Source organism: Actibacterium sp. 188UL27-1 (genome assembly GCF_016901225.1).
Classification (GTDB): Bacteria; Pseudomonadota; Alphaproteobacteria; order Rhodobacterales; family Rhodobacteraceae; genus 188UL27-1.
In genome coordinates, this window is the sequence record NZ_JAFEUL010000015.1 from 57,672 (window position 1) to 114,088 (window position 56,417).

56 protein-coding genes (1 of these 56 only partly in view) are annotated in these 56,417 nt (G+C 60.4%); 28 read left to right on the forward strand and 28 right to left on the reverse strand.

Going from position 1 to position 56,417, the window contains the following annotated elements; translation table 11 throughout:
• The 7 genes from IU397_RS17145 to IU397_RS17175 form a co-directional block, all read left to right on the forward strand.
• A protein-coding gene (locus tag IU397_RS17145) for an error-prone DNA polymerase (protein WP_204416101.1) crosses the window boundary here: on the forward strand, positions 1-1,530 show its final stretch. 1,773 nt of this gene lie to the left of the window's left edge; 1,530 of the gene's 3,303 nt are visible here — the last part of the coding sequence; its start codon lies beyond the left edge, outside the window; the stop codon is at positions 1,528-1,530.
• Positions 1,531-1,679: 149 nt separating this feature from the next.
• The gene (locus IU397_RS17150) at positions 1,680-2,231 is read left to right on the forward strand and encodes an RNA polymerase sigma factor (protein WP_204416103.1); all 552 of its coding nucleotides are present in this window, start codon (positions 1,680-1,682) and stop codon (positions 2,229-2,231) included.
• Positions 2,224-2,598, forward strand: a complete 375-nt coding sequence (locus IU397_RS17155; RefSeq protein ID WP_204416105.1) for a DUF6768 family protein — start codon at positions 2,224-2,226, stop codon at positions 2,596-2,598. Before IU397_RS17150 ends, IU397_RS17155 begins: the two co-directional genes overlap by 8 nt.
• 135 nt (positions 2,599-2,733) lie before the next feature.
• The gene (gene cobT / locus IU397_RS17160; RefSeq protein WP_204416112.1) at positions 2,734-4,605 is read left to right on the forward strand and encodes a cobaltochelatase subunit CobT; all 1,872 of its coding nucleotides are present in this window, start codon (positions 2,734-2,736) and stop codon (positions 4,603-4,605) included.
• Between the two features lie 233 nt (positions 4,606-4,838).
• On the forward strand, positions 4,839-6,638 hold the full coding sequence (locus IU397_RS17165; RefSeq protein WP_204416114.1) for an NAD(P)/FAD-dependent oxidoreductase: 1,800 nt from the start codon (positions 4,839-4,841) through the stop codon (positions 6,636-6,638).
• Between the two features lie 226 nt (positions 6,639-6,864).
• Complete coding sequence (locus IU397_RS17170; RefSeq protein WP_204416116.1) at positions 6,865-8,658, forward strand: aminopeptidase P family protein; 1,794 nt, start codon at positions 6,865-6,867, stop codon at positions 8,656-8,658.
• 94 nt (positions 8,659-8,752) lie between these two features.
• Complete coding sequence (locus IU397_RS17175; protein ID WP_204416118.1) at positions 8,753-9,094, forward strand: DUF427 domain-containing protein; 342 nt, start codon at positions 8,753-8,755, stop codon at positions 9,092-9,094.
• 223 nt (positions 9,095-9,317) lie between these two features.
• Here IU397_RS17175 and IU397_RS17180 read toward each other — a convergent pair whose 3' ends face one another.
• Positions 9,318-10,961, reverse strand: coding sequence for a chloride channel protein (locus tag IU397_RS17180; protein WP_204416229.1), 1,644 nt, complete (start codon positions 10,959-10,961; stop codon positions 9,318-9,320).
• Positions 10,962-11,140: 179 nt separating this feature from the next.
• Here IU397_RS17180 and IU397_RS17185 point away from each other — a divergent pair, with 179 nt between their 5' ends.
• Entirely contained in the window at positions 11,141-12,517 is a 1,377-nt protein-coding gene (locus IU397_RS17185) for an FAD-binding oxidoreductase (RefSeq protein ID WP_204416120.1), read from the forward strand.
• A gap of 145 nt (positions 12,518-12,662) precedes the next feature.
• Here IU397_RS17185 and IU397_RS17190 read toward each other — a convergent pair whose 3' ends face one another.
• Genes IU397_RS17190 through cobS form a run of 3 tightly spaced genes read right to left on the reverse strand, consistent with a single transcriptional unit; the run spans position 12,663 to position 14,476 of the window.
• Positions 12,663-13,082: a hypothetical protein gene (locus IU397_RS17190; RefSeq protein WP_204416122.1), complete on the reverse strand. Its 420-nt coding sequence runs from the start codon at positions 13,080-13,082 to the stop codon at positions 12,663-12,665.
• Positions 13,063-13,470, reverse strand: a complete 408-nt coding sequence (locus IU397_RS17195) for a hypothetical protein (protein WP_204416124.1) — start codon at positions 13,468-13,470, stop codon at positions 13,063-13,065. Before IU397_RS17195 ends, IU397_RS17190 begins: the two co-directional genes overlap by 20 nt.
• A gap of 31 nt (positions 13,471-13,501) precedes the next feature.
• On the reverse strand, positions 13,502-14,476 hold the full coding sequence (gene cobS, locus IU397_RS17200) for a cobaltochelatase subunit CobS (RefSeq protein ID WP_204416132.1): 975 nt from the start codon (positions 14,474-14,476) through the stop codon (positions 13,502-13,504).
• Positions 14,477-14,850: 374 nt separating this feature from the next.
• Here cobS and IU397_RS17205 point away from each other — a divergent pair, with 374 nt between their 5' ends.
• Positions 14,851-15,399: a hypothetical protein gene (locus IU397_RS17205; protein WP_204416134.1), complete on the forward strand. Its 549-nt coding sequence runs from the start codon at positions 14,851-14,853 to the stop codon at positions 15,397-15,399.
• 90 nt (positions 15,400-15,489) lie between these two features.
• Here the strand turns inward: IU397_RS17205 and IU397_RS17210 are convergent, their stop codons facing one another.
• The gene (locus tag IU397_RS17210; RefSeq protein ID WP_204416136.1) at positions 15,490-15,885 is read right to left on the reverse strand and encodes a hypothetical protein; all 396 of its coding nucleotides are present in this window, start codon (positions 15,883-15,885) and stop codon (positions 15,490-15,492) included.
• A gap of 314 nt (positions 15,886-16,199) precedes the next feature.
• Positions 16,200-16,832 carry a DnaJ domain-containing protein gene (locus IU397_RS17215; RefSeq protein WP_204416144.1) on the reverse strand — a complete coding sequence of 211 codons (633 nt, stop codon included), beginning with the start codon at positions 16,830-16,832 and terminating at the stop codon, positions 16,200-16,202.
• Positions 16,833-16,923: 91 nt separating this feature from the next.
• Here IU397_RS17215 and IU397_RS17220 point away from each other — a divergent pair, with 91 nt between their 5' ends.
• The gene (locus IU397_RS17220; RefSeq protein ID WP_204416146.1) at positions 16,924-17,181 is read left to right on the forward strand and encodes a BolA family transcriptional regulator; all 258 of its coding nucleotides are present in this window, start codon (positions 16,924-16,926) and stop codon (positions 17,179-17,181) included.
• A gap of 22 nt (positions 17,182-17,203) precedes the next feature.
• Here the strand turns inward: IU397_RS17220 and IU397_RS23420 are convergent, their stop codons facing one another.
• On the reverse strand, positions 17,204-17,719 hold the full coding sequence (locus IU397_RS23420; RefSeq protein ID WP_239479890.1) for a hypothetical protein: 516 nt from the start codon (positions 17,717-17,719) through the stop codon (positions 17,204-17,206).
• A 400-nt stretch (positions 17,720-18,119) separates the two neighbouring features.
• Here IU397_RS23420 and IU397_RS17230 point away from each other — a divergent pair, with 400 nt between their 5' ends.
• Both IU397_RS17230 and IU397_RS17235 read left to right on the forward strand, forming a co-directional pair.
• The gene (locus IU397_RS17230; RefSeq protein WP_204416148.1) at positions 18,120-18,578 is read left to right on the forward strand and encodes a T6SS effector amidase Tae4 family protein; all 459 of its coding nucleotides are present in this window, start codon (positions 18,120-18,122) and stop codon (positions 18,576-18,578) included.
• Positions 18,579-18,595: 17 nt separating this feature from the next.
• The gene (locus IU397_RS17235; RefSeq protein WP_204416149.1) at positions 18,596-18,985 is read left to right on the forward strand and encodes a hypothetical protein; all 390 of its coding nucleotides are present in this window, start codon (positions 18,596-18,598) and stop codon (positions 18,983-18,985) included.
• Positions 18,986-19,101: 116 nt separating this feature from the next.
• Here the strand turns inward: IU397_RS17235 and gatB are convergent, their stop codons facing one another.
• A complete protein-coding gene (gene gatB / locus IU397_RS17240) occupies positions 19,102-20,613 on the reverse strand; it encodes an Asp-tRNA(Asn)/Glu-tRNA(Gln) amidotransferase subunit GatB (protein WP_204416151.1) in 1,512 nt (503 codons plus the stop codon).
• 156 nt (positions 20,614-20,769) lie between these two features.
• Positions 20,770-21,063 carry a Dabb family protein gene (locus tag IU397_RS17245; protein ID WP_204416152.1) on the reverse strand — a complete coding sequence of 98 codons (294 nt, stop codon included), beginning with the start codon at positions 21,061-21,063 and terminating at the stop codon, positions 20,770-20,772.
• A 231-nt stretch (positions 21,064-21,294) separates the two neighbouring features.
• Here IU397_RS17245 and IU397_RS17250 point away from each other — a divergent pair, with 231 nt between their 5' ends.
• The gene (locus tag IU397_RS17250; protein ID WP_204416153.1) at positions 21,295-22,143 is read left to right on the forward strand and encodes an MBL fold metallo-hydrolase; all 849 of its coding nucleotides are present in this window, start codon (positions 21,295-21,297) and stop codon (positions 22,141-22,143) included.
• 37 nt (positions 22,144-22,180) lie between these two features.
• Here the strand turns inward: IU397_RS17250 and IU397_RS17255 are convergent, their stop codons facing one another.
• The 3 genes from IU397_RS17255 to IU397_RS17265 form a co-directional block, all read right to left on the reverse strand.
• Positions 22,181-23,104 carry a DUF1835 domain-containing protein gene (locus IU397_RS17255; protein WP_204416154.1) on the reverse strand — a complete coding sequence of 308 codons (924 nt, stop codon included), beginning with the start codon at positions 23,102-23,104 and terminating at the stop codon, positions 22,181-22,183.
• 41 nt (positions 23,105-23,145) lie between these two features.
• The gene (locus tag IU397_RS17260) at positions 23,146-24,429 is read right to left on the reverse strand and encodes a homoserine dehydrogenase (RefSeq protein WP_204416155.1); all 1,284 of its coding nucleotides are present in this window, start codon (positions 24,427-24,429) and stop codon (positions 23,146-23,148) included.
• Positions 24,430-24,493: 64 nt separating this feature from the next.
• The gene (locus tag IU397_RS17265; RefSeq protein WP_204416156.1) at positions 24,494-24,787 is read right to left on the reverse strand and encodes a hypothetical protein; all 294 of its coding nucleotides are present in this window, start codon (positions 24,785-24,787) and stop codon (positions 24,494-24,496) included.
• A 100-nt stretch (positions 24,788-24,887) separates the two neighbouring features.
• Here IU397_RS17265 and IU397_RS17270 point away from each other — a divergent pair, with 100 nt between their 5' ends.
• A complete protein-coding gene (locus IU397_RS17270) occupies positions 24,888-25,517 on the forward strand; it encodes a TetR/AcrR family transcriptional regulator (protein ID WP_204416157.1) in 630 nt (209 codons plus the stop codon).
• 34 nt (positions 25,518-25,551) lie between these two features.
• On the opposite strand, the gene IU397_RS17275 is transcribed toward IU397_RS17270, so the two are convergent.
• Positions 25,552-26,964 (reverse strand): diguanylate cyclase, encoded by a 1,413-nt coding sequence (locus tag IU397_RS17275; RefSeq protein ID WP_204416164.1) that lies wholly within the window; start codon positions 26,962-26,964, stop codon positions 25,552-25,554.
• A 114-nt stretch (positions 26,965-27,078) separates the two neighbouring features.
• On the opposite strand from IU397_RS17275, the gene IU397_RS17280 reads away from it, so the two are divergent.
• From IU397_RS17280 to IU397_RS17290, 3 genes are all read left to right on the forward strand, one after another.
• On the forward strand, positions 27,079-27,357 hold the full coding sequence (locus IU397_RS17280; RefSeq protein WP_204416166.1) for a DUF3572 domain-containing protein: 279 nt from the start codon (positions 27,079-27,081) through the stop codon (positions 27,355-27,357).
• Positions 27,358-27,359: 2 nt separating this feature from the next.
• Positions 27,360-28,082 carry an HAD family hydrolase gene (locus IU397_RS17285; protein ID WP_239479891.1) on the forward strand — a complete coding sequence of 241 codons (723 nt, stop codon included), beginning with the start codon at positions 27,360-27,362 and terminating at the stop codon, positions 28,080-28,082.
• A gap of 101 nt (positions 28,083-28,183) precedes the next feature.
• Complete coding sequence (locus IU397_RS17290) at positions 28,184-29,776, forward strand: trimethylamine methyltransferase family protein (RefSeq protein ID WP_204416169.1); 1,593 nt, start codon at positions 28,184-28,186, stop codon at positions 29,774-29,776.
• Between the two features lie 1,295 nt (positions 29,777-31,071).
• Here the strand turns inward: IU397_RS17290 and IU397_RS17295 are convergent.
• The 6 genes from IU397_RS17295 to IU397_RS17320 form a co-directional block, all read right to left on the reverse strand.
• On the reverse strand, positions 31,072-32,145 hold the full coding sequence (locus IU397_RS17295) for a diguanylate cyclase domain-containing protein (RefSeq protein WP_204416171.1): 1,074 nt from the start codon (positions 32,143-32,145) through the stop codon (positions 31,072-31,074).
• Positions 32,142-32,744: a heme NO-binding domain-containing protein gene (locus IU397_RS17300; RefSeq protein WP_204416173.1), complete on the reverse strand. Its 603-nt coding sequence runs from the start codon at positions 32,742-32,744 to the stop codon at positions 32,142-32,144. Before IU397_RS17300 ends, IU397_RS17295 begins: the two co-directional genes overlap by 4 nt.
• A gap of 103 nt (positions 32,745-32,847) precedes the next feature.
• Positions 32,848-34,371: a sulfatase-like hydrolase/transferase gene (locus IU397_RS17305; protein WP_204416175.1), complete on the reverse strand. Its 1,524-nt coding sequence runs from the start codon at positions 34,369-34,371 to the stop codon at positions 32,848-32,850.
• Positions 34,368-35,975 (reverse strand): tripartite tricarboxylate transporter permease, encoded by a 1,608-nt coding sequence (locus tag IU397_RS17310; protein ID WP_204416177.1) that lies wholly within the window; start codon positions 35,973-35,975, stop codon positions 34,368-34,370. The genes IU397_RS17305 and IU397_RS17310 overlap by 4 nt, the downstream gene beginning before the upstream one ends.
• A gap of 2 nt (positions 35,976-35,977) precedes the next feature.
• On the reverse strand, positions 35,978-36,523 hold the full coding sequence (locus IU397_RS17315; RefSeq protein ID WP_204416179.1) for a hypothetical protein: 546 nt from the start codon (positions 36,521-36,523) through the stop codon (positions 35,978-35,980).
• A 13-nt stretch (positions 36,524-36,536) separates the two neighbouring features.
• Positions 36,537-37,487 carry a tripartite tricarboxylate transporter substrate binding protein gene (locus tag IU397_RS17320; RefSeq protein WP_204416181.1) on the reverse strand — a complete coding sequence of 317 codons (951 nt, stop codon included), beginning with the start codon at positions 37,485-37,487 and terminating at the stop codon, positions 36,537-36,539.
• 93 nt (positions 37,488-37,580) lie between these two features.
• Between IU397_RS17320 and IU397_RS17325 the strand changes: the two genes are divergently transcribed.
• Genes IU397_RS17325 through IU397_RS17335 form a run of 3 tightly spaced genes read left to right on the forward strand, consistent with a single transcriptional unit; the run spans position 37,581 to position 40,368 of the window.
• A complete protein-coding gene (locus tag IU397_RS17325) occupies positions 37,581-38,078 on the forward strand; it encodes a MarR family winged helix-turn-helix transcriptional regulator (RefSeq protein WP_204416183.1) in 498 nt (165 codons plus the stop codon).
• Between the two features lie 23 nt (positions 38,079-38,101).
• Positions 38,102-39,523, forward strand: a complete 1,422-nt coding sequence (locus IU397_RS17330) for a sulfatase-like hydrolase/transferase (protein ID WP_204416185.1) — start codon at positions 38,102-38,104, stop codon at positions 39,521-39,523.
• A complete protein-coding gene (locus IU397_RS17335; protein WP_204416187.1) occupies positions 39,520-40,368 on the forward strand; it encodes an MBL fold metallo-hydrolase in 849 nt (282 codons plus the stop codon). Before IU397_RS17330 ends, IU397_RS17335 begins: the two co-directional genes overlap by 4 nt.
• A 142-nt stretch (positions 40,369-40,510) precedes the next feature.
• Here IU397_RS17335 and IU397_RS17340 read toward each other — a convergent pair whose 3' ends face one another.
• Positions 40,511-40,690 (reverse strand): hypothetical protein, encoded by a 180-nt coding sequence (locus tag IU397_RS17340; RefSeq protein WP_204416189.1) that lies wholly within the window; start codon positions 40,688-40,690, stop codon positions 40,511-40,513.
• Positions 40,691-40,873: 183 nt separating this feature from the next.
• Between IU397_RS17340 and IU397_RS17345 the strand changes: the two genes are divergently transcribed.
• Positions 40,874-41,239 (forward strand): hypothetical protein, encoded by a 366-nt coding sequence (locus IU397_RS17345; RefSeq protein WP_204416191.1) that lies wholly within the window; start codon positions 40,874-40,876, stop codon positions 41,237-41,239.
• Positions 41,240-41,477: 238 nt separating this feature from the next.
• On the opposite strand, the gene IU397_RS17350 is transcribed toward IU397_RS17345, so the two are convergent.
• Positions 41,478-42,830, reverse strand: coding sequence for an aspartate aminotransferase family protein (locus IU397_RS17350; protein WP_204416193.1), 1,353 nt, complete (start codon positions 42,828-42,830; stop codon positions 41,478-41,480).
• Positions 42,831-42,975: 145 nt separating this feature from the next.
• Here IU397_RS17350 and IU397_RS17355 point away from each other — a divergent pair, with 145 nt between their 5' ends.
• Both IU397_RS17355 and IU397_RS17360 read left to right on the forward strand, forming a co-directional pair.
• Complete coding sequence (locus IU397_RS17355; protein ID WP_204416195.1) at positions 42,976-43,932, forward strand: threonine/serine dehydratase; 957 nt, start codon at positions 42,976-42,978, stop codon at positions 43,930-43,932.
• 3 nt (positions 43,933-43,935) lie between these two features.
• The gene (locus IU397_RS17360) at positions 43,936-45,321 is read left to right on the forward strand and encodes a pyridoxal-dependent decarboxylase (RefSeq protein ID WP_204416197.1); all 1,386 of its coding nucleotides are present in this window, start codon (positions 43,936-43,938) and stop codon (positions 45,319-45,321) included.
• A gap of 104 nt (positions 45,322-45,425) precedes the next feature.
• Here IU397_RS17360 and IU397_RS17365 read toward each other — a convergent pair whose 3' ends face one another.
• A complete protein-coding gene (locus IU397_RS17365; RefSeq protein ID WP_204416199.1) occupies positions 45,426-45,908 on the reverse strand; it encodes an Lrp/AsnC family transcriptional regulator in 483 nt (160 codons plus the stop codon).
• Between the two features lie 117 nt (positions 45,909-46,025).
• On the opposite strand from IU397_RS17365, the gene phhA reads away from it, so the two are divergent.
• The gene (gene phhA, locus IU397_RS17370) at positions 46,026-46,901 is read left to right on the forward strand and encodes a phenylalanine 4-monooxygenase (protein ID WP_204416201.1); all 876 of its coding nucleotides are present in this window, start codon (positions 46,026-46,028) and stop codon (positions 46,899-46,901) included.
• Between the two features lie 110 nt (positions 46,902-47,011).
• On the opposite strand, the gene IU397_RS17375 is transcribed toward phhA, so the two are convergent.
• On the reverse strand, positions 47,012-47,434 hold the full coding sequence (locus IU397_RS17375) for a tellurite resistance TerB family protein (RefSeq protein ID WP_204416203.1): 423 nt from the start codon (positions 47,432-47,434) through the stop codon (positions 47,012-47,014).
• Positions 47,435-47,574: 140 nt separating this feature from the next.
• Here IU397_RS17375 and IU397_RS17380 point away from each other — a divergent pair, with 140 nt between their 5' ends.
• Together IU397_RS17380 and IU397_RS17385 are read left to right on the forward strand one after the other, a co-directional pair.
• Complete coding sequence (locus IU397_RS17380) at positions 47,575-49,155, forward strand: lysine--tRNA ligase (protein WP_204416205.1); 1,581 nt, start codon at positions 47,575-47,577, stop codon at positions 49,153-49,155.
• 163 nt (positions 49,156-49,318) lie between these two features.
• A complete protein-coding gene (locus IU397_RS17385; RefSeq protein ID WP_204416207.1) occupies positions 49,319-50,731 on the forward strand; it encodes a VPLPA-CTERM sorting domain-containing protein in 1,413 nt (470 codons plus the stop codon).
• A 68-nt stretch (positions 50,732-50,799) separates the two neighbouring features.
• On the opposite strand, the gene IU397_RS17390 is transcribed toward IU397_RS17385, so the two are convergent.
• Positions 50,800-52,689 (reverse strand): vanadium-dependent haloperoxidase, encoded by a 1,890-nt coding sequence (locus tag IU397_RS17390; RefSeq protein ID WP_204416209.1) that lies wholly within the window; start codon positions 52,687-52,689, stop codon positions 50,800-50,802.
• Positions 52,690-52,889: 200 nt separating this feature from the next.
• Between IU397_RS17390 and IU397_RS17395 the strand changes: the two genes are divergently transcribed.
• Positions 52,890-53,300 carry a DUF4864 domain-containing protein gene (locus tag IU397_RS17395; RefSeq protein ID WP_204416211.1) on the forward strand — a complete coding sequence of 137 codons (411 nt, stop codon included), beginning with the start codon at positions 52,890-52,892 and terminating at the stop codon, positions 53,298-53,300.
• Between the two features lie 16 nt (positions 53,301-53,316).
• Positions 53,317-53,787 (forward strand): DUF427 domain-containing protein, encoded by a 471-nt coding sequence (locus IU397_RS17400; protein WP_204416213.1) that lies wholly within the window; start codon positions 53,317-53,319, stop codon positions 53,785-53,787.
• Between the two features lie 12 nt (positions 53,788-53,799).
• Here the strand turns inward: IU397_RS17400 and IU397_RS17405 are convergent, their stop codons facing one another.
• From IU397_RS17405 to IU397_RS17420, 4 genes are all read right to left on the reverse strand, one after another.
• Complete coding sequence (locus tag IU397_RS17405; RefSeq protein WP_204416215.1) at positions 53,800-54,294, reverse strand: HugZ family protein; 495 nt, start codon at positions 54,292-54,294, stop codon at positions 53,800-53,802.
• An 80-nt stretch (positions 54,295-54,374) separates the two neighbouring features.
• Positions 54,375-54,581 carry a hypothetical protein gene (locus IU397_RS17410; RefSeq protein WP_204416217.1) on the reverse strand — a complete coding sequence of 69 codons (207 nt, stop codon included), beginning with the start codon at positions 54,579-54,581 and terminating at the stop codon, positions 54,375-54,377.
• 126 nt (positions 54,582-54,707) lie between these two features.
• The gene (locus IU397_RS17415) at positions 54,708-55,493 is read right to left on the reverse strand and encodes a PHB depolymerase family esterase (protein WP_204416219.1); all 786 of its coding nucleotides are present in this window, start codon (positions 55,491-55,493) and stop codon (positions 54,708-54,710) included.
• Positions 55,494-55,515: 22 nt separating this feature from the next.
• Complete coding sequence (locus IU397_RS17420) at positions 55,516-56,223, reverse strand: hypothetical protein (RefSeq protein ID WP_204416221.1); 708 nt, start codon at positions 56,221-56,223, stop codon at positions 55,516-55,518.
• Between the last annotated feature and the right edge of the window lie 194 nt (positions 56,224-56,417).

Here is a 56,417-nt window from a genome sequence, read left to right on the forward strand (position 1 = left end):
GCGGTTTACGACATGCTGTGCAAAGGCGACAGTATCGGCGTGTTTCAGGTCGAAAGTCGGGCGCAGATGAACATGCTGCCGCGCCTGAAGCCGCGAAAGTTCTATGACCTGGTGATCGAGGTCGCGATTGTCCGGCCGGGGCCGATCCAGGGAGATATGGTTCATCCCTTCCTGCGGCGGCGTAATGGTATTGAGGATGTGGAATTTCCCGCGCCTGGGCCGGAGCATGAGCAGGATGAGCTCAAAAAGATCCTGGGCCGCACCATGGGTGTGCCGATTTTCCAGGAACAGGCCATGAAGATTGCCATTGATGCGGCCAAGTTCAGCTCGGCGGAAGCAAATGAGCTACGCAAGGCGATGGCGACCTTTCGGTCGCGTGGGACAATTGGCGCGCTCCAGGAGAAGATGGTCGGACGCATGATCGAGCGCGGTTATGAGGAGGACTTTGCCCGCCGCTGTTTCGACCAGATAAAGGGGTTTGGGGATTACGGTTTCCCGGAAAGCCACGCGGCGAGTTTCGCGTTGCTGGTCTATATCTCAAGCTGGATCAAATGCCATTATCCGGATGTGTTCTGTGCCGCGTTGCTGAATTCGCAGCCCATGGGGTTTTATGCGCCGGCCCAGATCGTGCGGGATGCGCGGGAACACGGGGTGACTGTGCTGCCACCGGACGTGAATTATTCCGATTGGGACAATACGTTAGAGCCCCTGGCCGCTGAGGGTTTTGCGGTGCGGCTGGGCCTGCGGCAGGTCGATGGGGTGGCCCAGGGCGTGGCGGTGCGGATGATGGCGGCGCGCGATGTGCCTTTCGCCGATCTGGAAGATCTCAAGCGCCGGGCGCGTGTGGATGTGGGCAGTTTACGCAAACTGGCTGCCGCAGATGCGTTTCGATCCATGGGGTTGGACCGGCGGCAAGCACTGTGGGATACCCGCGCCTTGAAAGATGCGCCGGATCTGCCCTTGTTTCGAGACAAGGATGAAGGTGCTGAAATGCCGGTGGCCCTGCCCGCCATGCCGCGTTGCGAACATGTGGTCGCGGATTATCAGACCCTGCGCCTGTCTTTGAAGGCGCATCCCATGTCATTCTTGCGGGGCAGCATGTCGCGGCAGGGATATGTGAGTGCGGCGGATTTGTGGAGCACCCGTCATGGGCAAAGACTGCGGCTGGCCGGGATCGTATTGATCCGCCAGCGGCCTGGTAGCGCCAAGGGGGTGTGTTTCATCACGCTTGAGGATGAAACGGGTGTGGCCAATCTGGTGGTTTGGCCCAAGGTTATGGCGCAGTTTCGCAAACCGATCATGACAGCGCGGCTGATGGATGTGCGGGGCCGGATCCAGCGTGATGCCAACATCATCCATGTCGTCGTCGATCATTTGGGGGATCGGACGGATGCGCTGGATGGGTTGTCGAACGATCCGCTGGATGTGCAGATCGCCCGTGCCGACCATGTGGCGCGGCCCTTGCCGACAGGTTTGCATCGTCATCCACGCAACGTGCGTGTCATTCCCAAATCTCGTGATTTCCATTGACCTTTGTCATCCCCCTCCCTTGATCCCTCCCCCAATTGGGGGAGGGAGACGCCTGTTGCAGGGCCTGCGCGAAAGTTGACCGGCATGGGTGAACCGGATCAGCGCTGCGGGCCACCTTATGACAGGAGCAACAACAAAAAGGGTGCGGGATGGATCCCAAGAGACGAGCGTTGGAGGCCTTTCTAGTCGTATCATCCAAAATGGGTGATCGGCAGGCCATGTCCCAATTGGTCGATCTGCGCGGTCCCAGCCTGTTGGCCCATGCCGCGCGCCTATTGGGAAATGCCGATGATGCCGAGGATGCGGTGCAGCACGCCTGGATCGACATCTTTCGCGGGTTGAGGCGCCTGCAAGATGTCCGCGCCTTTCCGGCCTGGGCCCACCGGATTGTCACAAGGCGCTGTGCAAAGCTGATCCGCGGCGAGATACGTGACCGGGCCATTCGGGATCAGCTGATGGCCGAGCCAGAGCCGCCTCCGACCGGGGCTGCCGAGGTTTGCGATGATGCGAGACATATACGCCGTGCCATCGACTGTTTGCCACCGAACCACCGGGCGACCCTGGCCCTGTTTTACCTTGAAGAGATGGGCGTGGCCGATGTCGCCGTGGCGCTCGAAATCCCCGTGGGCACGGTGAAATCGCGCCTGTCCGCGGCCCGTGCGAAGTTGAAAGAGATCTTGAAAGGAGACCACCATGACTGACCCTGAGACCAGCAAACTTGACCGGATGATCGCAGAGGCCCTGAAAGGCCAGGACCGTGAGGTTCTCAAGGACACACAAGAGCTTGGCTATTTTGCCCTCGGCCTCAGTCAGTTCTCTGGACGCTTGGGCTGGGTGACCTGGGTTATCATGACCTTCCAGACCGCCATGTTTCTGGGGGCCATCTGGTGCAGCATCCGGTTCTTTGGGGCGACAGAGGTCTTGCCCGCGCTCAAATGGGGCTTGTCCTGTGGGGTCTTGCTTCTGACCGCCTTGCAATTGAAACTGAGTCTCGCTCCGCAAATGCAGGCGGATCGTGTGATCCGGGAGATCAAGCGGCTTGAGCTGTTAGTCGCGAGCCGAAATTAATCCCATTATGTGTTCGAAAATATCCCCGCCGGAGGTACAAAATCCGGCGGGACAGTTTGATCGCGCGCTGTGCGATATTTTGGATATGGATCTTTCTCTGGAGGCCATGGATAACAGGGCCTGAGAGGTATCAAGATGAGCCAGCCCGATAATCCGTCCGAACCGTTCAAGAAGGCGCTCGCCGAGGCGACCCGCGTCTTGGCCGACGACCCGGATCTGGGTGTCACCTACACGGTCGACCCGCCGGGAATGACCGCCGATCAGATGCGCCTGCCGCAGGTCAGCCGCCGGATGACCCCGTCTGAGGTTTTGCTGGCCCGTGGCACTGCCGATGCCTATGCAATGCGGCGCAAGTATCACGATACCGGTCTGCATGCCCGTTATGAACCGCAAGGCCAGATGGCGCGTGATCTCTACGAAGCGATGGAGACCGCCCGGTGCGAGGCAGTGGGTGCCCGCGCGATGCCGGGCACTGCGGGCAATATCGAAGCCAAGATCGGTAATGAGGCGGAGCGGCGCGGCTATGGCCAGATTACCAACGCATCCGAGGCGCCACTGGCCATCGCGGCGGGCTATCTGATCCGCGAACTGGCGACGGGCCGGGGCCTGCCGGACGGAGCGCAAAACGTGCTCGACCTATGGCGCGAGCATTTGGAAGGCTCCGCCGCCAATACACTCAACGATCTGGAAACCTGTCTGTCCGACCAAACCGCTTTCGCCAAGTTCGCCCGTCAGGTCATCGATGATCTGGGCTATGGTGACCAGCTGGGCGATGATCCCGACAATATGGACGATGAAGACCAGTCGGAGGAGGCCCAGGACGAACCGGAAGACGCCGAGAGTGAAGGCCAGGAGAACGAGGAGAACTCGGACGAGACCGACGCTGCCCCAGAGCAGGAACAGGAAACGACCGATGATCCGACCGAGGCCACGGTCAGCATGGATGACATGGCCGATGCGGAGATGGGCGAGGAGGCCGAACTGCCCGAAGGCGAAGCGCCGCTTGAGCCGCCCCAACCCAACCCGATCAGCGATGCCGACCCGAATTACGAGGTTTACTCGGCGGAGTATGACGAAGAGATCCATGCCGCCGATCTGGCCGAGCCTGCCGAGTTGGAACGCTTGCGCGCCTATCTGGATCAACAACTGGAGCCCTTGAAAGGGGCTGTCAGCCGGTTGGCCAACAAGTTGCAGCGCCGGTTGCAGGCGCAGCAGAACCGCAGTTGGGAATTTGATCTGGAAGAAGGCATCCTTGATGCCGGGCGTCTGGCTCGTGTGGTTGCCAATCCAACGACACCGCTGAGTTTCAAGGTCGAAAAGGACACGGAATTCCGCGATACGGTTGTGACGCTTTTACTGGACAATTCCGGCTCCATGCGCGGTCGCCCGATCAGTATCGCCGCAATCTGTGCCGATGTTTTGGCCCGCACGCTGGAGCGCTGCCAGGTCAAGGTCGAGATTCTGGGATTTACCACTCGGGCCTGGAAAGGTGGCCAGGCGCGCGAGACCTGGCTGGCCCAGGGCCGCAGCCAGCAACCCGGGCGTTTGAACGACCTGCGCCACATCATCTATAAGGCCGCGGATGCGCCTTGGCGCAGGGTTCGGCCCAATCTGGGTTTAATGATGAAAGAAGGTCTGCTGAAGGAAAACATCGACGGCGAGGCTTTGGAATGGGCCCATCGCCGGATGGCGGGCCGGCCCGAGGCGCGCAAACTGCTGATGGTCATTTCCGATGGCGCGCCGGTCGATGACAGCACCTTGTCGGTCAACCCCGCCAATTACCTGGAAAAACACCTGCGCGATGTCATTGCCATGATCGAACGCCGCAAGGCCGTGGAACTGATGGCCATCGGCATTGGCCATGACGTTACCCGCTATTATGATCGCGCCGTGACGATCACCGATGTCGAGCAATTGGCCGGCGCCATGACAGAGCAGCTCGCCGCCCTGTTCGACACCGACCCCCGCGCCCGCGCGCGGTTTTCCGGGATGCGGAAAGCCGGCTAGGCGTGGCGCGGTCATGCGTGACGTGATCTGATGGACCAAGTGTGAACCACTCGTACAGTTTTATCAGGGGGCGCTGCCCCCGCAGCCCCTGGCTGCTCCCCCGGAGGTATTTTTAACAATAAGAAAGCCCATGGGCGGTTGCGCGCCGTGCGGGACGAAAGGCCAATTGTCGAGCGCGCGACTCACTTCCAAAATTTCTGACCTGAGGGGACGTTTTTTGGGAGGAGAACGAGATGCTTGACGCGACCCATGATATGGACGTGACGAATCTGCTGACGGCGTTGGAAGATGCGCTGACGGCGGAGGATGTTCAGGCTGCCGTGGACCTGTTCGTTGACGATTGCTATTGGCGCGATTTGGTGGCGTTTACCTGGAACATCAAAACAATGGAGGGCAAGGAGGCGGTAGAGGCCATGCTGAATGCGCAACTGGCCCAGACCAAGCCTACCATCTGGCGTATCGCGGACGGGGAGCCCGCGACTGAGGAGGGGGGCGTGACCACGGCCTGGATCACGTTCGAGACGGATGTGGCGCGCGGGGCCGGTTTGCTGCGGATGCGTGATGGCAAGATCTGGACGTTGCTGACCAGCATGGTGGAACTGAAGGGGCATGAGGAGCCCCTGGGCTATGACCGACCGCTGGGGGCCAAGCACGGTGCGGGCAAGCATCGCACCACCTGGCTGGAAGAGCGCGAGAAAGAAGAGACGGAACTGGGCTATACGACCCAACCCTATACTGTGATCATCGGTGGCGGGCAGGGAGGCATTGCGTTGGGCGCCCGACTGCGGCAACTGGGAGTGCCCACCATCATCATCGAAAAGAACGACCGCCCCGGGGATAGCTGGCGCAACCGGTACAAGTCGCTTTGCCTGCATGATCCGGTTTGGTATGACCATTTGCCCTATCTGCCCTTTCCGCCGAACTGGCCGGTCTTTTCGCCCAAGGACAAGATCGGCGACTGGCTAGAAATGTATACCAAGATCATGGAGTTAAACTACTGGACCCGGTCCGAATGCACGTCCGCAAGCTATGACGCTGCGGCCGGAGAATGGACCGTCAAGGTCAATCGTGACGGGGGGAAAGTGACGCTGCGGCCCAAACAGCTTGTCTTTGCCACCGGCATGTCGGGCAAGGCCAATCTGCCCGATTATCCGGGGATGGAGGCTTTCAAGGGCGACCAGCACCATTCGTCAAAACATCCTGGGCCGGATGCCTATCGGGGTAAAAAGGCCGTCGTGGTTGGCTCGAACAACTCCGCCCATGATATCTGCGCGGCCCTGTGGGAAGGCGATGTGGATGTGACCATGGTCCAGCGGTCTACCACCCATATCGTGCGATCCGAGACGCTGATGGATATCGGCCTGTCTGCGCTTTATTCCGAAGAGGCCGTTGCCGCCGGAATGACCACCAACAAGGCCGACATGATCTTTGCCTCGCTGCCTTATGCGATCCTGCATGAATTTCAGATCCCGCTCTATGAGCAGATGAAGGAGCGGGACAAGGACTTTTATGCCGGGCTCGAAAAGGCGGGGTTCCAGCTGGACTGGGGCGCCGATGGTTCTGGCCTGTTCATGAAATACCTGCGCCGCGGTTCAGGATATTACATCGATATCGGGGCCAGCCAGTTGGTGATCGATGGTGAGATCAAGCTGGCCCATGGGCAGGTCACCGAAGTGGTGGAGGACGGCCTGGTTTTGGAGGATGGCACCAAGCTGGAGGCGGATGTGATCATCTATGCCACGGGCTATGGCTCCATGAATGGTTGGGTGGCTGATCTTGTGGGGCAAGATGTGGCGGATGCGGTGGGTAAATGCTGGGGCCTGGGGTCCGATACACCCAAGGATCCTGGACCCTGGGAAGGTGAGCAGCGCAATATGTGGAAACCCACCCAGCAAGAGGCGCTGTGGTTCCATGGCGGCAATCTCCACCAATCCCGCCACTATTCCCAATTCCTGTCGTTGCAGATCAAGGCGCGCATGGAGGGGATCCCAACGCCCGTCTACGAATTGCAGGACGTGCATCACCTGTCCTGAGCACGCCATCAGCTCCCGCTCGGTTGTTCTGATCCCGGGCGGGTTTTTGTGACGTTGTATCTATGGTTTGCGTATCGATCAGACCCCATGAAATAAGGACTTTCGCGTTTTTTGTGTCAGATGTGGGCACTTGCGCCCGCGCAGGTATCAGCAGATTGCGCAACACCCGCTTGTGCCCGGCGGGCCGATGCCTAACATCGTGGCCAGATCAATGGGGTGGCATCGAATGTTCCAGAGCTTTGAGACCAAGACAGACCCGTCTGACGGACCGCCCCGGCTGGCCGCGTTGCGGGAGCATATGATGCGGGCTGCGGTCGATGCCTTTCTTGTGCCCCGGGCCGATGCCCACCAGGGCGAATATGTGGCGCCGCGGGATGAGCGGCTGACCTGGCTGACGGGCTTTACCGGCTCAGCCGGTTTTGCGGCTGTGACCAGCGACCATGCGGGTGTTTTCATTGACGGGCGCTACCGGGTTCAGGTGAAGGCTCAGGTTGCCCTCGATAAGTTTACTCCCGTCTCCTGGCCGGAGATCAAGTTGGCCGATTGGTTGATGGAGCATCTGCCGAGAGGGGCGATTGTCGGCTTTGACAGCTGGCTTCATACGCCGGACGAGATGGAGACGCTGCATAAGGCGACCGCGGATCATGGGCTGGTTTTCACTCCGATCAGCAACATGATTGACGCGATCTGGCAGGATCAGCCGGCGCCGCCCGTCGGGCCATTGCTGATCCAGCCCATCGAGTTTGCAGGTGAAACCCATGATGACAAACGGGCGCGACTGGCAAAGGCACTGACGGGGCCTGCTGTCATCACGTTGCCTGACAGCATCGCCTGGTTGTTGAACGTGCGGGGCAGTGACATCGTGCGTAATCCCGTGCCCCATGCCTTTGCCATTTTGCATATCGATGGATCGGTCGACTTGTTCATCGACGCGGCCAAGGTGAGTGAGGAAGTCGAAGCCCATCTGGGTGCGGCTGTCAGGCTGCACGGCCCTGATCGGTTTGGCCCGCTTTTGGATGGGTTGACCGGCCCGGTTCAGCTGGATCGAAAATCTGTCCCGGTTTGGGTGGCAGAGCGGCTCGAGACGAAGGAGATCAAGGTCCAGTGGAAACAGGATCCCTGCATTCTTCCCAAGGCTCGAAAGAACCAGCAAGAAATCAATGGGATGGAAGCCGCGCATCTGCGCGATGGCGTTGCCATGGCCGAGTTTCTATGTTGGCTCGACACCGAGGCGCCAAGCGGCAAGCTGACCGAGATCGACGTGGTCAGAAAGCTGGAAACCTTGCGCCGGGTCGACAATGGCCTGCGCGATATCAGTTTCGAGACCATCGCAGGTGCAGGCCCCAACGGCGCAATCGTCCATTACCGTGTCACCAATGACACCAACCGGCCCGTGACGCCGGGGGAATTGCTGCTGGTCGATAGCGGTGGTCAATATCTGGATGGCACAACCGATATTACTCGGACGGTTGCCACTGGCCCTGTCGGAGATCTGGAAAAAACGTGCTTTACCAAGGTGCTGCAGGGTTTGATCGCCATCTCGCGGGTGCGTTGGCCCGAAGGGTTGGCCGGACGCGATCTGGATGCCCTTGCGCGATTTCCCCTTTGGACGGCCGGGTTGGATTATGACCACGGCACTGGCCATGGGGTTGGCGCCTATCTGTCGGTCCATGAGGGACCGCAGCGCCTGGCCCGAAGCTCCAATGTGCCGCTTGAGGTTGGCATGTGCCTGTCAAATGAGCCGGGGTATTATCGGGAGGGGGCATTCGGTATCCGGATAGAGAATCTGATCCATGTCACCAGGGCACCGGAGATTGCCGGGGCCGATAATCGCAAGATGCTCGTCTTTGCGACATTGACCTATGTGCCTATAGATAGGCGCTTGATCGACAAAACCCTGATGTCACGGGCTGAAATCGACTGGTTGAACGGCTACCACGCGGAAACCAACAGCCGCCTTGGCCCTCGGGTCAGCCCGGTCACGCAGGACTGGTTGGCGCGCGTCACCGCACCAATTTAGGGTATTCAGCACAGGTTATGTGCACAGTTGCGGTCTATCTGACATGGCTTTGTCATTTAGGCCGGGATAGGGTCTCTCAAATCGGGAGGATACGATGGCAGATCATATCAAGATCACGCGGGCTGAGGGTACCTGGGTTGTCCGGGCGGCAGGTGCGGTTCTGGGGGAAAGCAGCGCTGCATTGGACCTGACCGAGGGCGATTATCCATCCGTCATCTATTTTCCGCGCGATGATCTGGGTATGGCGTTTCTTGAACAAACCACCCACATGACCCACTGCCCTCATAAGGGTGATGCCACCTATTTCACGATCCAGACCAAAAGCGGCCCGTGGGAAAATGCCGCCTGGTCCTATGAAACGCCCAAAGACGCCGTGGCCCGGATCAAAGATCACATCGCATTCTACACTGACAAGGTCACGGTTGAGCGGCTCTAGGCCATTCGCTGGATCATGCACAATCGGACTCTGATATCGACCGGATAACTGTTTTTTTACAGCCTCTAAATGGAGCTATATTATTGCGAATGTTGGAAATTTCCGGTCGCGTGTTCATCTTCCTGCTGGCTCGTTTTAGCGATGACGCCGAGCACTGATTGGGCCGGGTGGAGGATGTCGCCAAAGTTAAGCGACCAGTGAGATAGAATAGACCGCTGGTCGGTCACGAATGCTCTTCGGCAGCGGTGGCGGCGAGCGCGCGGGTATAGGCGCGCAACGCATCGACCTGGAACAATGCGCCCATCAACTCTCCCGGGCCGCCCTTTGCGGATGGCGCCACCACGGGGATGAAGACATGGCCACCATCCTCGAACATCGGCATGGCGACCTCTAATGTTGCATCGGGGCGCACATAAATGCCTGCATCGATCAGCTCTTGGCAGGCTTGTTCCGACGCCGCACGGGGGCTGTCCTTGCCGCGCATCACGACCGCAGCGGAGTAGAGCGACAGAAGATAGGCCTGCGGTCCGGCGGCGACATGGACATCGCGGCGCTCCAACTGGGTAAGGAAAAAGGATCGATCGACCAGGCGGGAGGCGAGGGCGGTCGACATTGATACGGCGACCATGACAGCCAGCCCGGTTTGCCAGTCGCCGGTCAACTCAAAGACGATCAGCGTGGTCGAGATCGGCGCACCCAAAACCGCCGCAGCCACGGCGCCCATACCAGCCAGGGAGTACAGCGTCTCGCTGCCCGAGACGTTGGGGAAGATGCTGGTCGCCACCAACCCAAAAGCCAGACCTGTCAGCGCTCCAACCATCAGCGCGGGAGAGAAGACGCCGCCGCCCATCCGCCCGCCCACCGTGATGGCCACCGCGACGACCTTGAGCAGCACAAAGATCACCGCTTGTTCAAATCCCAGACTTGCGGTCAGGGCGGCCGAGGTCGTCTCATATCCGACGCCGATTATGTGGGGAAACCAGATCGCAATGATGCCAAGAAGCCCACCGGCGATGGCCGGACGGAGCCAGCGGGGCAGGCGTAACCGGGCCTGCATCTCGGTCGCCAGATCCTCCGCCACAAAGATAGACCGCATGAAGACCACGGCGATCAGCCCGCATCCCAGCCCGAGTAGCAAAAAGGCGGGCAATTCGACGTAGAACGCCACGCCACCAATGGTGGGCAGGCTGAACTCTGTCACATTGCCGAATTGCAGACGGCTGACCACCGTGCCCGCGACGGAGGCGATGACAATCGGTGCAAAGGCATGGACGGCGAAATGGCGCAGGATCACCTCAAGCGCGAAAAGCGCGCCCGCGATTGGCGCGTTGAACGACGCACTTACAGCTGCGGCCACAGCGCATCCCAAAAGGTCCCGGCCTGTGATGCCGTCTGCGCGGATCTTGTTGGAAACCCAAGTCGACAAAAGTGCTGCCAGGTGGACCACCGGCCCCTCGCGCCCGGTTGATCCACCGGATCCCAACGTGATCAGGGAGGCAGCCCCCGATGCCAGCCCGGCCCGTCTTTCGACCCGCCCGTCGCGCAAGGCGGCCCCTTCGATGACGTCGGCGACGGATCGGACGCGACCGTCGGGTGTGAACCGGTGCAGGATCAGGCCAACGGCCAGCCCGCCGCAAATGGGGACCAGCAGAATCCACCACCAGGGCAGTTGCTGGATCTGGCTGTGCAGCCCCAACGCGTCTTCGGTGCCATAGGTCATGATCTGCAAGGCAGCGATGGCATGGCGAAAGGTGACCGTGATCAGGCCCGCCCCGATCCCGATAGCCAATGCGATGAACCAGAACTGGATCTGACTGGGGCCGCGATGCAGAATAAGCGACCATCCGCGCGAGACCGACCTGCACATCGAGGTCCACTGACCGCCAAGCCCGGTTGGGCGGGTTTCTGCCTCTTTCTGCGGATCGGAAACGGACTGTTTCAACGCATTACCACTCCAACTGGGCACACCCTTCGGTTGAGGCTTTTCCCAAGCGCCCGCCTGGCCTAGGGTTTTGCCGGTGGTCCGCCGGAGGGGGGCTGGCTCTGATGACAATAAACCAAGCAATCCGGGACCTAAGCGAAGCCTTAGGCGATCGCGTCTCGCGGTCCAAGTCTGATTTGTCGCTGCACGGGCAAAGTGAAAGCTACTTTGCGCCGATGCCGCCCGATGTGGTGGTCTATCCCGAAACCACGGCCGAGGTGGCAAAGATCGTACAAACCTGTGCGGCGCAAGGGTGCCCGGTCGTGGCGTGGGGCACGGGAACGTCGCTTGAAGGACATGCGTTGGCCTTGCAGGGCGGGGTCTGCGTGGACTTTTCGCGGATGGATCAGGTTCTGCGGGTGAACGACGCGGATATGGACGTGGTGGTCCAGCCCGGTATCACGCGCAAGGCACTGGACCACGCATTGCGCCATACCGGTTTGTTTTTCCCCGTCGATCCGGGGGCTAATGCGTCCCTCGGCGGGATGGCCAGTACACGGGCCAGTGGCACCACCAGTGTGCGCTACGGCACCATGCGGGAGAATGTTCTGGCGCTGCAGGTTGTTCTTGCCGATGGCAGGATCATCCGCACGGGCAGCCGGGCGCGCAAATCTGCCGCCGGTTATGACCTGACCCATTTGTTCGTGGGCTCGGAAGGGACGTTGGGCCTGATCACTGAGATGACATTGCGATTGCAAGGACAGCCCGAGGCAATCTCTGCGGCGGTCTGTGCTTTCGATGACGTGGATATGGCCGTGGACACGGTCATCGCAACGATCCAGTCCGGCATCCAGATGGCGCGGATCGAATTGGTGGACGCGGCCTCTGTCGCGGCCTGCAACGGCTATGGGGATACGGACTATCCGCAAAAGCCACATCTTATGGTTGAGTTTCACGGATCCGAGGCTGGGGTGAGTGAGCAGGCGGAGCGTTTTGGTGAACTGGTGAGTGATATGGGCGGATGGGATTTCCACTGGTCGGCGCAGACCGAAGACCGCACGGCGCTTTGGACGTTGCGGCATAATGCCTATTACGCGATCCTCGCCTCTCGTCCTGGCGCACGGGCTGTGGTGACCGATTTATGTGTGCCGATCTCAAGGTTGGCAGAGGCCATCGCTGAGACCCGTGCCGATATCGATGCCTCCTATGTGCCGGGACCGATTTTGGGACATGTCGGAGATGGAAACTTTCACGCCGTGCTGCTGATCGATCCGAATAATCCGATGGAGGCAGCGGAGGCCAAACGACTGTCCCACCGGATGGTGCAGCGGGCCCTGGCCCTGGGCGGAACGGTCACGGGTGAGCATGGGGTGGGGTTTGGCAAGCTTGATTACATGGCCGCCGAGCACGGAGAGGCCTGGGATGTGATGGGCGATTTAAAGGCTACACTGGACCCGCAAAACATCCTCAATCCCGGTAAGATGGTGCGCCATTCGAACTGACGTCGTGCGACCCATGCCCATGAATTGAGACCACATTAACCAAATTGAGCGGGCTTTGCCCGCACTACATCACGAACGGGTCGAAACGGCCTGTCAGCCCTTTCTCTTCCACGTAATGTTATGCGGGAGGGTGGCGCCGTGCGGATCATTCTCCGTTGGGAGGCAGAACCAGGTCAGCGCAAAACTGCAGCTTTTCGGCGAAGTCGGCATTGGCGGTGCTGGCCTTTTCGATGGTTACGCCCAGACGGATCTGCAGGATGAGTGCTGCGATTTCCTGCTGGCCGGTCTGCTGCCATTCCGCGACTTCCACAGTGCTGACACCAGACGGGGCGAGATCTGGCAACATCGCTTCGGTCAGGTCGGCGAATTGTCGGTGCACATCTTCTGTCTCGGACAGGTCCGGATGACGTGTCGAGGTGTAATGGTCCACCAGCGCTTCGAACCGGCCCGCGCAGGTGGCGAAGAGATGGGCACGTTCAACGGGCAGGCCGGGGATGGATTTGGCACAGGCGACACTCGCCGAAATCATGAACAAGATACTGATGCTAGTTTTTGCTAAGAGCATGACAGACCTCATAATCTGCTTTCAACGTACCCGGTTCACGCCAGGGCGGGACCGCTCCTTTGGTCTCTATTGGACGATATCTGATGTAATCTGTGAGGGCGGCGCTGACCATTTCGGCAGCCCGGAGGCGGGCGGTGACGCGGGTGTCACGGTCTGCGCTACCGGGCAGATTGGCGGCTACGCCCGATTGATATGATGCCGCCGCTCTCAGTGCCTTTGCTCGGCCGGCCCGGTCTGTTGCGGCATGGCGTTCCAGATAGGCGGCCACATAGAGCGAGAGCCCCCCGCAACGGGCAAATTTGCGCTTGGGCGCGCTCAACCCGCGCTCTTCGGTAATGGATGGCAAAGCCAAGGCAACAATCGGCGCGGCACCCAGCCAAGCCATCATTGCCAATCGCCAGGTGACCGGGGCCACCGGATCAGGCCATGGCGGCAGAAACGGCGCTTTCGGGCAGTTCTTCGTCAAAGCAACGTTGGTAGAACTCGGCCACGGTCTGACGCTCCAACTCATCACATTTGTTGAGGAAGGTCAGACGGAAGGCATATCCCACATCGCGGAAAATCTGGGCATTCTGCGCCCAGGCGATCACCGTGCGCGGGCTCATGACGGTGCTGAGATCACCATTCATAAACGCCGTCCGGCTCAGATCGGCGACGGTAACCATTTGGGCAATGGTCTTGCGCCCCTCGGCCGTATTGTAGGTGGGCGTCTTGGATAGGACGATGGCCGTTTCCGCATCATGGCTGAGATAGTTCAACGTGGCCACCAAGCTCCACCGGTCCATCTGACCCTGATTGATCTGTTGGGTGCCATGGTAAAGGCCCGTCGTGTCACCAAGGCCAACCGTGTTAGAGGTGGCAAAAAGGCGAAAGCTCGGATGCGGGGTGATCACCTCGTTCTGGTCAAGCAAGGTCAGCTTGCCGTCAACTTCCAGCACACGCTGGATCACGAACATCACATCGGCACGCCCGGCATCATATTCATCAAATACGATCGCGGTCGGGTTTCGGAGGGCCCAAGGCAAGATGCCTTCCTGAAATTCGGTGACCTGTACGCCATCTTTCAGCTTGATTGCATCCTTGCCGATCAGATCAATCCGGCTGATATGGCTGTCGAGGTTCACCCGGACGCAAGGCCAGTTCAGCCGACTGGCCACCTGCTCGATATGGGTGGATTTGCCGGTGCCATGGTAACCTTGGATCATGACTCGGCGGTTGTGGCTGAAGCCGGCCAGGATGGCGAGGGACGTATCGGGGTCGAATTTGTAGGTCGGGTCGAGGGCTGGCACACGGTCCGAGGGCTCGGCAAACCCCTTGACGACCATATCCGTATCGATCCCGAAAACTTCGCGGACCGAGATATCCTCGGTCGGTTTCGCTGCGCTGTCCGTCATGCCGCCCACTATGCTATGCCCTGTTAAATCGACGTCCGTCGTGCCCGATATCGCGAGGGCGTGCAAGGGGAAGGTCGAATGGTGCGACGGCATGCCAATTGCACGCATAGGGCGTGCAGAAATGGCGAACCAGCGGCATTCCGCCAAATCTATCCAGACAGTAGTATTGGTGATTGCGGATCAAAACGTCTCACATGACCCGAAAACTGGTGCGATAGTTCGTCGTTTATTGAGGTTTTCGGAACAATTAGAGAATAATCTCGCAGACTGTTTCAAATTCCCCACGGTTTTGAACAGTCGTTCCAGGCCCCTTGCCGTGACAGCGTGTTTCGATTGCAGTAATTATCACAAGCCTGGTCGCCAAAGGGATTTGGATGAGAGTCTGCCGCTCTGCCACCCTCCAATTGCTGCTTGCGACTTTTTTGTGGGGTGGTCTGCTCGGGAGCCCGGTTCGGGCCGAGTTTACATTGATAGATCGGGCGGAGGCCTGGTTCTTCTATACCCAGCGGGGTGTGGGGTCTCGCAATGCGGCCTGTCAGATCGTCAGTTGTGTCGATGGGATTTGCGGGGCGGGGGCGTCAAGCCGGACGCAATTCTCGCTTTACGATGCGCGTGACGGTTTGGGGATCACCCCTGAATTTGTGGCACCCCGGCGTGCACGACCACGTCAGACTGCAACATTGGAGGTAAATGAGCAGATCTTTGTGCTCAAGAACCTGTATTCCTCGCCGCAATATTATTTGCAGATCGAACAGCGCGATCATGCGTCAGAGATAATTGATGCCTTGAAAAATCTCGAAAGCCAGGATGAACAGGGCCTCTTCCATGTGACCGATCCACAGGGCCGTCGGCACCAGTTTACGGTAAAAGGTGTGACCGAAAGCCTGGATCGGATGGCGACCCGCTGCGCGCCAGCGCAATGAAACCTCAATGTGGCTTGAGACGGGTCGTCGCAATGATCTGGATGGGTTCGCAGTACCGGCACGAGGCGCTTTGATACGGCCTTCAAACTCTTATGCTGCACCTTCCAGTTGCAACTCATCTTCCAACCGCTGCGCTGTGAGCTGGTCCCGGCGCATTTTCTGGGCTCCGATGGCGCGATGAAGATGCTCGAATGGCGCGACATTGTCGGTTTGGGGAGCGCTCTTCAGGGCGAGCGAGGGCATATCGGCCGGCTTCTCTTCCTCCGGGAGGCTGTTTTTGAATGACGCCAAACCCGACCCGATGGGCATATCCGTGCTCTGCCCATCGCGGATGACGGTCACGCGGGTCAGTGGCAAGCCGATCAGGGGCTCCATCGATGCGCCGTTGAAATAATTGTCGGGGATCTCGATTTCCAGCCTGTCATTTGGACAAAAGAGACCGTTGGGCGCAGCAAGCTGCGCGCCCCGATAGTGCAAAACTGCCATGGGTTTTACTCCGTTTTTCTGATCCCGTATTGGATCAGCGATCTTTCGATATGGTTAACGGAGACTTCGATAGCAGGCGGCTGCATCCTGCGGGTCTCACGACCATTTGTGGCCGTATTCTGTGCGGAAACACGCGGTTGAAGCGGGACATTAACAGGCGATTACCGCCGAATATCAGCAGCCTGGGGTAGTATTTTGCTCGCATAGGTTGCATCGGCCGATTGGCGCGGATGGTTTGGGTTGTTTTGGGTCAAAAGCCGCCATGCGCCAGTTCTCGCTCACTGACCAAGGGTCAGATGTTAACGAAAACCCACTCAATCCTTAAAGCTACGGCTTTCCTTGATCTGGTCCCAGGCCCAGACAACCTCCTGCAGACGTTCTTCATCGCTGCGGTCGCCGCCATTCATATCGGGATGCAGGATCTTGATGAGCGCTTTGTAGGATTTACGGATCTCTGCCTTGGTCCAATGGTCATGGCATTCCAGAATATCCAGGGCGCGCCGTTCGGTGGGTGGCAGCTTGCGCGTTCCGGTGATGCTTTTGCCCGGGTTGCGGGTGGCATTGGCGCCCAGCACCTGATGTGGATCATCGACCCCCAGCCGTGCCCAGGCGCGCTGTTCTTCGGATTGCTTGCCAAAGGGCTTGGTCTCCCGCTCCCAAACACGGTCGCGGTCGATCTGGGCCTCCATTTCTTCTTCGGTCGAGCCGTTGAAAAAGTTCCATTTCAGATTGTATTCCCGGACGTGTTCCCGGCAAAACCAATAATAATCATCAAGCGTGTCGGGGGATTTCGGGGCGCGGTACTGACCGGGCTCCTGGCATCCGGGATATTCGCAAAGCCGCTTGCTAGTTTCAAAGGCACCGGACATCCCGCGCTTGCCGCGGGTTCGCTTTTTCTTGTCACTTGTGACACGGATATCAAACCCGAAGGGATCATCTTTGCTCATGTCCAGCCTCCTGTCGGTTCGTCTGGCTTTTCGACTCGGAGCGTCGAGTTTAGAGCTTTCCACAGCAGTGAGAAGAGGAAGAGTGTAGAAAATGTCTCGTGAAGCACAGATCACCGAGCGCCTGACCGCCGCATTTCAGCCGACCGAATTGGTGGTAACCGATGAAAGCGAAAGCCACCGTGGCCATGCCGGGTTCCAGGACGGGGGAGAGAGCCATTTCCATGTCCGGATACGGTCAGCGACCTTTGGACCGATGAACCGATTGGCGCGTCACAGGGCGGTCCATGGGGCGATCGGGCCGCAATTGATGGCCGAGATCCATGCGCTTGCCTTGGATGTGTCAGCCTGATTTCGCTCTACACGTCAGTGGGTTATTCGGCGGCTACTTCCGGTTTGTCATCGTCCCGGCCCAGCATGGCGCGGCGCACGCGGTCGCCGCTGATTGCGGCGGCTGCTGCCGCTGCCGCAGCGTTCGGTGACAGCTCATCGCCCGGGCGAATGGCCGGTCCAACGGGTGGCGCGTCAATTGTAGGATCGGGGATGGCAACCGGTGGCGCGACGGGAGTTTCGGGCTCCGCAGATGCGGGTGCGTCACTGGTCTCCTCAACCGGGGGGGTGAGAAGCCCTGCTATTTCCGCGCGAGCCTCCTCCGCCTGGGCAGGGCGGCGAAAGACCAGCATATTCATGAATTTGGTTGTCTTACCGGTCAGGCCCTGACGTTCTTCGCAGGGCAGGGTGTCGGCGCGCCAATATTCCCAACCATGGGTGCCGAGGTCGTTCATCATGTCTTCGAGTGCATGGGCAAAACGGGCCTCACCGCCCCGAAGTCCCTTGGCCTTTTTCCCCCGTTCGGGCGCGGGCATAACTTTGTATTCGTAGCGGGTCATGGCGGTATCATCCCTCTCAGCGCGCAGAGGTTAACGGATGCGCTCGCCCGCTCCAACCCCCGAACGACCGCTCGGCAAAGACCCGTTGCCGCGCCGCACCGGGTATACAGAACCGATGCACATTCCATACATACGGCGTATGTATCGCAGGTGCAGCATGAAGGTCAGCTAAGCTGATCTAATTATGGCAAGGAGCAGAGGACATGGCGCTGTTGGGCCGCCGTCCTTTTCAGGTGATGTTTCCGGTTTGATGAAACGGATCGGGCCCGCCCCCAGGGTGTCGCGGGCGTCAGGGAAGCGGTGGCTCATGGAGTGAAGAGCGACAGAACAGAAGATGTCGATATTTTTGGCGACATCGAACACGTTGTGAGGAGAAGCACGGCAACCTATATTATGAGCATTGTTTATTTTACCAAACGGAGATTTTGAGATGACAAAGCCGGCTTTTGACAGCTTGTGGAGCAACTATCCTTCGGAGCAAAGCCCCTGCGATCAGGCCTGGGCCAATCAATGTGCCATCCGCATGAGTGTGTGTCTGAACGGGGATGGCACGATCAAGATCAACGCCTCGACCTATACCGAACCCAAATGCAAGCACGGCCATGCCCGCGGTGCTGAATCCCTGGCTAACTATTTGTGGAAGTTTCATTTGAAGCGTCCGCAGATCTGGACGGATGGAGCCGATGCCAAAGATGATATCAAGCATCAGACGGGTATCATTTTCTTCAAGGACTGTTTCACGCGGTCTGGCCAGAATGTACAGACCGGCGATCACATCGATTTATGGAAATCGGGTATTACAAAGACCTATGGTGATCCCGGCAACAAAGCAAAGCAGGTGTGGTTTTGGAAACTTTGAAGTTCCGGATCTGGGTTATGGCGTTCACCATGATGGTGACCGCCGCCCAGGCTGATGATCGTGCCATCCTGGCAGATGGTGAGATGGCCGTTCTATCGGGGCGGACGGGCTGCCATGTTGTCATGATGACTGAGGCGCGGGACCAGGTGGTGGAATTGGACGTATCGGGATTGTGCCAGTTGCACCGCGACAGCACTGGCGCACCGCGTAGCGTGGAGGGGCCTGTGGGCCGGATTTTCCTGGTGGAGCAATCGGTGCCCGCGACGGACGGCTCTGGCGATTGTGACACACAGGTTCAGGCGGTGGCCGTCGGAGAAGACGGATTGGTTGTTGCCCCCAACACGGCCCGCGTGGCGTCTTGCCCACCCTTTCAATGGGACGAGGTGATGTTTTTGGGGGTGTTTTAGATAGCTCGCGCTGGAACGGGATCGGCGCTGTTGGCTGCGCCAAGGCGCCCCGCCCGCCGTCCCCGGCGGTTTTTGACAGAAAGCGCCGGGCTATCGCGCGCTGAACCCGAAAACCGTCAAGTCGCCAGTTTCTGAGAAACGAGCTCGTTCACCGCCTTTGGGTTCGCTTTTCCACCTGTCGCCTTCATGACCTGGCCCACGAACCAGCCAGCGAGTTTGGGGTTCACCTTGGCTTTTTCGACCTGGGCGGGGTTGTCGGCGATGATCTGGTCGAGGGCGGCCTCGATCGCGCCGGTGTCGGTGACTTGCTTCATGCCGCGCTCTTCGACGATCTGGGCAGGGTCGCCGCCTTCGGACCAGACGATCTCGAACAGGTCCTTTGCGATTTTGCCGGAGATAGCGTCGGCGGCCATGAGATCCAGGATACCACCCAGTTGCCCTGCCGAGATGGGGGAGGCGGTGATGTCGAGATCTTCTTTGTTGAGGCGCCCGAAAAGCTCGTTGATGACCCAGTTGGCGGCTTGTTTGCCGTCGCGGCCCTGGGCAACCGCCTCAAAGAAAGCCGCATTTTCGGTTTCGGCCGTGAGGACGGAGGCGTCATATTCGGTCATGCCGTAATCCGCGACGAACCGGGCCTTTTTGGCGTCGGGCAGTTCGGGCAGGGAGGCGGCGATGTCATCGACCCAGGCCTGTTCGATTTCGAGCGGCAGCAGGTCGGGGCAGGGGAAATAGCGGTAGTCATGCGCCTCTTCCTTGGAGCGCATGGAGCGGGTTTCGCCCTTGTCCGGATCATAGAGGCGGGTTTCCTGGTCAATCGTGCCGCCGTCTTCGAGGATGGCGATCTGGCGGCGGGCCTCATGGTCAATCGCGGCCTGGATGAAGCGCATGGAGTTCATATTCTTGATCTCGCAGCGGGTGCCCAGATGCGAGAAATCCTGGCTCTCTTGATAGCGTTCGTAATCGCCCGGGCGGCAGACCGAGACATTGACGTCAGCGCGCAGATTGCCGTTTTGCATATTGCCGTCGCAGGTGCCGAGGTAGCGCATGATCTGGCGGAGTTTGACGACGTAGGCGGCGGCCTCTTCGGGGCCGCGGATATCGGGGCGGGAGACGATCTCCATCAACGCGACGCCGGTGCGGTTGAGGTCGACGAAGGACATGGCGGGGTCCATGTCGTGGATGGATTTGCCGGCATCCTGTTCCAGGTGAATACGCTCGATCCGGACGATGCGGGCCACGCCGGGAGTCATGTCGACCAGCACCTCGCCTTCGCCCACGATGGGATGGTAGAGTTGGCTGATCTGGTAGCCCTGGGGCAGGTCGGGATAGAAATAGTTTTTGCGGTCGAAGGCGGAGTGTAGGTTGATCGCGGCCTTCAGGCCAAGCCCGGTGCGCACGGCCTGGGCCACGCAGGCCTCGTTGATGACGGGGAGCATGCCGGGCATGCCCGCATCGACGAAGGCGACGTTGGAATTGGGTTCCGCTCCGAAGGTTGTGGAGGCGCCGGAGAACAATTTTGCGTTGGTGGCGACTTGGGCGTGGACCTCAAGCCCGATGACCAGTTCCCAATCATGCTTGGCCCCTTGGATGACCTTGGGCTTGGGCGGTTCAAAGGTGAGGTCGAGCATGGGAGCCTCCGGATTGCGCAGGGTGCAGCGGGAGGTTTAGGCGATGGGCCGAGGCGGGGCAAGTGGCGCCGCGTCATATCCGTCGGGCGCGGCAAAGGTTGTGCCCGATCCGCGCGGGCGGTGATCCAGCACGATCCGGGCTGTTGGCCTGGCCAGTCAAAAGTCCGCAGCGATGCGGATATCCCGCAGGGGGCGCACGATCTGGATCGACTTTTGATAGAGCGGATGAGCTTTGTAGGCCTGCAAAGCGGCGTCATCGGCAAACTCGCCATAGACCACCACGTCGATTTCGGCTGACAGGGCATCGACACGGCTGTTTTGCATGATCTCCAGTGTCGTGGCGTGGGGGATTTCCTTGAGCAGCGACAGCCCTTTAATGATGCGGTCAATATCGGCTTTCGATGTGGCGCTGAAAAAGACCACATGTCGGATGAACGCGCGATCGGACATATCGGGACCTGCCTTTTTGAGATGCCTTGACTATGCGCAGGGGTAGGATACCGACCCGGGCCGCACAAGGCGGGGTCGCAGCGTTTTTATGCCGCGCAATCCGCATGTTGGTGCGTGACAGCCATTGCATCACCGTGGCCTGGTTTCCATAGTCAGGGGGCGGACACCGCTTGGCAGACCCGATGCCACCGGTCGATCCCCAACACATCGAATGGAATGGGAGAGGGCGCGATGCTGTGCAAAATTGGTGAGGTCGAGGTGTGGCGCATCCTGGAGATCCACGCCCCCTTCATGACCCCGGAAGAACTTTGGCCAGACGCCGATGCGGATGTCAGCGCCATTGTAGAGGCGCATGTGCCCGGCGGGCTATGCCCCCAGTCGGGCCGGTTGATCCTGCCGGTGCAGGGTTTTTTGCTGAAGACGCTCAGCCATACCATCCTGGTCGATAGCTGTGTGGGCAATGACAAGACCAATGCCGGGACGCCCGATTGGAACAAACGGTCAGATACCCGGTTCGAGGCGGCGCTGACGGCGGCGGGTGTTGGTTTTGATGACGTCGATTTCGTGTTGTGCACCCATCTGCATATGGACCATGTGGGCTGGAACACGCGGCTAGAGGATGGGCGCTGGATGCCAACCTTCCCCAACGCGCGCTACCTGATACCCGCCGCCGATGAAGAGGTGCATCGCCTTGGCGCGACGGACATGTACCGGGAGAGTGTTTTGCCGGTGATCGAGGCCGGGCAGGCAGAATTGGTCCAGACCGGCCACAGTTTAGGCGATGAGGTCACGCTGGTGCCGACACCGGGGCACACGCCGGGCCATGTGGCGGTCCTGATCCGCAGCGGAGGCCGGGAGGCGGTGATCACCGGGGACGCAATGCATTCGACAGTGCAGTGCTGGCACCCGGATTGGCACTTCGTGTATGACGGTGATGGGGAGCAGGCGACCGCCTCGCGGCGGCAGTTGCTTGAAGAGGCCTCCGAGACGGACCGGATCGTCCTTGGCAGCCACTTCGCGCTGCCCTCTGTCGGGCGGGTGAAAGCGGAGGGGGATGCGTTCCGGTGGGAGGAGCGGTGACCCGATCCTGTGACATGGTTTACATGATGCATTGTGATCAGAAAGGTTGAATTGAATAGGTGGTGCGGGCCGCAACACCGCTATCCGTTAGCTTGGTATCGCAAGATCTGAGGTGGTTCGTATCGCCACTTAAGTCGAACCACGGGTCAGGTTGCTTTGTCCCAAGCTCGACCAGTCGTTTGAAAAGAACGATGTCGCCAATCGCATCATTCTGCGGTTCCCCGTAAGTCATAGCTGTCCCGACGGTATAAGAAGCTTTCTTCATATCGGTTGTTCCGGCTGCGAGGAGGCGCCGGTCTATCGATCCCAAGCCATTGTTGAAGTATGGGAATCTCAAGAGAAAAGATCGCAGTGCTTTTGTAATGAAATCACCAGGATCTTGTGTCGAGATCCATTTCTCAACCTTTTGCACCGATCTGTGAGAAATGGATATCCACGCGTGTTCAAAGTAAGGGAGGCCGACCGGGATTAGATCTGAAGCGCGGTAAACGCCGCCTAAGTCTTCCATATGACAAAAACGCAAACCCCGATCATCAGTATTGGTGTGAAATAGTCGTATCGATAAAGTTGTCAGGTCGACCCTCTCCTGGACGAGGAGATGCACGGTCACTATCGCAAAAAAGACATCTTGAACACAATTCGCAACCCATATCTCAGCAGCATTGGCCTGTCTTACTGCTCGCGATAGGCGCTGATACTCTTCACTAAGGCCCGGGATAAAGTCCGGGCCATCATTTGATATTTGGATCGTCTTCCAATAGGTTTGCCTGCTTTTGAAGAAAATACCCTTTGTGCCGGTGGAATGGATTGGTCCGTGGGAGTAATCGTCGCAACATCCTATGACCATATCATCATGGTCAGATCCTGTTGTCTTAAACCACTGTCGAATGATACCCGCTACGGAATTTGATTGCGTGAGTATGAGCCTGCCACTCTTCGGTAAAGAGGGTACATCAAACACAATTTGGCCAATAGCTGTTTCGGTTTTGTTTCTGTTTGGGTCTACGACTCAATCCGCAGTGCAACGGGATCGCCGGTGACGACGCCGGTTGCGGGGAAGGCGGCGAGGGCGTCGTCCAAGGCGGCGCGGGTGGTTTTGTGGGTGACGAAGAGGACGGGAGCCTCGGGGGCTTCGTGCTGGTATTGGCGCATGCGGTCGATGCTGACACCAGCTTCGCCGAGGGCCGTGGCGACTTTGGCCATGGCTCCGGGTTTGTCGGACAGGGTCATGCGCAAGTAGTACGGGGCGGGTGCGGCGGCCTGGGCCGGTTTGGGCTGGGTCAGGCTGGAGACCGGCTGGCCAAAGGTCGGCACGGTCAGACCACGGGCCAGATCCATGACATCGCCCATCACGGCACTGGCCGTGGGGCCTTCCCCTGCACCAGCCCCGCGTAGGACGATCTGTCCCACGGCATCTCCTTCGAGAACGACCATGTTGGTGGCACCGTCCAATTGCCCCAGCGGGCTGGCCAGCGGCACCAAACATGGTGACATGCGTTGTTCCAGGCCGCGCGCGGTCGGCTGGGCCACCCCGAGCAGTTTGATCGCAAAGCCCATATCGGCGGCATGGCGGATATCATCGATGGAGACGCGTTCGATCCCCTCGATCTCGATCCCGGTGAAATCGGGCGTCGTGCCAAAGGCGACCGAGGCGAGCAGGGTCAGCTTGTGTGCCGCATCGATGCCCCCCACATCCAGGGTCGGGTCAGCTTCGAGATAGCCAAGCGCATTGGCTTCGGCGAAGACCTCATCATAGGGCAAACCGGCATCCCCCATACGCGTCAGGATATAGTTGCAGGTGCCGTTCATGACACCCATGACCCGGGTGATCTGGTTGCCAGCGAGCCCTTCGGTCAGGGATTTCATGACCGGGATGCCGCCTGCCACGGCGGCCTCGAACCGGATGGTGGCGTTTTGCGCTTCGGCACGTTCCGCCAGAGCCTGCCCATGGAGCGCGAGCATGGCCTTATTCGCGGTCACGACGGTCTTGCCCAGGTCCAGCGCGGCCTCGGTGGCGGCTTTGGCCGGACCATCTGCACCCCCCATCAACTCGACCAGGATATCCACATCATCGCGGCTGGCCAGGGCAACGGGATCATCCTCCCATCCGTAATCGCCCAGCGGTACGCCGCGATCCTTGTCGCGCGACCTTGCAGTGACGGCGGTAATCGCAACGGGGCGCCCCGCGCGGGTTTGCAGCATACCGGCCTGGCGGCGGACAATCTTGACGACCCCGGCACCGACGGTTCCCAGACCGGCAATGCCAAGGCGAAGGGGGGCGGTCATGGGCGGATCTCCGGACTGAATTGTGTTCGCGCGGCTTTAGCGCGCCGCGGCGCGGTCTGCAACGCTAGGGCCGGTCGGCCACGGCCTGATCCATGCGCGCGCGGTCCCTGTCTGACACGACGGGGCGGTTCAGTGCCGCACCCCGGGCCCGGGCCGCGGCTGCGCGCGCCTCGATCGCGGCGGTGGTATCCGGTGTGACGGTGGTGTTTGCCGCCTCGGCCAGAAGGGGATCGATATTAACGATCTGTGGAAAGGGTGCGGCCTGGCCTGCCAGGGTCACGGTCTGGTCAATGCTTGGGAACTGGGCGCATGCGCCGCAAAGGACAAGGCCGAAAAAGGCTACCACCTGGCGCATCATGGTCCGTCTCCTGAGGTTGACTTACCATAGTCGGCCCATCCCGCCGCGCAAGCCGACGATTTTCGATTGAATTGAACGGGCGTTCAGGAAACGATGCCCCATGGCACGCAAAACCGGCAGCTACGCGATATCGACACGCCCCAAGGTGCACCAATCGGCCCTGCGGCTGTTTGCGCAATATGGCTATGCCGCTGTTTCGATGCGCCAGATCGCGGCTGATGTAGGGGTGCAGGCGGGCGCGCTTTATACCTACACGCCCGACAAACAGGCCCTGCTTTTTGATCTGATGCGCGCGCATCTGGACGAACTGCTGGCCGCCTGGGCCACCGAGCCGCGGCCTGTGGGGGCCTTGGCGCGATTGGAAGGGTTTGTGCGGTTCCACATTCGCCACCATTTCGACCGGCCCGAAGCGGTGTTCGTGGCCTATATGGAACTGCGCAACCTGACGCCGGAAAACTATGCCCAGATCCAGCGCCTGCGCCGCCAGTACGAAGATGCGCTTGTGGATATCCTGGTCGATGGCCAGGCAGAGGGTTGCTTGACCGCCCCCGATACCCGGATTGCGGCAATGGCGATGATCGCGATGCTGACCGGCATCAACACCTGGTACCGCACCGATGGTCGATTAAGTCGCGCTGAGATTGGCCAGATGTACTGGGACATGGTGCAACGCGCCTTGGGCGTTCCGATGCCATCGGAGGCGGGCGCCGCGTTGACCCGCACCGGATAAGCCGCCTGAAAGTGCAGATCAGCTACAGGGGCTTTCAGGCCGCACTTTTGGAGAACGTTACCTGGTTGCGACCGGCGGATTTGGCCCGGTAGAGCGCGGCATCCGCCCGATCCAGCAGGTCCGCAATCTTGGGCTTGGTCGGACCCGGCATGGCCTGCGCCCCGTCAAAGATGGCGACTCCGATTGAGACGGTCTGATCAATGTCGATTGTCCCTTGCCGATCATTGGTCTGGGTGATGCGGATCGGATTTTCCTGAATAATCTCGCACAATCGTTCGGCGGCGATCTTGGCCTGCTTGGCGCTGGTGTCAGGCATGACGACCAGAAACTCCTCACCTCCGACCCGGGCCACCAGATCCACGCAGCGCAGATTTTCCTGCAGGCGATTTGATACTTCCTGCAACACTTCGTCACCGGCGCGGTGGCCATGCTTGTCGTTGACCAGCTTGAACCGGTCCAGATCCAGAACCATGACCGCGAATCGACGATGTGTTTCGCAGGCCCGCTCGTAAATCTCATCCAGATGAGACAAGGCATATCGCCGATTATAAAGACCAGTCAGACCGTCCGTCACGGCCATACGCAGCCCGTCTTTTACACTGCGGCGCAGCTGATCGGCCTGGCGTTTGCGCGCCATGTGAATGCGCAGCCGGTGGGCAAGTTCGTCATAATTCAACGGCTCGAACACAACGTCGGAGGCGCCCAGATCCAGGGCCATCGCGGCTTCGCTTTCGGCACCTTCCGGCACAACGATCACCGTGCGCGCATTGCGCAGCCCTGGGCGCGACCGCAATTCGCTGAGAAGGTGCAAACCATCCCGGGTGCGCTTTAGATCGGTGCGGATGACGAACACATCGGGCAGCCGTTCTTCGGGCAGATCCCGCAGCGCGCCGGAGCGTGTCATGATCAACCGCCGGTGTATCACCCGATCCTTAAGCGCATTGCGCCATTCCAGCGAAACGTGGGTATCTTCGGTGATCAGTGCAATTGTGCCAGGGGTTTCAAAGGCTTGTGGTTCTTCCTGGAATCCCAGCGCCTGGGTGGTGCCCTTGCGCAACGACAGCTCCTGCGCGATATCGCGGTTGCGCAAAACACTCCGTAGGCGCGCCATCAGGGTCATGTCGTTCAGTGGCTTGCACATGTATTCTTCGGCGCCGACGCGCAGCGCGCTCAACTTGATCTCGGGCGACATTTCCATGCCGGCCATCACGATGGGAATATCCGATGTGGACGGATTGTCCTTGAGTGCCCGACAGACTTCCAGCCCCTTGATATCGGGCAGATGCATATCCAAGACGATCAAATCCGGCTTTTCGCTCCGGGCAATTTCCAGAGCTTCAGCACCGGTGCTGGCTTGCAACACATCATAACAGGCAGATGCCAATTTAACTTTGAGGATAATGCGGTTTGTGGCAACCTGCTCGACGATTAGAACACGTCCGGCCATCCTATTCCTCCAGCGCTGTGATCCGCAAAAGATCACGAGGTGTTTCAATATGGATGTAAGTATCCCTTCAGATTGGTTAAAAAAGTCTTTCCGTGCAGGTAAAGGTAAACAGGGATGAAGCGGGAATCCGCCGAAACGCTCGCCCTTGAGGCGCTGACCTGGCTGGCACGCGATGATGAGCTGCTGCCGATGTTTTTCAACGCCACCGGAACGTCGGCCGATGATGTGCGCGAACGCGCGCAAGACCCCGTTTTTCTTGGCTCTGTGCTGGATTTCATCCTGATGGATGATGCTTGGATCACGGCATTTTGCGACGCCGCAGGCCATCCCTATGAGCGGCCGATGACGGCACGTGGTGTGCTGCCCGGCGGTGATCTGCCCCATTGGACATGACGTTGCATCAGGCGGCTTCAACCTCTGTCAACCTGCGCGGATTGATTTTTGACAAGGACGGGACGCTTTTTGACTATCAAAAGACGTGGGGCCCCTGGGCTGTCGCCTTTGTCGAAGAGATCAGCGGGGGTGATCACGACCTTGCCTTGGATCTGATGGACCGCCTGGGGCTGGATCCTGTCAATAAAGTTGTCCGCCCCGAAAGCCCCGCGGTGGCAGGCACGTTCGATCAGATCGTGGATTGCCTGCTTACGGGCCTGCCAAGCCATAACCGTACCGATCTGGTGCAGAAGATGATCGGTGCCTCGATGGACGCGCCCCTGGCGGAGGCCGTGCCGCTCAAGCCTCTCATGACCCGCCTGTGCGCGGCAGGGTACATCCTGGGTGTTGTTACCAACGATGCCGAACGCGCGGCCCATGCCCATTTGGACCAGGCGCAGATCACCGATCAGTTCGCGTTTGTCGCCGGGGCCGATAGCGGTGTCGGGGCCAAACCCGCGCCCGACCCCTGTCTGGCGTTCTGTGAGGCTGTTGGTCTGCACCCCCGAGAGGTCGCCATGATCGGTGACAGCACCCACGATTTGCATGCGGGGCGTGCGGCTGGCATGATATCCATCGGTGTTTTGACCGGCCCCGCGACCCGCGCCGATCTGACCCCCCATGCCGATATCGTTGTACCGGACATCGGTGCCCTGCCGGATCTTTTGGCTGGGCGCACCATGTGACCGAGCGCAGGTTTTTGGAAAACGACACGACATGTCGTATTCTGACGGCGGTTCGCCGCCTTGGCTCTGCAACGTGATCCCGGAACCCCAGGGAGATGGCGATGACAGGCACGGATCAGCAGCTAGCCGTATCAACGCGGCGTCGTCGCGCTGGCGGACGGGCCGGGAATGCCCGACGCAACTCTGCGGATGTCATTCAGCAGATGCCTTGGGATCCGCCCCGCAATGTTGATTGCCCGACGGAACCTTTGGATGGGGACGGGGTGGCGGCAATCCACGACACGGCGATGCGCATTCTCGAAGAAATCGGCATCGAATTTCTGAACCACGAGGCGCTTGATCTCTTCAAATCTGCTGGATGCACCGTGACCGGGACCAATGTTCGCATGGGGCGCGACTGGGTGATGGAAATGGTGGCACAGGCGCCTGCCCAGTTTACGCTGACCCCCCGCAATCCCGCCCGCGCCGTCACGGTTGGGGAGCGGGCGATGCTGTTCGGCAACGTTTCAAGCCCACCCAACTACTGGGACCGGGATGTGGGGAAGGTGCCGGGCACCCGTGCGCAATGTGCTGATCTGCTGAAGCTGACGCAGTATTTCAACTGCATTCACTTCGCCGGGGGCTACCCGGTGGAGCCCATCGATCTGCATCCCAGCACCCGCCATCTGGACGTTTTGTTCGACAAGCTGACGCTGTGTGACAAGGTCGTCCACGCCTATTCGCTGGGGCAGGAGCGTGTCGAGGATGTGCTGGAGATGGTCCGGATCGCGGCCGGGTTGGACCACGACGCCTTCGCAGCCCAACCGCACATGTACACCAACATCAATTCGACCTCGCCGTTAAAGCATGACGAACCGATGATCGATGGCAGCCTGCGCTGTATCCGGATGGGCCAGGCGGTGATCGTCACACCCTTTACCCTGGCAGGGGCCATGGCGCCGGTGACCATGACGGGTGCGATCGCGCTCTCACTGGCCGAGGCCCTGAGCGCGATCGCCCTGTTTCAATACGTGCGGCCTGGCACGCCCTGTGTCATCGGGACCTTCACGTCCAACGTCGATATGCGATCAGGTGCGCCTGCCTTTGGCACGCCCGAATACATGCGCGCGACCCAGATGACGGGGCAGATGGCGCGGTTTTACGGGCTGCCCATGCGGGCCTCGGGCTCCTGCGCGGCGAACGTCCCCGATGGTCAGGCCATGTGGGAAACCTCCAACGCGCTCTGGTCCGCCGTGCAATCGGGTGCCAACATCGTCTACCATGCGGCTGGCTGGTTGGAGGGCGGACTAATCGCCAGCCCGGCGAAATTTGTCATGGATTGCGAGATCATCCAGATGATCCAGCGCTATTTCGAGGCGTCCATTACCGATACGTCCCCCGATGCCCTGGCGCTTGAGGCGATCCGAGAGGTCGGCAGCATCATCCAATCGGGCGAGGCTGCGCATTTTCTGGACCGGGTGCATACCCAGCAGCGCTATGCCACCGCGTTTTATCAACCATTCGTGTCGGATTGGACCAATTTCGAAGGCTGGGATCTGGCGGGCGGTGTCTGGACGGCCGACCGGGCACATGACCTGTGGCGTCAGATCGTGGATAGCTTTGAGGCGCCGCCGATGGATCCGGCCATACGCGAAGAACTGGCGGATTTCGTCGCACGTCGGAAATCCGAAGGCGGCGCGCCGACCGACTTCTGAAGGTGTTGTTCTCAGATCAAGGATCCAGGCGCGGCGGGAGCTCTCTTTTCGGGCTGTGTGATGCGCAGAACGTGCGCATGGTCTGTCGTGGTCCTGCGCCCGGCCCAAACTGTGATGGCTGAATAGCACCCCTCGGATCAGCTTTGGGTCTCAAGATCAAATTCAGCATGCTAAAAGGTTGGCGGCTGACAATGCGGCAGAATGATCGTCCCGTCGGCAGGCGCACTCCCCGAAACCATGATCGCGTCGCCATGGGGCTGCGCCAGAACATGGCGGACGATTGGCCGGAGCCAATACTTCAGCGCTATAGCGACAGCCAATACGTTCCAGGCTGCATGTGGATTGAATATGTCCTCCCTTGGCGTAAAGGCGGTTTTACCAAAGTCCGGCGTCCCAACGGGTCGTGCCGGATGACTGTCTATTGTTGCCTTCGACTGGGGATGCTGGCGCGCATGCCGCTATCTTCCAATCCTTATCTAAACCCTTGTGCATCATAACCGTGGTTGATTGACCGACAGTCATTTGCAAATCAAACGATCAGAGAGGCTGGGCAACCACTCGATGTCAGGCAAGCTGCCGAGCAATGCTTGCGCGGCGATACCAAACAGATTGAGCAGTCGCAGACACGATGTCGTTTGACATTCATGCCATCCTTTGTCTCTCCAATCAGAAGCTGAGACCCCCTTTTTGACCCCCGGACTGATCGCGATACGGTCTACATTCGAACAGCGTGTGTCCGCAGCTCGACCGTAGGAACAAATGCTGGCACAAGTGGCAAAGCGGTCTTTTGTTCGATGTGTGAGCCACCAGACCTGTGATGATACGCGCAGGAACGCTTGTTCTCACGCCATCATTCCCAATGATGGTAAAACGTCTTGTGTGGCCCACTTTCCTTGGGCGCGTCGCGGCAGCGCAAGCCGTTGCGATTGAAAAATACCGCTTAACACGCGTCCATCATCCCTTTGAAACAGTATCGCGCAATTCCCTGTCGCGCGGTGAACACATGACTTTCCGACTGATTTCGGACAGAAGTGTTTCAGAAGTGTCCTCCGCAGATCATTGAACCAGTAGGCATCACGCGCATCGCTGTTCGGCCATCTCAGCATAAAGCCATCGCGAAACCGAAGACACTTCACCCGGGTAAGTAACAGGTCACAGCGCGGTCGAGATCTAACGTCTCCCTTGTCGGCGGCATCATATGCGCCGACTTGAGATGGTTCGGCGGAATTCGGGACAAGGCAATAACTGTCACCTTTGACGGAATGTCAGTAAGCAGCCGGGCCGGCTGCAACATGTCAGCGGTTGTTGCCGGAGGCCGCTGCGCGTTGCGCCTCACTTTCCACGAAATCCTCAAGCCCTTCGCGGTAGATCGTGGCCTGGCCGCGCCCGCCATATTTGGAGGCATAAAGCGCGGTATCCACCTCTCGCATCATGCGCTCGGACGTGGTCTCCGCCGAGCGTTCGGCGACGGAGATGCCGATGCTGCCTGAGATCCGGCAAACCTCCCCCTCAAACGGGATCGGTTCCTCCAGCCGTTTGATCATCCGGTTTGACAGGCGCATCAGATCCTCGTGGTTTGTCAGGCGGCTGAGGATGATCATGAACTCATCCCCCCCGATCCGCGCCACCCGGTCGCTCGCCCGCGTCTCCGTTCGCAGGTGATCCGCAACGGTTTTCAAAACCATGTCGCCTGCCGCATGGCCCATCGTATCGTTCACCGCTTTGAAGTAATCCAGATCGATCTGCATCAACGCAAACTCGGATCCACGCATCAGTCCATCTGCCAGGGCCGTGTCCAGTGATCGGCGATTTGCCAGCCCCGTCAGATCATCGGTCATGGCCTGCTCTTCTGCGGTGAGCTTGGCCGTTTGCAACCGATCATTCAGGCGCTTTTGTTCGGTCTGTGCCGCAGACTTCGCTTCAATCAGATACAGCATCTCGACCGTCAGGTCAGTTGCGGCGAAGTCACCGCAGGTCAGATCGAAGGTCTGGACCGCATCCACCACCGAGAACCCGAAGGACAGGTTCAACAGCACCTCATCGCGGCCTTGGAGCGGAACGGCCAGGCCGGTCATCGGAAGATGGCGGGCATGGCGCAGACGCAGCTTGATGCGACCCTGCATGGCTGTCGTCAGATCCGCGATATCGTTGAATGTTCGAGGGCGCAGAATGTCAAAGAAATCGCGAATGTCACTCCCTTCGATCTCTGGCCCCAGGCCAAGCTTGCGCAGGGTTGGCCCTGTGCCGACGATGACGCCAGAGGGAGAGACTACGACATGCAGCGGCATCAACCGGCTAATCGTGGCATCGCAGAATGCAGTATAGGGAGCGGCGGCCCCTGCCGTCACGGGTTTGGAGATCACATTCATACCGCTTTTTCCTTGATCTGCGTGCGGGCCAGGGAAAAGGCGTTGCCCTCGGCAAAGGCGGCATCCAGCAGATTGATCGCCAGGATAACGCCGGCCTCGGGATCGACCTTGTGGTCGATAAAGACCAGCGCCCCGTAATCATCGGCCAAGGCCCGCAGGATCCCCATCAAGACGAACCCGAATTCAGGATCGGCTTCCGACAGCGTTACCTCCACTTGGTTCGGGCCGGGCTCCACCGTATCCAGCCGGGGAAACTGCAGATCTGGCACGGCGAGCCGCACCCGGTCCGGCAGGTCGTCGAGAGAGTTCAAGAACTCCTCAAATGTCTCCCCCGCAAAGCGAAGCAGCCGACGAATGGCGCGGGTATTGCTGTGGGTGATCAGATAAGTGCCCACATCCTCCAGAACGGCAGGTCGACTTTTGTCCAGATGCAACGCGACCATATCCAGCATCCGGTGGGTCACCTGATCATCGTATTCCAGCATCGCCTCGAACCCCAGAGCCGGTAGATGCGCATCCCGCGCAACCGTATCCCAGGTGGATTGGCCATAGTTGTCTCTTATGAAACACTGGATCGATCTGTTGATGAGCCCATGCATGTGCGGCATCCGTTTCAAGTTGCCGCATCATAGGCCAAGATTTCTTAACAACACCGAAACAAGAAGAGATAGGGGACGGATCAACGATCCGGATGTTCACCGGTCACGCCGTCCCCACAGCTGCCCGGACGGGGGTCATATCGTCGGGGCGTTGCGCCAGGTAATCCATCAACTGCCGTTGGATCTGCGCGACGCATGGGCTGCCATAAAGATTGGTCAGCTCATGTGGGTCAGCTGTCAGATCGTAAAGCTCACCGACATTGGACTGCAGATCCATGGTCAATTTGTGGGTCTTGGTGCGCACCGTGCGCAAGGACAGGCCAACACCGACGCGCCCCGGCAACAGCTCCCATTCCGACAGCGCGTGGCTACGCGTGTCAGGCTCTCCCCTCAGCAGCGGCAGCAGGCTCTGCCCGTGCTGGGGTAACGCTGGTTCGGCCCGCGCCATCTCAAGAAAGGTGGCCGACAAATCCAAGGTCGAAACCGGTTCGTCACATCTGGTCTCTGGGGTGATCCCGGGCCCGCGCACGATCATCGGAACGCGCAACAATCCATCAAATGGCATCGGCCCTTTCAGCAGCAAACCGTGATCCCCCAACCAATCACCGTGATCGGAGATATAGATCACATAGGTGTTGTCGCGCAGGCCCGCCTCGTCCAGGGCGATCAGGATCCGGCCCACATTGTGGTCGATCAACGCGATCTGGCCATAGGTATTGGCAATGATCTGGCGCAACTGGGCGTCCGATTGTGGTGCGATGCGGCTGAATGCCTGGCGGATTGCGGCATTTTCTGGCGATCCCTCAGGGTCACCTTCCAGCGCGGCCTGATACCACCACGGGCGGCCTGACAAATCGCGCGTGCGATGGGGCGGCAGATCCACATCCGCGGGATCATGCAGGCGCGACCAGGGCTCAGGCGCGTCAAAGGGATGATGCGGATCGGGAAAGCTGATCCAGGTGCAAAACGGCGTGTCATCGCGGCGTTTCAGCCAATCAATGGCCCGGTCAGCAGTCCAGGTGGTGTTGTGCCAGGCCACTGGCAGCTGCGAATGCCAGGTTTGCGCGGCTCCGGTCTGTTGCGCCTTCCCCGCGCGATAAGCTGCATTCTTGGCCGCCCCGCGCCCATCGGCATAGAGCCAACGCTCATAATGCAGACCGCGCGGCGGCGCCTCGGGGAGGAACCAGTTATGGCCGATCAGCATCATCTCGGCATGGTCAAAACCCATATAGGGCCCGATCCAGTCGGGCGCATAATCCGCCGATGACATGACATTCTCGGGCGATCCGGTCGGCGCGGTGGTGTGATAGGTCGCAAAATGCGCCTTGCCGAACAATGCGGTGTCATAACCCGCGGCAGAGAGCTGGCCGGCAAAGCCCCGCGCGCCAATGTCAGGGTCCAGATCGATCCCGTTGTCATGCACGCCGTGGGTTCGGCATAACTGCCCCGTCAGGATAGAGGCGCGCGCCGGTTGGCACACCAATGAGGGCGCGATACACGCGCTGAAATGCAGACCGTCCCCCGCCAGTTGATCCAGATGCGGGGTCTTCACGCGCCGCCCGGCAAAGCCAAAGCAATCGGCCCGTTGCTGGTCGGCCGAGATCAGAACAATGTTGGGGCGGGTCATGACGCGGTGGTGGGTCGACGATACTGGGCTAAGACAATCACACTGATAGACATGACAACAAATATGGCAGAAATTGGGCTTGTCGCCAAGAAAAACGGGTCATTGCCCGTTGCCGCATAGGCTTGTCGCGCCGTTTCCTCCAGCCGACCGCCCAGGATGAACGCGATGACAAAGGGCAGGGGAGAGATATCAAGCCGCCGCATCACATATCCCAGGATCCCAAATCCGATGACGAACCACAGGGCGGCCATCCGCGTTTCCTGAACATAGATCGAGGTCAGGGTGAGCATCAGAACGACGGGCAACAGGATGTGTTTGGGGATACGGGTCATGATCGCCATGGATCGCATGACCGTGCCGCCGACGGTCCAGTTGATCAGATTGGCCAGCAACATGGTGGCGAATAGGCCAAAGGCGATGATCAGTTCTGGGTTCACGGCATCCTGATTGTACCGAAAGACGGCTGGCCCCGGGTTGAAGCCCCCAATGGAGTCCGCCGCGAGGATCAGAAAAACTGCCGCGGCATTGCCGGGGATCCCGAGGGACAGAACCGGGATTAGATTGGCGCCTGACACGGCGGAATTGGCGGCCTCGGTCGCGGCGATGCCTTCGGGGGCGCCTGTGCCAAAGGCGCGCGCATCGGGGGCCTTGCGGGCATGACGTCGTTTGCCAGCCGCATGGCCCAGTGTGGCGGCCAAGGTCGATCCGATGCCGGGCAAGGCGCCCACGGCGGTGCCGATCATGGCCGACCGCGCGATATGGGGCAAAAGCGGGCGCCGATCCTGCCAGGGCAGATGACGGATCTTGTCGTTGCCGGGTGGGCCGGGAGGGGCGTGGCCGGGTAGAGTTGGGCGCCCATACCCGCTGCGCGCCAGATCCTCCAATCCGCGAAAGACCTCCCCCAGGATCAGCACGCCAAGGATGACCGCCACCGCCGGAAACCCCTGCGCCAGCATGTCGGTTCCCAGGGACAGGCGGGGGTAAAAATCTTCTCCCGTTCCTATGGCGGCAACAAAAATGCCCAACCCTGCGGATAACAGCCCCTTGGCCACCGATCCGCCGATCACCGCTGCGATGAATGAAAGCGACAGGATCAGCAGCGCGGTCTTTTCTGGCAGGTCCAGATAGCGTTCGACCAGGGTCGCCAGAAACGGCGCACACAGGATCAGCACCAGATCAGAGAACGTGTCGCCGCTGGCAGAGCTGAAATGCGCGACCTTCAACGCCCGGCGCGCCTCGCCCCTTTTGGCCATGGGATACCCGTCCAGCGTGGTCAGATAGGCGTCGGGCGTGCCCGGCGTGTTGAACAGGATGGCAGGGACGGCCCCGCCCACCGTTGCCCCCTTCATGATCCCGATCAGGCATCCCATCACGGGCAGCAATGCATCGGAGGAAAACCCGAAGATCGAGATCAGGATAGGCAGGCTGATCGCCATCGCCATCGGGCCGCCCAACCCCGGTGTCGCCCCCACGAAGATCCCGTTCAGAAACCCGAACAGCACCATCGCAATCGTGGCCGAGATGCTGAGCCCAAAGATGGAAAACAGGACAGGCCCCTGGAATACCGCCAGAACCCCTGCCCAAGCATAGTCCAGCAGATCCATCCCTAGACGTCACCGTTGGGGGGCAAAAGCAGATCGTCAAACGGCAGGTCATAGATCAGGATCAGCCCGCCCGCCACGGTCAGCGCCACCAGGATACCGCGCACCGACAGCCGCCGCTCCACCACGGCGATCAGACCCGCAACAATGGCGATACTGCCGGTGATCAGGCCCAGATGTTTCCAAGGGGCCGTGTCGCGCAGCAACCGGTACTCGACACCATCGACCCACAGCCACGCCATGACCGGCCCGGTCCAGCGGATCAAGGCAAAGCCGAGAACCAGGATCCCGCAGATCCCCGCGAGCCAGCGCAGATGGGCAGGGCTCAGCGCCGGTCCGCCTGGCTCGACCAGCAGCAGAATGCCGGATACCAGCATCAGGATCGCCGCCAAGCTGGGCTCCATCGCGTCGCCGATTGTCACCTTGCGGCGGACCTGTTCCAGAATGCCGCTTTCCGTGTCCAGCGGGATCCAGACCAGCAGCACGATCAGCGCCAGGGCAATGACGACCAGCCCCAGCACCGTGTTGGCATTCACGTCCCTACCGGTCATGGAGGGCGGCCCGCTATTCCGAGGCAGCCTCCAGCAGGCCACCCGCCGCGTCATATCCGTCCTGCAGCAGCGTTTGCAGGTCATCGCCGCTGATCACGGCTGGTCCACCAAAGGCCTTGCCGATCATGGTGCCTGCCTTGCTCTCCGGGTCATTTACGATCTGGGCAATGGCCTCGCTCATCGCGGTTTTGGCCTCATCGGGCAGGCCCTTGGGGGCCACGAAAACGAAATAGCCATCCGCGTCGAATGGCACGCCCAGATCAGCAATCGCCGGTGCCTCGGGGGTTTGCTTCAGGGGGCGCGACATGGCCGAGGCCAGGTTGACCAGGTCACCCGCCGCGACGCCATTGGTCTGAATGCCGGCCATGAATCCAACATCCATATCGCCCGCCGTGACGCCATCCAGAACGGCCTTGCCCCCTTTGACCTCAATAATATTGAAATCAACGCCCTGCGATTGACCTAAAAGATACGCCAAATCAGCCAATTTGGGCGACATTACCCCAAAGCGTATTGGTGTCCCGTCCTTGGCTGCAGAAATCATCTGATCCCACGCTGTCCACCCCTTGCTTGCCGGAGCAACAATCCCCATTTGAAAACTGGCGGTCGTGGTTAGGGCAGTAAAGTCCGCCGGGGTTAACGGTGTTTTTGCTGCCGCCATGTTGTAGCCAAGGCTTTCTGTAACCAGCATTCCGATGACAGTGCCATCCGCTGGGGCCTCAGCCAAAGCCGTAGCTAAGGTTAGTCCACCTTTTCCAGTGACCTGTTCGGGAATGATCTTCCATCCCAGACGTGTTTCCAGGTCTTCTGCGATGAGACGGGCTTGGGTATCGGCACCGCCACCTGCGCGAAACCCGATCATCAGTTTCACAGGGCCAGGTGGGGTCCAATCCGCGGCAATCCCTGCGGTTGCCATAACACTAACACCGAATGCTGCAACAAGACGCTTGAGTAAAGGTTTCATAAGGTGACCCTCCCGCGGGTGTTGGACTTTGGGTTCGTATGCATCCGTTGACACATCAAGGAGCAGACTATTCACTCATAAAAGCACAAGAAAATGCTGACGATGAAAAATAATCACATGCCAGACGAAAACAATATAGCCGACATGGTCCGCCCAACCGAGGTGAAGCATTTCGTAACATACACGATGGCGCGGGTGCAGGCAAAGCTGAATGCCCAGGGCGCGGCGATCTTAAAGCGTCATTCCAAGCTGTCGCTGGTGCAGTGGCGGGTGATCGCACTGCTAGCTTCGGGCAATTGCGACAGTCTGACGACGCTTTGCCGCCTGTCGGGTATGGACAAGGGCCAGGTCAGCCGCAAGCTGACGCAACTGGTATCTGACGGGCTCGTACGGTCACGCCTGGATGAGGAAGATCACCGTTCCCAGAAACTGTCGCTCACGGATGAGGGGCTGGTCCTTTACGATCGGATCCTGCCGATCATGCGGTCACGTCAGGCCCATATCACCGGCGAGATTTCGCAGGATGAACTGGCAATCCTGCTCGAAATGCTGGGCCGGATCGAAACAGCAGCGGATCGTCGTGATTTCTAAAGTTTAGGTTCTGGAACGCGTTGATGGGTAATCTGTTGGTGTTGATGTCCGACGAACATCAGGCAAGGGCCATGGGATGTGCCGGTCATCCCTTCGTCCAGACCCCCAACCTTGATGCGTTGGCGGCCCGCGGTCTGCGGTTCACCAATGCCTACACGCCGTCCCCCATTTGCGTACCGGCCCGATCCAGCTTTGCGACGGGGTGCTATGTCCACCAAACCCGCCTATGGGACAATGCGATGCCCTATGACGGCACTATTGCGGGCTGGGGCCATGTCCTGCAGCGGCAGGGGGTCTGCGTCGAATCCATCGGCAAGCTGCATTATCGCTCGGCGGAGGATCCCGCAGGCTTCGACCGCGAACACCTTCCCATGATGGTTGCGGATGGCGTGGGCATGGTCTGGGCCTCCATCCGCAACGAGGATGAGCGGCTCACCGACCGCCCCCGTATGCTGGGCGACTATATCGGCCCCGGGCACAGCACCTACACCGATTACGACGCCGCGGTCGTTGAACGCACAGTGCGCTGGCTGGCAGAGGCGCCGGATCAGGACTGGTGCCTTTTCGTGGGACTTGTCGCACCGCATTTCCCTCTGGTGGTCCCGCAGCGCTATTTTGACCAATACCCGGTCGATGATCTGCCACAGCCAAAGCTGCATCCGGCCACGGGATATCGCCAGCATCCCTGGATTGTCCGGCAAAACGCCATCATGGATACCGAGGCGCAGTTTGAAAGCCCGGAGGAGCGTTTGCGCGCCATGGCCAGCTATTACGGGCTGGTCACGTGGCTTGACGACAATATCGGCAAGATCCTCGACGCGCTCGATCATGCGGGATTGGCCAACGACACCACCGTCGTCTATACCTCCGACCATGGCGAAAATCTTGGTGCGCGCGGCCTTTGGGGGAAATCCAACATGTACGAGGAAAGCGCGGCGGTCCCGTTGATCCTGTCCGCGCCCCAGTGCCCGACCGGGACATGCGAGACACCGGTCAGCCTGATCGATCTCAGCCAGACAATCGCCGACACGTTCGGTGCGGCCCTGCCGCCCGCCAGCCCGGGGCGGTCGCTGCATGCCATCGCAGCGGAACCGGCCGATCCCGACCGCATCGTGTTCAGCGAATATCACGCGGCGGGCGCTGTCTCTGGCGCATTCATGCTGCGCAAGGGGCGGTGGAAGCTGATCCACTATGTCGGCTTTGCGCCTGAGCTTTTCGATCTGCAGAACGATCCGGACGAACGGATGGACCGCGCCGCCGATCCCCACTGTGCCGCGATCCTCGCCGATCTGATGGTGGCCTTGCACCGGATTTGCGACCCCGAACAGGTCGATGCCCTGGCCCATCAAGATCAGGCCGCGATGATCGCGCGATCTGGCGGGCGGGAGGTTGCCCTGACCCTTGGTGCCCCTGCGGCCACACCTCCGCCCCGGTTCACACCATGAAATTGACCTTTCTGGGGACGGGCACACCGGAACCTTATCTGCGCCGCGCATCATCCGGGTATCTGATCGAACACGGTGCTGACCGGATCCTCTTTGATTGCGGTGGCGGCGTGTTCGACAGGCTGCTCCAAGCCGGGCATCTGCCCCAAAACATCACCCATCTGGTCTTCTCGCACCTGCATTCCGATCACATGATGGATTATGCCCGCCTCGTCCACGCGGCGTGGGATGCCCGCGGCGTGCCGCTCAAGGTCTTTGGCCCGGCCCCCATGGCCCGGATCACCGAACAACTCTTTGGCCGGGACGGTGTGTTTGGCGACGACCTGCGCGCCCGCACCCAAACCGAACCCAGCCAGCAGATCTGGCTGGCGCGCGGCGGTACCCTGCCGCGCCGATGGCCCACGCCCGAGGTGGTCGAGATTGCCCCGGGTGACACCATTGCCGAGCCGGGTTGGAAACTCACCGCGGTAGAGGTGCCCCATGCCCAACCGGCCCTGATCTGCCTGGGCCTGCGCCTTGAAGCGGGTGACAAGGTATTCGCCTATTCCGGCGATGCGGCCCTGTGTGACGGGATGAAACAGTTGGCGGCCGATGCCGACCTTCTGTTGCACTGGTGTTACCGGATGGATGGAGAGGCGCTGCACCCCGCGCTCGATCCCATGGCACCCACCCCGGGGCAGATTGCGGCCATGGCCAACGCGGTCGGGGTCAAGCGTCTGCGCCTGACCCATATCCGCCCCCATATGGACCAGCCCGGCCACCACCAGGCCATGCTCGCCGCCGCCCGGCAGGTCTTTGACGGTGACCTGGCCATCGCCGAAGACCTCGACCAGATCACGCTTTAGGCCGGGGTGTCGCTCGGGGGTGACGGTTGCGGCACGCCCGGCCCCATGCCCATGTTCTTCACCAATGAAGAGGCCATTCAGGACCCTGTGACCGGGAACCCGGCCACAGTGGTTGCGGCACCGGATGTGGGATCGACAATGATCAGCTCATTGAGTTCTTGATGGCGATCAGGGGCAGACCAGTGAACCCTCTGGCACCGATAGCGCGGGTGCGCCGGGGCAAATTGGCGGTGATGCTCTCAAGCATACTGGCGTTCCACCGGGCGCCACAGTCATCCGCGATACTCCGCAGCTTGATGATCGAGAGAGGGCGGGCGGCCATGGCCACTCGGAGAGCGGCGCATGGTAAGACATCAAAGTAGGTTCGGGCAAAGCCCCCTGGGAGTCCCATGACCGCCGTACCGAGTTCGGGTTCTCTGGCGCTGCGACCGATATGGATCAGAATTTTTCTGCGGATTACGAGGTTCAGGAGGCCGATAACTCCACCATCTTTCAGGTGCTGAGCATGGGGGAACGCGGCAATCAAAATGATAAGGCGCATCCGGAAGTATTTGTGACCGCCACCAAGAAAGGTGATGACATCGTTCTGGAAAACAAGCGAAACGGTACATCTGAAGAGATTGCCCGCGCTCCCGCGGGGGCCGAGTTCCAGCTTGACGCCAAGATGCTGAAGGACCGCAACGGCAAGGCTGAGATCACGGTCAGCTTCGGTGGTGAGGTGGTCGGATTTTACAAATCGGATGAATTCGAATTCGGTTATGGTCAGAAAACAAGCCGCGACATGCGGTTCGGCGCTTATGATCACGGAGACAGCGACACCGTCATGAGCCTCGCAAATCCGGTGACGTGGAAATCATCATTCGCTTCGTGACCGGGCAAAGGAAGTGCCGATAAACGGATGCTCCAACCATTTGAGGGACGCGGGCATTCCGGTGTTTTGTAAGTGTTGCTGGCACCCCAGCCTGAGCCAGCGCAGCCCTGCATTCAGGGCTCAGGTGCTTTCTTTGATCCACTGAAATGAGCCACTCCATCCCGACGCAATGCCCGTGAAAAACTGGCATCAATGTCGGGCTTGGCCTAAATCGGATCCCGTCAAACGAACATGCGCGTCAGGCGGCAGAGAACCCCTGGTCCAGGGCCGCCACAATTTCATTCACCTGCTCGGCGGTCAGGATCAAAGGCGGCGACATGTAAAGGTTGACCCCCGACAGGCGCACCATGACCCCGGCCTGGTAGGTCGCCTCATGGACCCGGCCGATTGTCTTGGCGTCGATCGGGGTCTTGCGGTCGCGGTCGCTGACCAGTTCCAGGGCGCACATCAGTCCGTGGCCACCGCGCACATCCCCGATCAGGTCATGCTTGTCGTAAAGCGTCTTTAGCCCGGCAAACAATTCCGCCCCGCGGGCGGCGGCATTATGATGTACGTCCAGCCGTTTGGTTTCAGCCAAACAGGCCAGGGCGGCGGCCGCACCCACGGGATGGCCCGAATAGGTGTAGCCATGGCCGATCATGGCCTTGCCCGTCTCGTCCCCTTCGAACACGCTCGCGACGGCCTCACCGATCATCACTGCGCCAAACGGGAAATAGCCATTGGTGATGGCCTTGGCGGTACACATCATGTCGGGCTGTACGCCCCAATGGCGCGACCCGCTCCAATCGCCGGTGCGGCCAAAGCCGGTGATGACCTCATCCGCGATCAACAGGATGCCATGGCGGTCACAGATCTCCCGCACGCCGGGCATAAAGCTTTCATGGGGCGGGATAACGCCACCGGCGCCCAGCACCGGCTCCATGATGAAGGCCGCAATCGTGTCTGCGGACTGGAACGCAATCTCATCTTCAAGCGCGGCCAGGCAAAGCTGCGCCAACCGCGCGGGGTCGCTTTCATTGAACGGGTTGCGATAGGGGTAGGGGGCTGGGATGTGGTAACAACCGGGCAAAAGCGGCTCATAGGGCGCGCGAAAATTCGCATTGCCGTTGACCGACGCGCCGCCGAACTGCGTGCCGTGATACCCTTTTTTCAGGCTCAGGAACTTGATCCGCCCGGGATCGCCGCGCAGCTTGTGGTATTGCCGCGACAGCCGCAACGCCGTCTCGACCGAGTCCCCCCCGCCCGAGGTAAAGAATGACCGCACCATCCCGTCGGGGGCAAAGAAATCGGCCAGCACCTCCGACAGCTCGATAATCGCGTCGTTCGTGGTGCCCTTGAACGTCGAATAAAACGGCAGCCGGTCCATCTGCGCCGTGATCGCATCCTTGATCGGTTGGCAGGAAAACCCCAGATTGACGTTCCACAAACCGCCCACCGCATCGATGACGGTGTGCCCGTCAATATCGGTGATGGTGCTGCCCTCCGCCTCCACCACAATCTTGGGCGGCTGGGCGTGCATCTCGGCCGGATGCGCCATCGGGTGCCACATCTTGCGCGCATTCATTTCCTTCAGGAAGTTGGAATCTTTCATGGCCGCTCTCCCTACTTTTGTTGGCAAAGCTTAGCCGCACGGGGTCTCAAAATCCAACGCATTGCGTGCTGTGACCTGTCCTTTTGCCCTTGCATTCGGCCCGGCTCCTGTAACTTTGTCGGTGCGCCCGCAAGAAAGGCATCCCATGACCCCTGATCTGGAACAGCCCACCGTCCATCCCGCCGATGTGGAGGCCGCGTTTGACGTGATCGCCCCCCATATCCGCAAGACACCCGTTCTGGCGGTGGACCCCGCGGATTTCGGTTTGGCCGCCGGCGCGCCGCTGCAGTTCAAGCTGGAATTTCTGCAGCATTCCGGCTCCTTCAAGGCCCGCGGCGCCTTGACCAACCTGCTGACCCGGACCGTGCCCCAGGCTGGCGTGGTCGCCGCATCCGGTGGCAATCACGGTGCGGCCGTGGCCTTTGCCGCGCGACATGTGGGCCATCCGGCAAAGATCTTTGTTCCGTCCGTGGCACCCGATGGCAAAAGGGACCGGATCCGCGGATACGGTGCCGATCTGGTCATCGCCGGTGATCTTTATGACGATGCCCGGGCCGCCAGCCAGGCTTGGGCACAGCAGACCGGCGCGCTGGCGATCCATGCCTTTGATCAACCAGAAACCCTTGCTGGCCAAGGCACCGTCGCGCTGGAATTCGCTGAACAGGCGCTGCTCGACACGATCCTGGTCGCCACGGGCGGCGGCGGTCTGATCGGTGGCATGGCAGCCTACCTGCAAGGCCGGACCAAGTTGGTCAGTGTGGAGCCTGAGGCCGCCCCGACCCTCGCCCATGCCCTCGCGGCGGGCGGGCCAGTCGATGCTCCGGCCGGTGGCCTTGCCGCTGACAGCCTCGCCCCGCGCCGTATCGGAGACCGGGCCTATATTCTGGCCGCGGCCCATGTCTCCGAGGCTGTGCTGGTCCCGGATCCGGCCATCCGCGATGCGCAAATCGCCCTGTGGCAGACGCTGCGGATCGTGACCGAGCCCGGCGGGGCCGCCGCCTTTGCCGCGCTGTTGTCCGGCGCCTACAGGCCCGCCCCCGATGAACGGGTGGGGATCCTGCTTTGCGGGGCCAATACCGATGCCGTCACATTGCAGGAATAACCGATGGACTGGGATACATTCGAACATTGGAGCCTGGAATTTGCCCGCTGGTCCCGCCGCTACCGGGAGAGCTTGCGCGACCGGCCTGTCCGCCCGCCGCTGCATCCCGGTGCGACCCTGGCCCAATTGCCAGCGACCCCACCCGAACAGGGTGAAGACATGGCCACGATCTTTGCCGATTTCGAAAAGATCATCCTGCCCGGCATGACCCATTGGCAGCACCCACGTTTCTTTGCCTATTTCCCGGCCAATGCCGCCCCGGCCAGCGTGTTGGCTGAACAACTCGCCAATGCCATGGCCGCCCAATGCATGCTCTGGCAGACCTCGCCCGCCGCGACGGAGCTTGAAACCCGCATGATGGAATGGCTCGGCCAGGCCGTCGGCCTGCCCAACATGTCAGGTGTCATCCAGGACAGCGCCTCCAGCGCGACCTTGGCCGCCGTTCTGGTCATGCGCGAACGCGCCTTGGATTTCCAAGGGAACCGCACCGGTTTGGCAGGGGCGCCACGTCTGCGGATCTATTGCTCGGACGGGGTGCACAGTTCCATTGACCGTGCGCTTTGGGTGTCCGGCATCGGTACCGATAATCTGGTCCGGGTGCCAGCCACAGGTCCATTGGCGGGCATGGACCCGCCCGCCCTGGCGCAGGCCATCGCCCGTGACCGCGCCGCGGGCCACACACCCGCTGGCGTAATTCTGTCTGTCGGCGGTACCGCGATTGGTGCCACCGATCCCATCGCCGCCTGTATCGAGGTCGCAAAACAGGCCGATCTTTACACCCATATCGATGCGGCCTGGGCCGGGTCGGCCATGATCTGTCCGGAGTTCCGGCACTACTGGACTGGCGCTGAAGGCGCGGATTCCCTCGTCTTCAATCCCCATAAATGGCTGGGTGCCCAGTTCGATTGTGCCGCCCATTTCGTGGCCGATCCTGACAGCCTCCGGCGCACCCTGGCCATCAACCCGGACTTTCTGCAGACGCCGGGGGCCGAAGGGAGCGTCGATTATTCCGAATGGTCGATCCCCCTGGGCCGTCGGTTTCGCGCGCTCAAACTGTGGTTCCTGCTGCGGGTTGAGGGGGTAGAGGTCCTCCGCACCATGATCCGCACCCACGTGACCTGGGCCAAGGGTCTGCATGATCGCCTCGCAGCCTTACCGCAGATCACGATCCAGACCGCCCCCATGCTCTCCCTCTTCACCTTCCGTCACAATGAGGGCGATGCCGCCACGGCAGATCTGTTGAACCGGATCAATGCCGATGGCCGCATCTACCTGACCCAAACCACAGCCACGGGCCACACCGTGATACGCTTCCAGGCGGGCTCTTTCGAGATGACCCAGGCCGATGCCGACACGGCCTATGACGTGATAGCAGAGCTATCTGCCTAGATTTGCGGGGGCTTTGGTTTGGGTAACGAGGGCATCGCCCTCCCGGGGTGGGGGGGCGGGCGATGCCCGGCCTGTCAGCCGGGCGGACCTTCTGGCCAGCGCGTCTACCCAATTCCCAACGGCAGAGCCGTGCTGTTCTTGTGATGCCGCAGCACCAACTGGCTGGAGGAGGAGGCGACACTGGGATGGGCCAAAAGCTGATCCATCAGGAACCGTTCGAAATCCGCCACCGTCCGGCTGCGCAAGACCAGCATGTAATCCTGCTCACCGGTCACCGCAAAGCATTGCAAGATCGTGTCATGCAAATCGACAAACGCCTCAAAAGCTCGCCGTGTCTCGGGCGTTTGCGAACTGATATTCACATGGACCAGCGTACACACCCCCAGGCCCAGCTTTTCGGGGTCGAGCAGCGCAACACGGTCCCGGATCACCCCGGCGGCCTCAAGGTCCTGCATCCGGCGCCAGACAGTGGAGGCTGACAGATGCGTCGCCTCCGCCAGCTCTTTCAACGAAAGCGTCGCATCGTTTTGCAGTGTGGTGAGGATCCGGTGGTCAGCTTGGCTGAGTGATTGCGCATTTTCTTTCATATCAGCGATTATACTGGAATATCCTGATCAAAAAAAGAATGATCACGCTCTATTTCGAAGCACATTCTAAGTAATTTCGGGCCAAGCTCTGCCAACGATCAGATAGAGGAGCCGCAGATGACCCGGCCCGCTGAAAAGAACCGCTACGCCAACGCGCCCCGCAATGCGGACTACACGATTGACCAGATGTGGCACAGCTACAGCGCCGCGGAACATGACCGCTGGGATAGGCTCTATGCCAGGTCAGAGGCGATGTTGCAGGACCGCGCGGTGCTGGAATTCCTCAATGCGCTCAAAGCCCTGGACCTCAGCCAATCCGGCATTCCCGATATGGCGGAACTGAGCGACCGTCTTGAGCCGCTGACCGGTTGGCGTGTTGTGCCCGTGGTGGAACTTGTCCCCGACGCGGTCTTTTTTGACCACCTCGCCCATCGCCGGTTTCCGGCCGGGGCCTTCATCCGCCCGGAGGCCGAGTTTGATTATCTGCAAGAACCTGATATTTTCCACGATATCTTTGGCCATGTCCCGCTGCTGGCCGACCCGGCCTATGCCGATTTCATGCAAGCCTATGGTCGTGGCGGACGGCGCGCCATGTCCAGGAACATGCTGCCTAACCTCGCGCGGCTCTATTGGTACACGGTCGAGTTCGGGTTGATGCGGGCGGGGGACGGCCTCAAGATCTTTGGCGCAGGCATCTTGTCCTCAGTGGGCGAAAGCCGCTTTGCGCTGGATGATCCATCGCCTCACCGGATCGCCTTTGACCTGGATCGTGTGATGCGGACCGATTACATCATCGACGATTACCAGCAGACCTACTTCGTCATCGAAAGCTTCCAGCAATTGCTTGAGGATTGCTACGCCGATTTCACCCCGGTCTATGATCGACTGGCGGGGCAGGGCGCGATCGCACCAAATGCGACCGTGCCGTCCGATGCGGTGATCACGCCGGGCACGCTTGATTATTTCAAACAGACAAAAGGCAGTGCTGCCTGATCAGGCATAACCTGTCCCCGCGGGGACAGCGCCGATAAGTGTCCCCGCGGGGACAACCTCAAACGCGTTTTTCCGAACAATGACTGCGCCGGTCAGGTATGGGCCGGATATCAGACCGTCATGTGCCGGGCGCGGGCCCCGCGTTCGATCGCGGCGGCATGGAGGCGGTCAATGTTCAACTGGTGGCGCATCTCTTCCAGCAATCGTAATTCCCGCTGGTCCAAGCGACCATCCGCGGCGGCCACGTCACAGGCCAGGGCATAGGCGGTTTCAAACAGACGTTCGGGCAGGCATTCCTCGATCAGACCAAAAAAGGCATCGAGGCCATCGGCCTCTTCGAACAGGTCGAACACCATGCCAGACAATTGCTGCATGCGGTCCTGATCGAATTCGGCAAAAACCGGCAGGTGATCGACGACGCGCTGGATGGTCACCAGTTCCGCGGTGCGGATCGCCTCATCCGAGACCGAAATGGCGATCATCACGGCGACAAGGGCATCCTGGGGGCTGAGCGGTGGGGCGATTTCGGTCACGGGTGCACTATCCTTCCTATTCAGGCCTTACTTATTGACGCCACCCAGGCGGGGCAATAGGGAGCCATGCGCCCTTGCGGCGCAGGACGAAACGAGACGCCGGGCCATGGGGGCCTTTGGGCGATAAGGGAACGATGACGATGTCTGATCTGCGCGACGCTGCCATGAACTCCAAGGCCTGGCCCTTTGAAGAGGCGCGCAAGATCCTGAAACGGTACGAAAATGCGCCGCCCGAAAAGGGATATGTCCTGTTCGAGACGGGTTACGGCCCAAGTGGGCTGCCCCATATCGGCACATTTGGTGAGGTGGCACGAACCACGATGGTCCGCCGCGCGTTTGAGGTGCTGTCGGATATCCCGACCAAGCTGATCTGTTTCAGCGATGACCTGGACGGACTGCGCAAGGTGCCCGACAATGTGCCCAACCCCGAGGCGATGGCCGCACATTTGCAACGCCCGCTGACCAGCGTGCCCGACCCGTTCGGGGAGCAGGCGAGCTTTGGCGATTACAACAATGTCATGCTGCGCCGGTTCCTGGATACGTTCGGGTTCAACTATGAGTTCTATTCGGCCAAGGAGTTCTACACCTCGGGCCGGTTTGACGCGACGCTGAAGCTGGCCTGCGAGCGCTATGACGAGGTCATGGCCGTGATGCTGAAAAGCCTGCGCGAAGAACGCCAGCAGACCTATTCGATCTTTTTGCCCATCCATCCGGAGACGGGGCGGGTTCTGTACGTGCCGATCAAGCATGTGGACCGCGACGCCTATACTGTGACCTTTGATGATGAGGAGGGTCGCGAATGGACCCTGCCTGTCACCGGGGGCAATGTGAAATTCCAGTGGAAGCCGGATTTTGGCGCGCGCTGGGCTGCGCTGGGCGTGGATTTTGAGCCCTATGGCAAGGAACACGCCCCTAACACCCCGATCTATTCCAAGATCTGCCGGATCCTGGGCGGCACCCCGCCCGAGGTCTATACCTATGAATTGTTCCTGGATGAGAACGGCGAGAAGATCTCAAAATCCAAGGGCAACGGCGTGTCGATGGATCAATGGCTGAGCTATGCCAGTGCCGAGAGCCTTGCCTACTTTATGTTCCAGAAGCCGCGCACGGCCAAGCGGATGCATTTTGATGTGATCCCGAAAGCGGTAGATGAATACCACCAACAGCTGCGGGCCTATGCGGAGGAGGAGACAGCCCAGCGGGTGAACAACCCGGTATTTCATATCCACGGGCATAATGTGCCGGCGTCGAACATGGTGGTGCCGTTTGCGATGTTGCTGAACCTGGCCAGCGTGTCAGCGGCAGAGGACAAGGCGCAGCTTTGGGGATTTATCCAGCGCTATGCACCCGATGCGGCGCCAGAAACCCACCCGGATCTGGATGCCGCGGCCGGGTTTGCGGTGCGGTATTACAATGACTTTGTGAAGCCGCAAAAAACCTTTCGCGCGCCGGATGATCGGGAACGCGCGGCGATGGCCGATCTGGCCCAACGGCTGAAAGCGTGGGATGGCGGGCTGGATGCGGAAGCCCTGCAATCCGAGGTCTTTGCCGTCGGCAAGGCCCACGGTTTCGAGCCCCTGCGCGACTGGTTCAAGGCGCTTTACGAGGTTTTGCTGGGTGCCAGTCAGGGGCCGCGTTTCGGTGGTTTCATCGCGCTTTACGGCATCGATGAGACCATCGCGCTGATCCAGGATGGCCTGGACGGGCAATTGGCAGCTTAGCGGTTCCAGTGGGCCTGGCTGGGCTGCGACCCTCGCCTGCCCGGAGGGTGTAATCCGTCACATAGTCGTTTCGAAAGTCTGGTTTGGGTTGCATCGGGCGCTGTACTGTACGGCGACGATGCGTATCGGCTATGGTCGGTAGAACCCTGGGGGAGGACGACGCATGAGGCATATCGCCTTGACGACTGCAATTCTGGCTGCGACGGCGGCAACACATCTTTCGGCGCAGAACAGGATCGATGGGCAATCCCCCGACGCCCCGGAATTGTCCGCCTATGGCGATCTGCCGGTGGGCGTGCGCCAGATCGATCTGGTGAACCCGGATCAGATCGACATTCTGGCCATCGATCCCGCGGGTGAGCCGCCTGCCGAGCTGCCGCGGTATGACCGGCCGCTGACGGTCGAGATGTGGTATCCGGCGGCGGATGGCGCGACCGGTGACACGTCGTTGAACGCCTATCTGCGCGACGGTGTGACGGAAGTGACCCTTGAGGGGCGGGCGATGCGCGATGCCGCCCCGGCCGAGGCCGAAGAACCCTATCCCCTGCTGTTGATGAGCCACGGCTACCCGGGCAACCGTTTTTTGATGTCCCATCTGGCGGAAAACATCGCTTCCAAGGGATATGTGGTGGCGTCGATCGACCACACCGATTCGACGTATCGGACCCAGGATGCGTTTGGATCGACCCTGGTGAACCGGTCGCTGGACCAACTGTTTGTGCTGGACCAGATGGCCCAGATGAACGGCGATGCGGCGTCTGGCATGGCGGGCATGATCGATGCGGATAACACCGCTGTGCTGGGCTATTCCATGGGCGGCTATGGCGCGATCATCACGGCAGGCGGTGGCGTGACCGAGACATCGGTGGGCTATCCCTGGGGTGGGCCGCAAGGCACGCTTGGCATCCACCAGCAAGGCAGCGAAACCCATGAGGCGCTGCCGGATCCGCGGATCAAGACCGCAGTCGCCATCGGGCCCTGGGGCATGAATACTGGCTTTTGGGATGCCGAGGGGCTGGCCGGGATCGAGATCCCGATGCTGTTCATCGCGGGATCCGAAGACGACGTCTCGCTTTACGAAGATGGCGTGCGGGCGATCTGGGAAGGCGCCACGGGCGTGGACCGGTCCCTGCTGACATTTGATGGCGGTGGCCACAACACGGCCGCCCCGATCCCTGCCCCCGAGGAGAGTTTTTACTTTAACGAGGCGCTTGGGTTCGACATTTCGGAGCATTACGTCGACGCGGTCTGGGATTCGGTGTTCATGAACAATGTGGCCCAGCATTTCGTGACCGCGTGGCTGGATGCCGAATTGAAGGGCCAGGAGGACAAGACCGCGTTTCTGGACCTGCTTGATATTGGCAGCGATGGTGTGTGGTCCCTGAACGACGATGGCACATTCGGCGACGACCACACCTATTGGGCGGGCTTTGGCGAAGGCACGGCTGACGGGCTGCGGTTTGAACGACTTGCCGCCGCACCGGCCCCTATTCCGCTGCCGGCCTCGGTCTGGATTCTGGGGCTGGCCCTGGGCGGGCTGGGGGCCATGCGGTATCGGCGCCGCCCGTCCGCCTGACCTGCCATTGCCATCACGCGAAAAGGGCACCCGAAGGTGCCCTTTTGTGCCTGTATGGTCGTCTGCCTTTAGACGCCCGCCGCTGCTGCGTCGTTATTGAGGCCGCCGCGGGCAATCGTGACGCTTTCGTTGTCGAAGGTGCGTAGGGACAGCACCAACGGATCCTTGCTGTAGCCCAGGGCCTGTTCTTCGAGGATGCCGATGGCGATCTTTTCGCCCATGCGGAGGCTATCATAGTAGTCGGAGTAGTAATGCACCCCGGCCATGTTGCGCCCGATGGAGATGTTGGCGGCCAGCTTGTTCAACTCACCTTCGAGGGTGAGTGGGGTGTCGGTGTGTTCCTTCACCAAGGCGGATCCATCAAAGTTGGTCACGTATTGAACGGCGCTATCGCCGGGTGCCTTCCGCTTGAAGCGGATCGCACCGTCGGCGGTTTCGTAGAGCGCCACATCATGCGCCGTCTCGCCGATATCAAAAAAGGCCTTGAGCATCGTCACACAGGCGCCGGCCACGGTTGCATGGCCCGCACCATAGGTCGGATGCATGGGTGACCCTTCCTGGAAGGCCATGGGCAGAAGCGGCAGATCCGAACCACCGCGCGCCGCATTGCGGGTGCGAACCACCTGAACAACCTCGCCGATGGTTTTGGCGAAGTCCTGGAACAGGGTGCCATGGCCGATCGCCGCGTCCACAGCCGGAGCGCAGGCCACGCGAGCGGCCAGAACCTCGGGCCGGGCGCGCAGGTGGATGTTGAACTTCTGGTAGCGGACGGCTTTGAGGCCGCGGGTCGCCACTTCGGTCAACAGGCTCAGGATATGGGGGCCACCGAACAGCGCAAAGCCGGTGGTTGACGGTCGGTCGCCCGTATCTTGCGTGGCACCCCCCGCCAGATGCGTGAAGTTGACATCAAGCGGTGCGCCCATGCCAAGCAGGATCAGGCAGGCATTCAGATAGGCCTGATAAAGCGCATCGTCATGGACATAGGTGGCCAGATCGCGGGGTGTGTGAATAAACCGCGTGCCCTGGTCGAACAACGTGGCGTTGTCGCGCGTATCGGCACCGTCCTGCACCCGCCGCCATTGATCGATGTCGATCATGTAGTCGGGGTTGAAGGACGCATCCGCTGGATCTTCGGGCCGGGTCCGCTTGACCCGCTGGTCGATGGTCTGGCTGCCGAACGCAATCTGACCGTCCGCCGGATCGCCGTTCCCGATCAGCATGAACTGCGACAGGTAGGGGCCGATATCGGTCTTGGGCGAGGAGCCGCGGAAGACCGTTCCCGGTGTCAGGTCGCCATTGGCCGCACCAAAGGAGGGCCGGGTCTGATTTGACCGGACGACGCCATGCCGGTTCAGCTTGACCAGGCGTGCCACCGTGGCCGCCACGCGGGGATCGGCGCTGCCCGATTGCAGGCTGTTGAACGGCACGTCGCGCAGGATGGCCAGCTCATACACCTCTGCCATTTCGAGGGCCAGTTCCTTGAAGGCGGCGTCATCAGCCCCGCCTGACAGACCGGGTGCGGCCTGCATGGTCACAGCCTGGGCATCGGGACCTTCGAGGTCGAACACACTGCCTGCCGTGGGGGCTTCCCATTGCCGGCGCGGTTTGCGTGTGCCTGCGGCGTCGATGGGTGGATCCCGGTCGAGGGTCAACCCGGCTGCTTCGAAGTTCGCGATCAATGCGGAATTGACCGCGGCGCGGAACGCCTTGAATGTTTCGATATCGGCAACCATCCCGGTTTCGGGATCATGGGTGAGGCCCTTGGTAAAGCTCATCGGTGCCAGGTGTTTTTGCAGAAAATGCGCTTCGTCCTCATTTGGGACATGCAGGCTGTTGGGTCGTACCTGATCGACGGCCTGTTGCGCGCGGGCGGCGGCAACGTGAGCGGCGTCGATCCTAAATGCTTTGGATTCCTTGATACGCTGATCGTCTTTTGACGCGGGTAGGCGTTGGTCCATAATAGTCTCCGAAAAAAATGGTCGTTTTCTAACAGGTCAACAATACCTGACTTAACGATATTTTTGTCGCCTCAGCGTGTGGAATTAACGGCTGTTTCACGCCGGAAATTCTGTTTTCACGTCCATCTCTTGGACCCGGCGATGCAATTGACAGTGGGGCACGGCAATCTAATTGCATTGGCACCATTGGAGAGAAAAGAATGCGTAGATTGGTTGGAGTGATTCTACTGGGATTGACATTGGCGTCATCCGCCTGGGCCAATGACGCGCAACGCGGTGCCGTGACCGGTGTGATCCAAAGCCAGATCGATGCCTTTATGGAGGATGATTTTGACCGGGCCTTTACCTTTGCCTCCCCCAATATCCGCGGATTGTTCGGCACACCCGACAACTTTGAGCGGATGGTCAAACAGGGCTATCCCATGGTGTGGCGGCCTGCCGATGTGTCCTATGGGCAAACCGAAAACGGAGAGGGGCGTGTATTGCAGAATGTTGTGATCCGCGATGCCGATGGCGTGGTCCATGTTCTGGAATATGAGATGATCCCGGCCTCTGGCAGTTGGCAGATCAACGGCGTGCGCTTGGTGAAGGCCGCCGAACTGGGCGCCTGATGTGACGGACTTGCCGATGCTTTCGCCGGAGAACGTGCAGGACTATCCCCGCCCACCCCGGTTGGAGCCGGTGCCCCAGACTTTGCGCATTTTGTTGGATGGCCGCGTCATTGCCGAGACGCGCCGGGCCTGGCGAGTGTTGGAGACGCATCACGCGCCGACCTATTACATCCCGCTTGCCGATATTGCGGACGATGCCCTGGTGCCCGCGACCGGCGGCAGCTTTTGTGAATGGAAAGGTCGGGCGCAATATTGGGACGTCCGGTCCGGTGCGCAGATACGGTCGGGGGCGGCCTGGAGTTATCCCAAACCCACGCGGTCTTTTCTGCAGATCGCCGACCATGTCTCTTTCTACGCCAGTCAGATGGAGGCCTGTTTCGTGGGTGAGGTTCAGGTGACGGCGCAGCCGGGCGACTTTTACGGCGGCTGGGTGACACCGAACCTGACGGGGACCATCAAGGGCTGGCCGGGCACCGAAGGCTGGTGATAGTGCGTGGCCCTAGAGCCCCAGATCGGTGGGCGTCAGATGAAACGCCTTGCCGAAGCCGCCATTCAGATAGGCCTCACTGACCGCGAACCTGACAAAGGCGAAATCCGCGAAATCGACATAGAGCGTCGCCTTGGGAGTGGCGGACAGGTAATGCGCGCGCAAGGCGTCATGGCCCCGCGCCCCCTTGCGAATGAAGGTGGCGCGGGCCTGGAGGGTCAGCCGGGGATGGGTGAGCGGATCGCCCCGCTCCCCCGGTTCGCCCACCAGGATCGAGCATTGTGGATCATGTACCAGCGCCTTGGTATGGGCCGACAGATCACTGATGAGGGTCAGCGGCTCCCTGTCTGGCGTGGTGGCGAAGGCGATACGACTGACCATGGGCGCCCCGGTTTCCGGCATCAAAACGGCAAGTGCCGCATATTTGGTCTGGCGGATCAGCCCCTGGGCCAGGTGCCGTGCATCATCATCCGTGGGGCGGATCGGAGAGGGGTCGGGGTTGGGCATGGCGCACCTCCTTTGAGAGGCGAGATAACCCATATCGCCGCCGCCGCAACGGGCCGATGCCTCAAAGACAGTACCCGATGTCAGCCATTGGCAGAGACGGGCAGGGGGATCATGTCCTCCCCTTCATCCTCCCGCATCACGATCCGCGCCACTAGGACGCCGATGGTCACGAAGGCTGCCCCGTAAAATACCGCGATTGACAGCCAGATCCCCAGACCGGCAATGACGCTGCAGAGCGCCGCGCAAAACCCAACCAAGCTGGCAATGCTCACATATCCCAGAACCATGATCCCACTCCTCTCACCAACGCACCCCTGCGTGCTGTCAGGTTGGGTGGAAAAGTTTAACGGGATTTTAAGTCCGGCAGCGCCGTCAGGGTTTTATCAGGACTGGTGAAGAAAATGTAAACGCCGTCAGCCGCTTTCGGGTGCTGTGGCCATGATCTCGTCCAGCTGCTGGGCGATCCAGCCCACGGGGATGAAATGACCGCGCGGATGCAGGTCGAGCGTCACCTGGCCGCTGTCGCAGGTCCACTGGATGCGGCTGAACAGATCCTTGCCCTTGGGCGCGGTCCATTGCCCCAGATCGGTGCCCGCGCCACAACCAAAGGCGCGCCGCCACAACGCCACGGGATGGGTCGTGTCGCCACCGGGGCCGTAGGGGAAATCCATCACCGTGTCCTTCAGGCCGTGGACATGGCGCACCTCCCCCGGTGTGTTCACGCAGCTTTCGCGCTGATCCAGTGTGCCGGCCACGGCCAGCAGCGCGGCGATGGGTGTGTCGCTGTCGCAGGCAAAGCGCCAGGCCATGGCCGAGCCAAAGGAATAGCCGGAGATATAGATGCGGCTGCGATCGATCGGGTAGCGTTTGGCAGCATCTTCCAGCACCGCCTCGGCAAAGGTGGTGTCGTTGGACCCTGCGCGCCAGAAATCCCAGGTGCGCCCCCGGCCATTGGGACCCAGCAGCAGCACGCCGCGCGGCACTGTGGCCCCGGCGATCCGGCTGTGTTTGACGGTCAGCGTGCCCTGTCGCCCCCAGCCATGGAAATGCAGCATGACGGGCAGGGGGGTGATGCCATCCCAGCCATCCGGTTCCTTGACGTGATAGGAGCGGTCGCCGATGTAGCAGGGCTCCTGTTCGACACAGGCGACGGCCATGGTGGCCATCAGGGTCAGCAAAAACGCAAGGGTCAGACGCATGAAACAGGGCCTCAAACTGGTGTTATTGCAATCCTAGAAGGCGGCGCAGCGGGCCACCAGTCACTTTGGCGTTGCCTTTGCGTGAAGGTTTGTGGCTGATCCAGGTGCCCAGCACGATTTTGGTCTGGGATGTGTCGCCAAACCGTTGTGCAACCCCCGCCTTCAACGCGAGGTTGGGATGGGCCTGCCAGACCAGGGAGGCCTCGACCTCCGTCTCGACATCCAGCCCATGGTCAAGGCGCAGTTGGCCGATGGCCTTCCACCGCTGGCCCAGATTGCGGCCATAGGTACCTTCCAGCCGTGTGGTGGTGTCACCGTCCAGCCATTCGACCGACCCTTCGAGCTGTGCCCAGCCTTTCGGCAGCCCGCGCCCCCAGGCGAGCCCGGCGCGGTAAAGTGGCGTGATGTCCAGATCCTGCACATCCGCTCCCAGCGACAGTTCGGCGGCGAATTTGTTCATGGCGTCCGGTTTGGACAAGGGAAAGCGCACAAAGATCCGACCGGCGCCGCGATAGCGCAGCAGATGCAGCGCATCGACGTCGATCCAGGCATCGGCGCCAAAGGTCAGCTTGGGCCGGACCCCGTATTCGGCATAAAGCGCGCCGGTCTGCTGATCCCCGTCCAGCGTGGCCTCGCCCGAGACAAAGAACGCCCCATGCTCCTGCGGCCATGCCCCCGCCAGGGCAACCGCCGGGCACAGCCAAAAGAGAAGAACCAAGACACGCCACATGCCCGATGCTATGCTGATCGCGTGTTAAGATTGGCTTAACCGTGTTTCGACCCGTAACGAGTGGAAGGGACTGACAATGTTTCGAGCATTGCTTTTGGCCGCGGCCGTATTGACCGGCGGAGCCGCCCAGGCGCAGGAATTATTGGCGGGCTATTATACAAGCATCCGCGCGGAAGATTTCTATAATTCCCGCG

Coding starts and splice junctions, on each gene's coding strand:
- IU397_RS17150 (WP_204416103.1), top strand. CDS start 1,680: ATGGATCCCAAGAGACGAGCGTTGGAGGCCTTTCTAGTCGTATCATCC.
- IU397_RS17155 (WP_204416105.1), top strand. CDS start 2,224: ATGACTGACCCTGAGACCAGCAAACTTGACCGGATGATCGCAGAGGCC.
- cobT (WP_204416112.1), top strand. CDS start 2,734: ATGAGCCAGCCCGATAATCCGTCCGAACCGTTCAAGAAGGCGCTCGCC.
- IU397_RS17165 (WP_204416114.1), top strand. CDS start 4,839: ATGCTTGACGCGACCCATGATATGGACGTGACGAATCTGCTGACGGCG.
- IU397_RS17170 (WP_204416116.1), top strand. CDS start 6,865: ATGTTCCAGAGCTTTGAGACCAAGACAGACCCGTCTGACGGACCGCCC.
- IU397_RS17175 (WP_204416118.1), top strand. CDS start 8,753: ATGGCAGATCATATCAAGATCACGCGGGCTGAGGGTACCTGGGTTGTC.
- IU397_RS17180 (WP_204416229.1), bottom strand. CDS start 10,961: ATGTGCAGGTCGGTCTCGCGCGGATGGTCGCTTATTCTGCATCGCGGC.
- IU397_RS17185 (WP_204416120.1), top strand. CDS start 11,141: ATGACAATAAACCAAGCAATCCGGGACCTAAGCGAAGCCTTAGGCGAT.
- IU397_RS17190 (WP_204416122.1), bottom strand. CDS start 13,082: ATGCTCTTAGCAAAAACTAGCATCAGTATCTTGTTCATGATTTCGGCG.
- IU397_RS17195 (WP_204416124.1), bottom strand. CDS start 13,470: ATGATGGCTTGGCTGGGTGCCGCGCCGATTGTTGCCTTGGCTTTGCCA.
- cobS (WP_204416132.1), bottom strand. CDS start 14,476: ATGACGGACAGCGCAGCGAAACCGACCGAGGATATCTCGGTCCGCGAA.
- IU397_RS17205 (WP_204416134.1), top strand. CDS start 14,851: ATGAGAGTCTGCCGCTCTGCCACCCTCCAATTGCTGCTTGCGACTTTT.
- IU397_RS17210 (WP_204416136.1), bottom strand. CDS start 15,885: ATGGCAGTTTTGCACTATCGGGGCGCGCAGCTTGCTGCGCCCAACGGT.
- IU397_RS17215 (WP_204416144.1), bottom strand. CDS start 16,832: ATGAGCAAAGATGATCCCTTCGGGTTTGATATCCGTGTCACAAGTGAC.
- IU397_RS17220 (WP_204416146.1), top strand. CDS start 16,924: ATGTCTCGTGAAGCACAGATCACCGAGCGCCTGACCGCCGCATTTCAG.
- IU397_RS23420 (WP_239479890.1), bottom strand. CDS start 17,719: ATGACCCGCTACGAATACAAAGTTATGCCCGCGCCCGAACGGGGGAAA.
- IU397_RS17235 (WP_204416149.1), top strand. CDS start 18,596: ATGGCGTTCACCATGATGGTGACCGCCGCCCAGGCTGATGATCGTGCC.
- gatB (WP_204416151.1), bottom strand. CDS start 20,613: ATGCTCGACCTCACCTTTGAACCGCCCAAGCCCAAGGTCATCCAAGGG.
- IU397_RS17245 (WP_204416152.1), bottom strand. CDS start 21,063: ATGTCCGATCGCGCGTTCATCCGACATGTGGTCTTTTTCAGCGCCACA.
- IU397_RS17250 (WP_204416153.1), top strand. CDS start 21,295: ATGCTGTGCAAAATTGGTGAGGTCGAGGTGTGGCGCATCCTGGAGATC.
- IU397_RS17260 (WP_204416155.1), bottom strand. CDS start 24,429: ATGACCGCCCCCCTTCGCCTTGGCATTGCCGGTCTGGGAACCGTCGGT.
- IU397_RS17265 (WP_204416156.1), bottom strand. CDS start 24,787: ATGATGCGCCAGGTGGTAGCCTTTTTCGGCCTTGTCCTTTGCGGCGCA.
- IU397_RS17270 (WP_204416157.1), top strand. CDS start 24,888: ATGGCACGCAAAACCGGCAGCTACGCGATATCGACACGCCCCAAGGTG.
- IU397_RS17275 (WP_204416164.1), bottom strand. CDS start 26,964: ATGGCCGGACGTGTTCTAATCGTCGAGCAGGTTGCCACAAACCGCATT.
- IU397_RS17280 (WP_204416166.1), top strand. CDS start 27,079: ATGAAGCGGGAATCCGCCGAAACGCTCGCCCTTGAGGCGCTGACCTGG.
- IU397_RS17290 (WP_204416169.1), top strand. CDS start 28,184: ATGACAGGCACGGATCAGCAGCTAGCCGTATCAACGCGGCGTCGTCGC.
- IU397_RS17295 (WP_204416171.1), bottom strand. CDS start 32,145: ATGAATGTGATCTCCAAACCCGTGACGGCAGGGGCCGCCGCTCCCTAT.
- IU397_RS17300 (WP_204416173.1), bottom strand. CDS start 32,744: ATGCATGGGCTCATCAACAGATCGATCCAGTGTTTCATAAGAGACAAC.
- IU397_RS17305 (WP_204416175.1), bottom strand. CDS start 34,371: ATGACCCGCCCCAACATTGTTCTGATCTCGGCCGACCAGCAACGGGCC.
- IU397_RS17310 (WP_204416177.1), bottom strand. CDS start 35,975: ATGGATCTGCTGGACTATGCTTGGGCAGGGGTTCTGGCGGTATTCCAG.
- IU397_RS17315 (WP_204416179.1), bottom strand. CDS start 36,523: ATGACCGGTAGGGACGTGAATGCCAACACGGTGCTGGGGCTGGTCGTC.
- IU397_RS17320 (WP_204416181.1), bottom strand. CDS start 37,487: ATGAAACCTTTACTCAAGCGTCTTGTTGCAGCATTCGGTGTTAGTGTT.
- IU397_RS17325 (WP_204416183.1), top strand. CDS start 37,581: ATGCTGACGATGAAAAATAATCACATGCCAGACGAAAACAATATAGCC.
- IU397_RS17330 (WP_204416185.1), top strand. CDS start 38,102: ATGGGTAATCTGTTGGTGTTGATGTCCGACGAACATCAGGCAAGGGCC.
- IU397_RS17335 (WP_204416187.1), top strand. CDS start 39,520: ATGAAATTGACCTTTCTGGGGACGGGCACACCGGAACCTTATCTGCGC.
- IU397_RS17340 (WP_204416189.1), bottom strand. CDS start 40,690: ATGGCCGCCCGCCCTCTCTCGATCATCAAGCTGCGGAGTATCGCGGAT.
- IU397_RS17345 (WP_204416191.1), top strand. CDS start 40,874: ATGGGGGAACGCGGCAATCAAAATGATAAGGCGCATCCGGAAGTATTT.
- IU397_RS17350 (WP_204416193.1), bottom strand. CDS start 42,830: ATGAAAGATTCCAACTTCCTGAAGGAAATGAATGCGCGCAAGATGTGG.
- IU397_RS17355 (WP_204416195.1), top strand. CDS start 42,976: ATGACCCCTGATCTGGAACAGCCCACCGTCCATCCCGCCGATGTGGAG.
- IU397_RS17360 (WP_204416197.1), top strand. CDS start 43,936: ATGGACTGGGATACATTCGAACATTGGAGCCTGGAATTTGCCCGCTGG.
- IU397_RS17365 (WP_204416199.1), bottom strand. CDS start 45,908: ATGAAAGAAAATGCGCAATCACTCAGCCAAGCTGACCACCGGATCCTC.
- phhA (WP_204416201.1), top strand. CDS start 46,026: ATGACCCGGCCCGCTGAAAAGAACCGCTACGCCAACGCGCCCCGCAAT.
- IU397_RS17380 (WP_204416205.1), top strand. CDS start 47,575: ATGTCTGATCTGCGCGACGCTGCCATGAACTCCAAGGCCTGGCCCTTT.
- IU397_RS17385 (WP_204416207.1), top strand. CDS start 49,319: ATGAGGCATATCGCCTTGACGACTGCAATTCTGGCTGCGACGGCGGCA.
- IU397_RS17390 (WP_204416209.1), bottom strand. CDS start 52,689: ATGGACCAACGCCTACCCGCGTCAAAAGACGATCAGCGTATCAAGGAA.
- IU397_RS17395 (WP_204416211.1), top strand. CDS start 52,890: ATGCGTAGATTGGTTGGAGTGATTCTACTGGGATTGACATTGGCGTCA.
- IU397_RS17400 (WP_204416213.1), top strand. CDS start 53,317: ATGCTTTCGCCGGAGAACGTGCAGGACTATCCCCGCCCACCCCGGTTG.
- IU397_RS17405 (WP_204416215.1), bottom strand. CDS start 54,294: ATGCCCAACCCCGACCCCTCTCCGATCCGCCCCACGGATGATGATGCA.
- IU397_RS17410 (WP_204416217.1), bottom strand. CDS start 54,581: ATGGTTCTGGGATATGTGAGCATTGCCAGCTTGGTTGGGTTTTGCGCG.
- IU397_RS17415 (WP_204416219.1), bottom strand. CDS start 55,493: ATGCGTCTGACCCTTGCGTTTTTGCTGACCCTGATGGCCACCATGGCC.
- IU397_RS17420 (WP_204416221.1), bottom strand. CDS start 56,223: ATGTGGCGTGTCTTGGTTCTTCTCTTTTGGCTGTGCCCGGCGGTTGCC.